This is a genomic window from Pseudoalteromonas sp., from assembly GCF_036960685.1.
Taxonomy (GTDB): Bacteria; Pseudomonadota; Gammaproteobacteria; order Enterobacterales; family Alteromonadaceae; genus Pseudoalteromonas.
Map to the genome: position 1 here is coordinate 115,343 of NZ_JBALXK010000005.1, position 57,671 is coordinate 173,013.

General features: G+C 41.4%; 55 protein-coding genes (1 of these 55 cut by a window edge). 20 read left to right on the plus strand and 35 right to left on the minus strand.

Annotated elements, in window-relative coordinates:
* A protein-coding gene (locus V7783_RS06705; protein WP_335678068.1) for a YqaA family protein crosses the window boundary here: on the plus strand, positions 1–308 show its 3' portion. It extends 127 nt beyond the left edge of the window; only the last 308 of its 435 coding nucleotides appear in the window; its start codon lies off the left edge, out of view; its stop codon occupies positions 306–308.
* On the opposite strand, the gene folX is transcribed toward V7783_RS06705, so the two are convergent.
* The 6 genes from folX to V7783_RS06735 form a co-directional block, all read right to left on the minus strand.
* The gene (gene folX / locus V7783_RS06710; protein ID WP_335678069.1) at positions 305–664 is read right to left on the minus strand and encodes a dihydroneopterin triphosphate 2'-epimerase; all 360 of its coding nucleotides are present in this window, start codon (positions 662–664) and stop codon (positions 305–307) included. The two genes, V7783_RS06705 and folX, sit on opposite strands and share 4 nt — an antisense overlap.
* 4 nt (positions 665–668) lie before the next feature.
* Positions 669–1,223 carry a GTP cyclohydrolase I FolE gene (folE, locus tag V7783_RS06715; RefSeq protein WP_335678070.1) on the minus strand — a complete coding sequence of 185 codons (555 nt, stop codon included), beginning with the start codon at positions 1,221–1,223 and terminating at the stop codon, positions 669–671.
* Positions 1,224–1,245: 22 nt separating this feature from the next.
* Complete coding sequence (gene folM / locus V7783_RS06720) at positions 1,246–1,965, minus strand: dihydromonapterin reductase (RefSeq protein WP_335678071.1); 720 nt, start codon at positions 1,963–1,965, stop codon at positions 1,246–1,248.
* 210 nt (positions 1,966–2,175) lie between these two features.
* On the minus strand, positions 2,176–3,006 hold the full coding sequence (nadE, locus tag V7783_RS06725; protein ID WP_335678072.1) for an ammonia-dependent NAD(+) synthetase: 831 nt from the start codon (positions 3,004–3,006) through the stop codon (positions 2,176–2,178).
* Positions 3,007–3,059: 53 nt separating this feature from the next.
* A complete protein-coding gene (locus V7783_RS06730; protein ID WP_335678073.1) occupies positions 3,060–3,689 on the minus strand; it encodes a YceH family protein in 630 nt (209 codons plus the stop codon).
* A gap of 37 nt (positions 3,690–3,726) precedes the next feature.
* Positions 3,727–7,086: an ATP-binding protein gene (locus V7783_RS06735; protein ID WP_335678074.1), complete on the minus strand. Its 3,360-nt coding sequence runs from the start codon at positions 7,084–7,086 to the stop codon at positions 3,727–3,729.
* A gap of 259 nt (positions 7,087–7,345) precedes the next feature.
* On the opposite strand from V7783_RS06735, the gene V7783_RS06740 reads away from it, so the two are divergent.
* From V7783_RS06740 to V7783_RS06750, 3 genes are all read left to right on the plus strand, one after another.
* Positions 7,346–9,637 carry a penicillin acylase family protein gene (locus V7783_RS06740; protein WP_335678075.1) on the plus strand — a complete coding sequence of 764 codons (2,292 nt, stop codon included), beginning with the start codon at positions 7,346–7,348 and terminating at the stop codon, positions 9,635–9,637.
* A gap of 258 nt (positions 9,638–9,895) precedes the next feature.
* Positions 9,896–11,428 carry a carbon-nitrogen hydrolase family protein gene (locus V7783_RS06745; RefSeq protein WP_335678076.1) on the plus strand — a complete coding sequence of 511 codons (1,533 nt, stop codon included), beginning with the start codon at positions 9,896–9,898 and terminating at the stop codon, positions 11,426–11,428.
* On the plus strand, positions 11,428–11,745 hold the full coding sequence (locus tag V7783_RS06750; RefSeq protein WP_335678077.1) for a DMT family transporter: 318 nt from the start codon (positions 11,428–11,430) through the stop codon (positions 11,743–11,745). Before V7783_RS06745 ends, V7783_RS06750 begins: the two co-directional genes overlap by 1 nt.
* Before the next feature lie 48 nt (positions 11,746–11,793).
* On the opposite strand, the gene V7783_RS06755 is transcribed toward V7783_RS06750, so the two are convergent.
* A complete protein-coding gene (locus tag V7783_RS06755) occupies positions 11,794–12,675 on the minus strand; it encodes a DMT family transporter (protein WP_335678078.1) in 882 nt (293 codons plus the stop codon).
* 253 nt (positions 12,676–12,928) lie between these two features.
* Here V7783_RS06755 and V7783_RS06760 point away from each other — a divergent pair, with 253 nt between their 5' ends.
* On the plus strand, positions 12,929–13,312 hold the full coding sequence (locus V7783_RS06760; RefSeq protein WP_335678079.1) for an MAPEG family protein: 384 nt from the start codon (positions 12,929–12,931) through the stop codon (positions 13,310–13,312).
* An 87-nt stretch (positions 13,313–13,399) separates the two neighbouring features.
* On the opposite strand, the gene V7783_RS06765 is transcribed toward V7783_RS06760, so the two are convergent.
* The 3 genes from V7783_RS06765 to V7783_RS06775 all read right to left on the minus strand — a co-directional run bounded on the left by V7783_RS06765 (position 13,400) and on the right by V7783_RS06775 (position 15,768).
* Positions 13,400–14,611, minus strand: a complete 1,212-nt coding sequence (locus V7783_RS06765) for a M56 family metallopeptidase (protein ID WP_335678080.1) — start codon at positions 14,609–14,611, stop codon at positions 13,400–13,402.
* A 9-nt stretch (positions 14,612–14,620) separates the two neighbouring features.
* Complete coding sequence (locus V7783_RS06770) at positions 14,621–14,995, minus strand: BlaI/MecI/CopY family transcriptional regulator (RefSeq protein ID WP_064666829.1); 375 nt, start codon at positions 14,993–14,995, stop codon at positions 14,621–14,623.
* 80 nt (positions 14,996–15,075) lie between these two features.
* On the minus strand, positions 15,076–15,768 hold the full coding sequence (locus V7783_RS06775; RefSeq protein ID WP_192540830.1) for a pseudouridine synthase: 693 nt from the start codon (positions 15,766–15,768) through the stop codon (positions 15,076–15,078).
* Positions 15,769–15,853: 85 nt separating this feature from the next.
* On the opposite strand from V7783_RS06775, the gene V7783_RS06780 reads away from it, so the two are divergent.
* Both V7783_RS06780 and V7783_RS06785 read left to right on the plus strand, forming a co-directional pair.
* The gene (locus tag V7783_RS06780; RefSeq protein ID WP_283709651.1) at positions 15,854–16,159 is read left to right on the plus strand and encodes a DUF6482 family protein; all 306 of its coding nucleotides are present in this window, start codon (positions 15,854–15,856) and stop codon (positions 16,157–16,159) included.
* Between the two features lie 25 nt (positions 16,160–16,184).
* Positions 16,185–16,592: a GNAT family N-acetyltransferase gene (locus V7783_RS06785; RefSeq protein WP_192540832.1), complete on the plus strand. Its 408-nt coding sequence runs from the start codon at positions 16,185–16,187 to the stop codon at positions 16,590–16,592.
* A gap of 8 nt (positions 16,593–16,600) precedes the next feature.
* Here the strand turns inward: V7783_RS06785 and V7783_RS06790 are convergent, their stop codons facing one another.
* The 10 genes from V7783_RS06790 to lptM form a co-directional block, all read right to left on the minus strand.
* Positions 16,601–17,218 (minus strand): zeta toxin family protein, encoded by a 618-nt coding sequence (locus tag V7783_RS06790; protein ID WP_335678081.1) that lies wholly within the window; start codon positions 17,216–17,218, stop codon positions 16,601–16,603.
* Positions 17,206–17,469, minus strand: a complete 264-nt coding sequence (locus tag V7783_RS06795; protein ID WP_064666834.1) for a hypothetical protein — start codon at positions 17,467–17,469, stop codon at positions 17,206–17,208. Before V7783_RS06795 ends, V7783_RS06790 begins: the two co-directional genes overlap by 13 nt.
* 51 nt (positions 17,470–17,520) lie before the next feature.
* On the minus strand, positions 17,521–17,901 hold the full coding sequence (locus V7783_RS06800) for a HopJ type III effector protein (protein WP_064666835.1): 381 nt from the start codon (positions 17,899–17,901) through the stop codon (positions 17,521–17,523).
* An 18-nt stretch (positions 17,902–17,919) separates the two neighbouring features.
* Positions 17,920–19,038, minus strand: coding sequence for a TIGR02281 family clan AA aspartic protease (locus V7783_RS06805; RefSeq protein WP_192540835.1), 1,119 nt, complete (start codon positions 19,036–19,038; stop codon positions 17,920–17,922).
* 12 nt (positions 19,039–19,050) lie between these two features.
* Complete coding sequence (locus V7783_RS06810; RefSeq protein ID WP_335678082.1) at positions 19,051–19,758, minus strand: HAD-IA family hydrolase; 708 nt, start codon at positions 19,756–19,758, stop codon at positions 19,051–19,053.
* A gap of 24 nt (positions 19,759–19,782) precedes the next feature.
* Positions 19,783–20,736: a tyrosine recombinase XerC gene (locus V7783_RS06815; RefSeq protein ID WP_064666838.1), complete on the minus strand. Its 954-nt coding sequence runs from the start codon at positions 20,734–20,736 to the stop codon at positions 19,783–19,785.
* Complete coding sequence (locus V7783_RS06820; protein WP_064666839.1) at positions 20,733–21,356, minus strand: DUF484 family protein; 624 nt, start codon at positions 21,354–21,356, stop codon at positions 20,733–20,735. The genes V7783_RS06815 and V7783_RS06820 overlap by 4 nt, the downstream gene beginning before the upstream one ends.
* A complete protein-coding gene (gene dapF / locus V7783_RS06825; protein WP_064666840.1) occupies positions 21,353–22,183 on the minus strand; it encodes a diaminopimelate epimerase in 831 nt (276 codons plus the stop codon). The genes V7783_RS06820 and dapF overlap by 4 nt, the downstream gene beginning before the upstream one ends.
* A gap of 62 nt (positions 22,184–22,245) precedes the next feature.
* Positions 22,246–23,499 carry a diaminopimelate decarboxylase gene (gene lysA, locus V7783_RS06830; RefSeq protein WP_335678083.1) on the minus strand — a complete coding sequence of 418 codons (1,254 nt, stop codon included), beginning with the start codon at positions 23,497–23,499 and terminating at the stop codon, positions 22,246–22,248.
* Positions 23,499–23,693, minus strand: a complete 195-nt coding sequence (gene lptM, locus V7783_RS06835) for an LPS translocon maturation chaperone LptM (protein WP_192540837.1) — start codon at positions 23,691–23,693, stop codon at positions 23,499–23,501. The genes lysA and lptM overlap by 1 nt, the downstream gene beginning before the upstream one ends.
* A 148-nt stretch (positions 23,694–23,841) precedes the next feature.
* Here lptM and cyaY point away from each other — a divergent pair, with 148 nt between their 5' ends.
* From cyaY to add, 8 genes are all read left to right on the plus strand, one after another.
* On the plus strand, positions 23,842–24,165 hold the full coding sequence (cyaY, locus tag V7783_RS06840) for an iron donor protein CyaY (protein WP_064666843.1): 324 nt from the start codon (positions 23,842–23,844) through the stop codon (positions 24,163–24,165).
* Positions 24,162–24,818, plus strand: a complete 657-nt coding sequence (locus V7783_RS06845; RefSeq protein ID WP_192540838.1) for an alpha/beta hydrolase — start codon at positions 24,162–24,164, stop codon at positions 24,816–24,818. The genes cyaY and V7783_RS06845 overlap by 4 nt, the downstream gene beginning before the upstream one ends.
* A gap of 24 nt (positions 24,819–24,842) precedes the next feature.
* Positions 24,843–25,706: a DUF2914 domain-containing protein gene (locus V7783_RS06850; RefSeq protein ID WP_335678084.1), complete on the plus strand. Its 864-nt coding sequence runs from the start codon at positions 24,843–24,845 to the stop codon at positions 25,704–25,706.
* A 63-nt stretch (positions 25,707–25,769) separates the two neighbouring features.
* Positions 25,770–26,708 (plus strand): hydroxymethylbilane synthase, encoded by a 939-nt coding sequence (gene hemC / locus V7783_RS06855; RefSeq protein ID WP_335678112.1) that lies wholly within the window; start codon positions 25,770–25,772, stop codon positions 26,706–26,708.
* On the plus strand, positions 26,709–28,574 hold the full coding sequence (locus V7783_RS06860) for a uroporphyrinogen-III C-methyltransferase (protein WP_335678085.1): 1,866 nt from the start codon (positions 26,709–26,711) through the stop codon (positions 28,572–28,574).
* The gene (locus V7783_RS06865; RefSeq protein WP_192540841.1) at positions 28,571–29,680 is read left to right on the plus strand and encodes a heme biosynthesis HemY N-terminal domain-containing protein; all 1,110 of its coding nucleotides are present in this window, start codon (positions 28,571–28,573) and stop codon (positions 29,678–29,680) included. The genes V7783_RS06860 and V7783_RS06865 overlap by 4 nt, the downstream gene beginning before the upstream one ends.
* Before the next feature lie 40 nt (positions 29,681–29,720).
* The gene (locus V7783_RS06870) at positions 29,721–32,417 is read left to right on the plus strand and encodes a CHASE domain-containing protein (RefSeq protein WP_335678086.1); all 2,697 of its coding nucleotides are present in this window, start codon (positions 29,721–29,723) and stop codon (positions 32,415–32,417) included.
* 152 nt (positions 32,418–32,569) lie between these two features.
* Positions 32,570–33,571: an adenosine deaminase gene (add, locus tag V7783_RS06875; RefSeq protein ID WP_335678087.1), complete on the plus strand. Its 1,002-nt coding sequence runs from the start codon at positions 32,570–32,572 to the stop codon at positions 33,569–33,571.
* A 35-nt stretch (positions 33,572–33,606) separates the two neighbouring features.
* Here the strand turns inward: add and V7783_RS06880 are convergent, their stop codons facing one another.
* The 7 genes from V7783_RS06880 to ubiD form a co-directional block, all read right to left on the minus strand.
* Entirely contained in the window at positions 33,607–34,011 is a 405-nt protein-coding gene (locus tag V7783_RS06880; RefSeq protein WP_335678088.1) for a CBS domain-containing protein, read from the minus strand.
* Positions 34,012–34,132: 121 nt separating this feature from the next.
* Positions 34,133–34,834, minus strand: a complete 702-nt coding sequence (locus tag V7783_RS06885) for a helix-turn-helix transcriptional regulator (protein WP_335678089.1) — start codon at positions 34,832–34,834, stop codon at positions 34,133–34,135.
* A gap of 27 nt (positions 34,835–34,861) precedes the next feature.
* Positions 34,862–35,185: a hypothetical protein gene (locus V7783_RS06890; protein WP_335678090.1), complete on the minus strand. Its 324-nt coding sequence runs from the start codon at positions 35,183–35,185 to the stop codon at positions 34,862–34,864.
* A 74-nt stretch (positions 35,186–35,259) separates the two neighbouring features.
* The gene (gene hepT, locus V7783_RS06895; RefSeq protein WP_335678091.1) at positions 35,260–35,685 is read right to left on the minus strand and encodes a type VII toxin-antitoxin system HepT family RNase toxin; all 426 of its coding nucleotides are present in this window, start codon (positions 35,683–35,685) and stop codon (positions 35,260–35,262) included.
* Positions 35,672–36,064 (minus strand): type VII toxin-antitoxin system MntA family adenylyltransferase antitoxin, encoded by a 393-nt coding sequence (gene mntA, locus V7783_RS06900; protein WP_335678092.1) that lies wholly within the window; start codon positions 36,062–36,064, stop codon positions 35,672–35,674. The genes hepT and mntA overlap by 14 nt, the downstream gene beginning before the upstream one ends.
* 117 nt (positions 36,065–36,181) lie before the next feature.
* Positions 36,182–36,895 carry an NAD(P)H-flavin reductase gene (gene fre, locus V7783_RS06905; RefSeq protein WP_335678093.1) on the minus strand — a complete coding sequence of 238 codons (714 nt, stop codon included), beginning with the start codon at positions 36,893–36,895 and terminating at the stop codon, positions 36,182–36,184.
* An 86-nt stretch (positions 36,896–36,981) separates the two neighbouring features.
* Positions 36,982–38,448, minus strand: a complete 1,467-nt coding sequence (gene ubiD, locus V7783_RS06910) for a 4-hydroxy-3-polyprenylbenzoate decarboxylase (RefSeq protein ID WP_335678094.1) — start codon at positions 38,446–38,448, stop codon at positions 36,982–36,984.
* 165 nt (positions 38,449–38,613) lie between these two features.
* Here ubiD and V7783_RS06915 point away from each other — a divergent pair, with 165 nt between their 5' ends.
* Positions 38,614–41,244, plus strand: coding sequence for an EAL domain-containing protein (locus V7783_RS06915; protein WP_335678095.1), 2,631 nt, complete (start codon positions 38,614–38,616; stop codon positions 41,242–41,244).
* Between the two features lie 6 nt (positions 41,245–41,250).
* Here V7783_RS06915 and V7783_RS06920 read toward each other — a convergent pair whose 3' ends face one another.
* Positions 41,251–43,272, minus strand: coding sequence for a methyl-accepting chemotaxis protein (locus V7783_RS06920; protein ID WP_335678096.1), 2,022 nt, complete (start codon positions 43,270–43,272; stop codon positions 41,251–41,253).
* A 76-nt stretch (positions 43,273–43,348) separates the two neighbouring features.
* Positions 43,349–43,633, minus strand: coding sequence for an MliC family protein (locus V7783_RS06925; RefSeq protein ID WP_335678097.1), 285 nt, complete (start codon positions 43,631–43,633; stop codon positions 43,349–43,351).
* A gap of 121 nt (positions 43,634–43,754) precedes the next feature.
* Between V7783_RS06925 and V7783_RS06930 the strand changes: the two genes are divergently transcribed.
* Complete coding sequence (locus V7783_RS06930) at positions 43,755–44,675, plus strand: DUF808 domain-containing protein (RefSeq protein ID WP_335678098.1); 921 nt, start codon at positions 43,755–43,757, stop codon at positions 44,673–44,675.
* A gap of 49 nt (positions 44,676–44,724) precedes the next feature.
* Here the strand turns inward: V7783_RS06930 and V7783_RS06935 are convergent, their stop codons facing one another.
* On the minus strand, positions 44,725–46,014 hold the full coding sequence (locus V7783_RS06935) for a hypothetical protein (RefSeq protein WP_335678099.1): 1,290 nt from the start codon (positions 46,012–46,014) through the stop codon (positions 44,725–44,727).
* Between the two features lie 170 nt (positions 46,015–46,184).
* Here V7783_RS06935 and V7783_RS06940 point away from each other — a divergent pair, with 170 nt between their 5' ends.
* A complete protein-coding gene (locus V7783_RS06940; RefSeq protein ID WP_335678100.1) occupies positions 46,185–48,146 on the plus strand; it encodes an alpha/beta hydrolase family protein in 1,962 nt (653 codons plus the stop codon).
* Between the two features lie 39 nt (positions 48,147–48,185).
* On the opposite strand, the gene V7783_RS06945 is transcribed toward V7783_RS06940, so the two are convergent.
* Together V7783_RS06945 and V7783_RS06950 are read right to left on the minus strand one after the other, a co-directional pair.
* On the minus strand, positions 48,186–49,124 hold the full coding sequence (locus tag V7783_RS06945; RefSeq protein ID WP_335678101.1) for a tetratricopeptide repeat protein: 939 nt from the start codon (positions 49,122–49,124) through the stop codon (positions 48,186–48,188).
* Positions 49,125–49,219: 95 nt separating this feature from the next.
* Positions 49,220–50,623, minus strand: coding sequence for a M20/M25/M40 family metallo-hydrolase (locus V7783_RS06950; RefSeq protein ID WP_335678102.1), 1,404 nt, complete (start codon positions 50,621–50,623; stop codon positions 49,220–49,222).
* Between the two features lie 226 nt (positions 50,624–50,849).
* Here V7783_RS06950 and dbpA point away from each other — a divergent pair, with 226 nt between their 5' ends.
* Positions 50,850–52,238, plus strand: coding sequence for an ATP-dependent RNA helicase DbpA (dbpA, locus tag V7783_RS06955; protein ID WP_064666863.1), 1,389 nt, complete (start codon positions 50,850–50,852; stop codon positions 52,236–52,238).
* Here the strand turns inward: dbpA and V7783_RS06960 are convergent.
* Positions 52,235–52,825 carry a DNA-J related domain-containing protein gene (locus V7783_RS06960; RefSeq protein WP_335678103.1) on the minus strand — a complete coding sequence of 197 codons (591 nt, stop codon included), beginning with the start codon at positions 52,823–52,825 and terminating at the stop codon, positions 52,235–52,237. The genes dbpA and V7783_RS06960 overlap by 4 nt on opposite strands.
* Positions 52,826–52,904: 79 nt before the next feature.
* On the opposite strand from V7783_RS06960, the gene V7783_RS06965 reads away from it, so the two are divergent.
* Positions 52,905–55,724, plus strand: a complete 2,820-nt coding sequence (locus tag V7783_RS06965; RefSeq protein ID WP_335678104.1) for a tetratricopeptide repeat protein — start codon at positions 52,905–52,907, stop codon at positions 55,722–55,724.
* Between the two features lie 115 nt (positions 55,725–55,839).
* On the opposite strand, the gene rho is transcribed toward V7783_RS06965, so the two are convergent.
* Together rho and trxA are read right to left on the minus strand one after the other, a co-directional pair.
* Positions 55,840–57,099 (minus strand): transcription termination factor Rho, encoded by a 1,260-nt coding sequence (rho, locus tag V7783_RS06970; protein WP_016710022.1) that lies wholly within the window; start codon positions 57,097–57,099, stop codon positions 55,840–55,842.
* 180 nt (positions 57,100–57,279) lie between these two features.
* Complete coding sequence (trxA, locus tag V7783_RS06975; RefSeq protein WP_029216246.1) at positions 57,280–57,606, minus strand: thioredoxin TrxA; 327 nt, start codon at positions 57,604–57,606, stop codon at positions 57,280–57,282.
* Between the last annotated feature and the right edge of the window lie 65 nt (positions 57,607–57,671).

The following is a 57,671-nucleotide window of genomic DNA, read 5'->3' on the forward strand; positions in this document are numbered from 1 at the left end:
CAACGGTGGGTAATGTGCTGGGCAGTTGTGTGAATTATTGGTTGGGTACTCAAGTGATCCGTTTTAAAGACCGCAAGTGGTTTCCCGTCTCACAGGCTAATATTGATAAAGCACAGCTTAGGTTTGAAAAATATGGCGTGTATAGCTTGTTTTTAGCTTGGGTGCCGATTATTGGCGATCCCTTGACTGTGGTGGGGGGGATTTTTAAGGTTCGCTGGTGGACTTTTTTGTGGATTGTTACCCTTGGCAAAGGTGCACGTTATTTAGTGGTGCTGGCCTTTGCCGTAGGTTTAGATAAATTGCTTTAACTTTTAGCCCAATCGAGAGTCAGTGACACTGAATCTGCAAAACGCAAGGCGTGAGGTTTATCGACCCGCGCTTTGGCGTAATTAACGCTAGAGTGGCGATGACATACTTCGAGTATCTCCGCGACCAACTTCTCAAGCAGTAAAAAGTGCCCTTGTTCAACCAGCGAAATCACTTCTTTGGTGATCACTTTATAGTTCAATGCTTGCTCTACTCGGTCGGTTTCACAGGCTTGCTCTGCGGGGTAATGAATTTCTAAATTGATCACTACATCTTGCTTTTTTTCACGCTCATCGGGGTTAAAGCCGATAAAAGTGCGCAGTCGTAAGTTAGTGACATTAATAATTGCATTGGCCATAGATTTAGCCTTTTACAAGCTGCAAAAACTCATTGCGGGTTTTTGGATCGGCTCTAAAGTTACCTAACATTACAGAGGTACGCATGCTGGAATTTTGCTTTTCAACACCGCGCATCATCATGCACATGTGTTTTGCTTCAACAATAACACCGACGCCCTTGGCACCCGTTACTTCTTCTACCGCTTTAGCTATTTGATGCGTTAACTGTTCTTGAATTTGAAAGCGGCGTGCGTACATATCGACAATACGTGCAAATTTAGATAAACCAAGTACTTTACCGTTAGGGATATAAGCAATATGACAGCGGCCAACAAAAGGCAGTAAATGGTGCTCACACATTGAGTAAAGCTCAATGTCTTGTACTAGTACCATATCGTCAGCATCAGAGGTAAATACGGCATTGTTGGTAATTTCCTCTAACGTTTGACGATAGCCTTTGGTTAGATATTCCATTGCTTTGGCGGCACGTTTTGGTGTGTCTAGTAGCCCTTCACGTTGTGGGTCTTCGCCTACGGCGGCAATGATCTCTTGGTAACTATTTTTTAATTCGTTATGCATAAATTTCTCAGTTTTAAATTAGTTATTTTAAGTGCCTGCCGCCATCAACGGGTAATGAGCGCCCTGTGATGTAATGGCTATTTAGTAACAAATCGACACTGTTAATGATTTCACGGCAACCTGGTTCGATGCCCATTAATGATTTTTTTAACGTTTTAGCACGATACGCTTCATCATCGTTTTCATTAAAAATAATCAGCGAAGGTGCAATTGCATTGACTTTTATCTGGGGCGCATACTTAGCAGCAAATGATTTAGTTAGATTATCAAGCGCTGCTTTACTGGCGGCATAGGCTAAGTGCTTAGGGCTGCCAGTATCGACAACATAATCTGTTAAATGAATGATATCAGCTGCTTGATGAGCTTGCTCGTAGTAGCATTGTAATAATTCACTGCAGGCAAGGTTGATCAAGTAAGGCGTCTTAGCATGAATGCGCATCATATTATCAAAGAGTGCCGCGCTGTCGGGGTTGTTGGCTTCACAATCCCAGCTAGAGGCGTTATGAATGATTGCTTTGAGGCTGCCAGTATGGCTTTTTAATTTATCAATAAACGCGGCGATAGCATTATCGTCAATAAAGTCTGCCGCAATACATATAGCCCCTTGCTGTGCTAAATCGTCAATTGTTTTATGGCGAGTGCGGTAGGTCACAATAATAGCTTGGCCAGCAGCAATAAAATGCTGAGCAAGGGCTAAGCCAATGCGTTGGCCTGCACCGGTAATTAAAATGGGCGATGTCATATAATGCTGTATTCTCTATGTTACGCGATTTACTTATATGGATAACTATAAACTAAATTACAGTAATGTTTCACCCATTCGCGTGGCAAAGTCATTACTGTATCATTGAGCTGTACATTACGGTTGACGATAAGAGATCGATCATGCCAATAAAACTGAGTGCAGGTTATTTCTTATTGCTGACCCGCACTCGGTTTTGTGATTGTGCAATTAATCGTAAATTGTTGGGATGGCTTGGCGTTTATGTTGAGTGCGTTGATAAATAGCAATGAGCTTTTCAATGACTTCATCACTGACGTCTTTACCTTCTAAAAAGTCATCAATTTGTTCATAGCTTAGTCCTAACGCTTCTTCATCGGTAAGACCTGGACGATCACATTCTAAATCGGCTGTTGGTGTTTTATTTACTAGTAAATCAGGTGCACCGAGTTGTTTTGCCAGAGCGCGCACTTGGCGTTTTGATAGGCCAAATAACGGAGCTAGGTCACAGGCGCCATCGCCAAATTTAGTGTAGAAACCAGTAATATTCTCGGCACTGTGATCAGTACCCACTACAAGCCCTTGGCAGAAACCGGCAATTTCATATTGCGCAACCATACGTTGGCGCGCTTTAACATTACCTTTAATAAAATCAATTTGTGCTTGTTCAGGTAGCGCTTCGCCGCCGCCAACCACCGCCGCTAATGCTTGTTCGTGCATACCGTCTGCAGCTGGCTTGATATTAACCGTTAGGCGTTTACTCGGTTGAATAAAATCAACAGCTAGTTGCGCTTCAGCTTCGTCGGCTTGAATTCCGTAGGGCAGGCGTACGGCAATGAATTGGTACTTATCTGTTTGCTGCTCGGTATTTAATTGATTAACGGCGAGTTGGCATAAACGGCCACAGGTAGATGAATCTACGCCACCACTGATCCCCAGCACCAAAGAGCGAGAATGTGCTGCCACAAGGCGGTTTTTGATAAAGTTAACGCGTCGGGTAATTTCCTGCTCAACGTCTATCTTTGCTTGAACTTTCATTTCAGCCATGATCTCGGCACGCATACTGGCTCCTAATAGTTAATATTGTCATTATTATGTTATTGCTAAAGGCTAAATTAAAGCCCTAAGTGTTGTTTTATTTTTTGTAATTCGGCTTTTAGCTCATCAATTTCTGTTAGCAGCTCATTGAGCTCAGAAGCTTTGAGTGCTGGTAATTCAGGTGGCTCTACAGCGACAGTCGTGGCACTTTGTGGATCAGCAAATAAATGGCTGTAACGACTTTCACGCTTGCCTGGTTCGCGCGGGTGTTTTACTACATGCTCAGCGTCAATCAAGGCATTTAATGCCAATTCAACTTCAGTTACATTATTAAACTCTGCGAGTCGATTACTGCGGGTTCTTAATTCACCAGGCGTTTGCGGACCACGTAATAACATCAGGCAAACAATAGCGCGTTGTTGCTCTGTTAACTGTAAATTACCAAACTCGGTGTTGCAAAAACGATGTGCAAATTTAGTTACGCGACCAGACAATCCTTCATCCTGTGTGACTAAGCGCTGAGCGAGCAATGCGTCTAGCGCTTCTTGTACTTGCGTCTCACTGAGCGTTAATACGGGCTCTCGGTTTGATTTTTGATTACACGCGTTAGTTAATGCATTGAGAGACAGCGGGTAATGCTCCGGTGTAGTGCTTTGTTTTTCAAGTAAGCAGCCAATCACGCGCTGTTCAATAGCTGTAAGTTGCATAATAAATCCTTCTGTTGTTATGCCTAAGCTTACACTTTTATTGTTTATCAAGCCATTGTTGAAGTTTCGGATTAAGCGCCTCAAAATCGAGCGGCTTGGTTAAGTAATCACTCATGCCTGCGGCTAGGCATTTGTCTCTATCACCTTGCATCGCATTCGCAGTTAAAGCAATAATCGTCACGTTTTTATAATGCGCTCCCGCATCCCCATTACGGATAGCGCGAGTTGCTTGATAGCCGTCCATTTCTGGCATTTGGCAGTCCATTAATAGTAATTTGTATGGCTGGGCAACATTGTTTTTTAGTTTTGCTATCGCTTCAAGGCCATTTTCAGCGATATCGAAGTTAATACCGGCTTGTTTAAGTAAGGCGCAGGCAACGACTTGATTGACCTTGTTGTCTTCTACAAGCAGAATTTTGTGTTGATTTGCAAGGTGCATGTTGTTTATTGCAATGTTGCTATGGGCAGGGCTATTTTGTTGTTGCTCAATAAACTTATCATTAGCCAGCGAATCAAATAAATCAGACGGAGTCAGGGGTTTAAATATCATGCAATCAACATTGATAGGCAAGCTAGTGTGCTCTTGGGAAAAGCTCATCGGTGCCATCAGGATCAGTTTTACTTGGTACTCATTTAGGTAGTTTTGAATTGCCTTTATTACTGCGTTATCAGCTTGTTTAATAAAGCTATAATCAAGCAATATAGCATCAATAGTTACTTCGCTAGCTGTTAAGTATTGAGTAATACTTGGATAGTGACTAACAATCTCAGCATGTGCGCCCCATACATGCAGTTGTTTATGAGCAATTGCGCTATTTAAAGGGCAGCTATCAATAATTACAATGTGCTTATTCTTGATTAAATGGCTTGGTAAGTCTTGCTCTTTACTCAGTAACGGTTGTACTTTAATTGAAAAAGTAAACGTACTTCCTTGCCCATAAACACTGGTAACGCTAACTTCCCCATTCATTAAATTACACAGTTGCTTAACAATCGCCAGCCCTAAGCCGGTGCCGCCATATTGGCGAGTGGTTGAAGTATCTGCTTGGGTAAAAGAATCAAATAAAGAAGCTTGCTTATCAGCTTTAATACCAATTCCAGTATCAATAATTGAACACTCTAAAAATGTACCATCAGTGGTATTTTTTAACTCGGCAATGACTATAATTTCTCCATCGTGAGTAAATTTAACAGCATTGCCAAGCAAGTTATTAATAATTTGTCGTAGCCTGTTTGGATCGCTAATAACTTTATTGACATCAATTTTAGTGGCGTCTAAAACCAGCTTAGTATTTTGTTGCTCAACCTTAAGAGCAAATGACTCGACGATTTCTCCTAGTAACTTAGGTAAATTAAAGGCAATCTCTTCAATGTTCAATTTACCCGCTTCGATTTTTGAAAAGTCTAAAATATCGTTAATAATATTAAGCAGTGATTGCGCCGATGATTGTGCTAATTGAATGTGATGCGCTTGTTGTGGATCTAACTGGGTTTGTTGCACAATATTTAGCATACCGAGTACTCCGTTCATAGGAGTGCGAATTTCGTGACTCATACTTGCTAAAAATTCACTCTTAGCAGCCACTGCTTGTTCTGCAGCTTCTTTTGCTGTTACTAGCTGTTGTTCTGTTTCGATACGCTGTTCACTTGAATACAAACTGCCAATTAAAGCCGCCACAGCGATCAAAAAACTTTCTTCGTTACGAGACCATGCGCGTGGATGAAGGCAATGTTCAGCACAGACAATACCAATTACTCCGCTCCCTGCTGGGATAGAGGCGCTTAGCATTGATTGGACTTCTAAAGGTGCTAAATAGTGCTCTGTTAGCGGCGTGGTCAGTTCGTTGCTAAGTGCATTGGGGATGCAGATCACTGCTTGATTTTCGATGGCGGAAAAGAAACCTGCCAGTTCACTTTGCTGCCAGGTATTTAGTACCGTATTATCAGGAGCCTGCTTACCGTGCTGGGCAAATAGCTGTAATTGTTCTTTCGTTTCATTGAACAGCCAAATACTGGCGCGCTTGACATTTAAGGCATCACACACCGATTGCGTGATAATATCTTTTGATTGTTTTAAATTTCCCGTCAACACTGCGCTATTAACGGTAAGAGAGGCTAGGGCTTCGTTGTGCAAGGCGGTTTTATTGCTTTCTAATTCAATGCATTTACGGGTGTTTATATCTTGCAGTGAGCCAAAAATCCGCACGCAGCGGCCATTACGCACTTCTGCTTCGCCATGCACTGATACCCACACGGGTTGGTTATGAGAATTGATTATTTCAACCTCTACTGCGTAGCTTTCACCGAATTTTATTGCTCGCTCAACAAGCTCTTTTATTGTGTCGCGGTTTGCTCCCGCTTTAAAATAAGCTAGGTTTTTTGGCCAGCTTGGCTGTTTATCTAAAGGGTATTTAAAAATCTCTTTGGTCATATCTGACCAATATACTTGCTGTGTTTCGAGGTTAAATGACCAGGCACCAATTTTTGCTAAACTACTCATAGTAACTAGCATTTTTTCATTTTGTAGCTGGCGGTTGAGCATTTTTAAGAAAACCACAAATGCTAAAACTAACAGCCCGCAAATCGTAAATATTGCTAACCGCAATGGCCAAATGGTGGTGCTTGGTGGTGCCCATCCTGTTTTTGGAGCAACAAATATCACCCATTCACCGCCTTGAAAAGTTAAGCTAAACGAAAGCGGGTCACGCTTTAAAATTTCAGAGTTTCCACGAAAATACTCCCCCTGAAGACCTAAGCCATTACGTCCTTGGATAGCAACGTGGTAGTGTTCTTCTAATTTGTAGATCCCTGCTTTTGCGTATATTTTGTCAATATCGAGTACCACAGAGAGTAATCCCCAAAAATGTTTATCAGGGGGAAGATACACAGGCACTCGGGCAACTAAGGCTTCACCACCTTGAACTAAAGTAAGAGGGCCTGCCATCACTATTTCATTGTTATCACGTGCGCGAATTGCATCGACACGCTGCGCTTTATTTTCTAAAAAATTTAGGCCAATCGCTTTTTCATTGCCAGCTAACGGGTAAGTCATCCGGATCACCATATCAGGTGCTCCACCGATATTACGTAATTCAGATGAGCTGTCGAATAGTGGTGCGGCGATTTGTGCAAAACGTTGTTGATCTAAATTAGGCTCTGCGGCAACTGCGACGGCTAAACCTCGTACTAGCTGGATATTTGACACTAATGTTGATTCTAGTTGGGTTCTATAGCTGCTCACCTCAGAAAGAATCAATAGTCGATGAGATGCTTGAGCGCGGTTATAACTAATCTGATCGACGGCTAAACTGATTAATAAAATAAACACCAGCGAACACCAAAATGTTAGTTTAAATTTATAGACCTGTTTGTGATCATGATTGTGTAACAATGGCATTTGCGACTTGTGTATTTAAGGAACGGCTGTTCAACTATAGTCAATTTATCGTGTAAATAAAAATAGTACGGATAAATAGCGCTGTTTATTTTTTATTTAAATTCCCGCGTGTTAGCTGCCAAATTAATGGGTTTATCTTAAGTATGAAAGAGCTGGATGTAGGTCGCTGTAATTTATTTACGCGGAAATTAGTGAAGAACATTATTTTTCATAAAACTATGGTTATGATAGAGCTAACTCACAGTGAAAGGACTGGTTCATGTTTAAAATAATCAAATGGTTGGTGTTAGCAATCGTTATTTTAGGGTTAGCTGCAACGGCTGTTATTTATGGCGTGCTGGCAATCAGTTTACCGGCGTTGGATGGTAAGGGGCGAAGCCATAATATAAGTCAGGCGGTGAAAATCTCTCGGGATCAACTTGGCCAAGCTGTAATTTCAGCTGACAACCGTATTGATGCGGCTTATGGTTTAGGTTTTGCGCATGGTCAAGATCGGTTCTTTCAAATGGATTTATTGCGTCGCAATGCGGCAGGGGAACTGAGTGAATTATTTGGTAAAGCAGCAATCGGGTTAGATAAGAAAATGCGCTTTCATCAATTAAGAAAACGCAGTGCGGCCATTGTTGAGCAATTATCTCAGGCTGATCAAGCATTATTAAAAAGTTACACCGCAGGTGTTAATGAAGGTTTAGCTCAGGTCGGCTTTACTAGTTTTGAATACTTATTAACGGGTGCGCAGCAAAAACCTTGGCGTAGTGAAGACAGTTTGTTGGTAATTTACAGTATGTATTTAGACTTGCAAACAGCGACTTTTGAACGAGATCAAGCATTGATCCAAATTGCTGATATCTACGGTGCTGAAATGGTCAGCTTTTTAACGCAACCCAGCCAATATCAAGCCGCGTTAGATGGCAGCACTCTTCCCCCTTATACATTAGGTATTCCTGAGTTTCCTAAACAAACCTTGCAAGCGATATTGAATATCGATGCAAACCAAGAGCGTGGAAGTAATAACTGGGCAGTGACCGGGCAGTTAACGACCACCGGTGCAGGAATGCTGTCGGATGATATGCACTTGTCTATGGCGGTGCCGGTTATTTGGTATCGTGCGCAACTAAACTATCTGACGTCTGGCAAACCAAGCCAAGTCACCGGTGTTTCTTTGCCTGGCGCACCCGCCATTGTGGTAGGGACTAACAATAAAATTGCCTGGGGATTTACCAATGGTTACTTGGATACCGCTGATTGGATCGCATTAACTGAAAATGATAAAACGTGGCAAGAAGTAGAACATATAACGTTACCCGATGGGTCATTTGAACAATACCAACTCACACAGAGTGAATTCGGGCCCGTAAGAGAAATTAATGGTCAGCCTTACGCGCTTAGTTGGGTAGGGCATCAGCCTTACGCTGTTGATATGGACTTATTGAAATTAGAACACGCAACCACAGTAGATGATGCACTGAGTCTTGCCGCTGATGTAGGTATCCCGGTACAAAACTTAATGGTGGTAGACAGCCAAGGCAATGCTGCTTGGAAAAATATGGGGGCGATCCCCGGACGAATTCAACCGAGTGAGTTGGCGGTGCCTGCCAGTGATTACTCAACGAATTGGCAGCAAAATGAACAACAAAGACCTGCGCTTAAAAACCCTATTGATGGTCGTTTATGGACAGGAAACTCCCGGGTTGTGTCGGCTGAGGATGATCTGCGTTTTGGTAATGGTGGTTATGCGTTAGGGGCTCGCTCGAGCCAGATTCGTGACCGATTGTATGAAAAAAAACAGTTTAATGAAGCTGATTTTAACCAGTTACAGCATGATAATCAGGCGCGTTTCTTACAGCCGTGGCATAGCCTATTACTGAAACAGCTGCATAAAAATAGTACTGCGAATCAGCAATACATAACGGAGCTCGAAAACTGGCAAGCGTGTGCTTGTGCAACCTCTGTAGGCTATACACTGGTTAGGCGTTATCGTGATGAAGTGATCAATAGTGTGTTTTCAGCTATGCAGGCAACATTGCATACTCATGATGGCTCATTAAAGTATGTAAAACGAGATTTAGAACCGGCAATATGGCAGCTGATTGAGCAGCAACCAAGTAGCTGGCTAAACCCACAATTTACCGACTGGGATGCGCAGCTAAGTGACTCATTTAGCCAAGTTATAAGCAAGTTAACTGCAGAGTTTGGTAGTAACTTACATGCTTGGCAGTGGGGAAAAGTCAATGAATTGGTGATTGAACACCCATTTGCCCAGCAAATTCCGCAATTAAGTAAATTCTTGAATATGCCGACTGCCGCAGGTTTTGGTGATAGCTATATGCCCGCGGTACAGGGGCGCAGTTTTGGGGCATCGCAGCGTTTTATTGCCCAGCCGGGATATCTAGAAAACGCCATAATGGCTATTCCAGGGGGGCAATCAGGACATCCCCTGTCACCTTTTTATCGCGCAGGATTTGATGATTACATAGCGGCCAAAGCAACGCCATTACTGCCGCAAACATTAATTCATGAAATTACGATAGTGCCATTAGCTCCACTTTAGCTTATTTATGAAACCTCGCTCAGGGCTGGCTTATCTTTTAAGGCAGTCTTGAGTGGTCTTTAAGTTGTGCAATAAATATTCATTGAGTAAAACGAAACTACGTTAGTGAAAAATTAATGTCTATTCCACTTACTTCAACCCTGTTGTTGGTGCTATCTTAAAAACTAAATAACCTGTGCTAAGCAAGCGTTCAGAGCTAATTAGGTATTGTGCCTGTTGGTTAATCGAATAAATGTCCTACGCCTAAAGGAGTTGTGTATGTCGGCAGAAAAAACCCATCTTGAGATATGTAATTTAACAAAAGAGCAGTATCCACAAATAAAGACCTTAATGGATCAAGCTTATCCAGATTTAGGTGGGGCGTGGCCTAGCCATACCATTTTCCGATTGATTGACCAGTTCCCTGAAGGACAGTTGGGGATGGTTGACGATGGTGTGCTTGTGGGCATTGCCTTGAGTGTGCAAGTGGATTACACGCGTTTTTCAAATCCACACACCTATGAGGATATTGTGGATGGTCATGATCGGGTATTTAGTGACCCAGATGGTGATGCCTTATATGGCTTAGATGTGGTTATTTCGTCTACACATCGTGGTATGCGTCTAGGGCGCAGGCTTTATGATGCGCGTAAAGAGTTGTGTCGTCAGTATAACCTGCGGGCTATTTTGGCTGGTGGTCGTATTCCGCGTTATTACAATCACAGCAATGATATGAGCCCAACAGAATATATTGCTAAAGTTGATCATAAAGAGCTGTATGATCCGATTTTAAGTTTTCAATTATCGAATGATTTTCAGGTGAAGCGTTTACTTAAAAAATACTTACCTGAAGATCAAAATTCAGTTGGTTATGCCACGTTACTGGAGTGGAATAACATTATGTTTGAACCGACTGATACCGTACTTGAATCAACAAAGTCGATAGTACGGGTGGGGGCTGTGCAGTGGCAAATGCGTAGTGTCGAGTCAGTTGAAGAAATGCTCACTCAGGTTGAATACTTTGTAGATACGGTGTCTGATTACAAAAGTGATTTTATTCTCTTCCCTGAATTTTTTAATGCGCCACTGATGGGGCTGACAGAGCAAAGAAATCAAACCGAGGCTATTCGTTATTTAGCAGAATACACAGAGACTTTCCGTGATGCGATGTCGCGCATGGCGATTGAATATAACGCAAATATTATTACCGGCTCAATGCCCTTGGCCGAAGGCGATAAAATTTATAATGTCAGTTATTTATGTCACCGTAGCGGTAAAATTGATGAACAACGTAAAATTCATATCACCCCGCACGAACAAAATGACTGGGTGATCCAAGGCGGTGATAAAATAGCGGTATTTGATACAGATGCCGGACGTGTTGGTATTCAAATTTGCTACGATGTGGAATTCCCTGAACTGTCGCGTATTTTAGCGCAACAAGGGTTAGATATTTTGTTTGTACCATTTTGGACTGACACTAAAAACAGTTATTTACGTGTACGCCACTGTGCGCAAGCACGAGCCATTGAAAATGAATGCTATGTGGTTATTGCCGGCTCGGTAGGTAACTTACCTGAAGTTGAAAGCTTAGATGTACAATATTCGCAATCTGCCGTATTAACGCCATCTGATTTTTCGTTTCCACATGATGCAACATTAAACGAAGCAACCCCTAATACTGAAATGCTGCTATTTAGTGATTTGGATATGGACAAATTAAAAGTGCTACACAGTGAAGGTACAGTGCGTAATTTAAAAGACCGTCGTAAAGACTTATATGACGTAATATTGAAAAAGAGAGAAAATTAATGGCGTGGATTTATTTAATTATTGCCGGTTTATTGGAGATTGGTTGGCCGGTGGGGTTAAAAATGTCACAGGATGGAGAAAACCGCTGGTTGGGTATCGGTATAGCCGTGGCGTTTATGGTCGCAAGTGGCTTTATGCTATGGCTAGCGCAACGTGATATTTCGATGGGTACTTCTTATGCGGTATGGACTGGTATTGGTGCTGCGGGAACATTTCTTGTTGGTATTTTATTTTATAACGATGCGGCGACATTTGGCCGTATTGCCGGTGTATTAATGATTATAAGTGGTGTGATCACTTTAAAAATCAGTCACTAACTGCGTAATTTAAAAATTATAAAGCGGCCCCATGGTGGGCCGCTTTTTTTACGCTGAAGGTAACATCACTAACACCGCTGCAATGGCAATTAATAACAGCCCTGCACTGTCTTGGCGTTTTAATGGTTGCTTGAGCCATAGCAAGGAGATCAAAATAGTAAAAAACACTTCCACCTGCCCTAAGGTTTTAACATAGGCGACATGCTGTAAACTCATCGCACTAAACCAGCCAATCGAGCCAATGCAACTAAAGAAACTAACGGCGCTGGTGGTTTTTTTATGAGCCCACATTGCGCGAAATGTAGGGCGTTCCCGTACAGCAATATAGCCACAAAGCATGATAGTTTGTAGGCTAATAATAAGCAGCAAAACCCAGGCGGCAGAATAAGGAAACGCAAGTCCTGAGCTCAAGCTTGCTTCTCTGATCCATGATGAAGAAAGCGCGAATGCAGTGCCGCAAGCTAAACCTAACAAGGCGGTTTTGAGGCTAAAGTGCTTAATATTAGTAATGCCACTTAATAGCAATACTGCAATTGATCCAATAAACACGCCAAGCCAGCCGAGTAAAGATAGAGTCGCGCCAAAAAATAACACCCCCAAAATAGCGGCAACGAGGGCTTCACTTTTTGCAAGACCCGCACCCACTGCAAAGTTATTCATTTTAAATAATTGCACCATCAGCCCTGTGGCAATAATTTGCACTATACTTGCGCCGACAATGTAACCTATAAAACGAAGATTGAAAGAGGGCAATGGCGCATCTTGGTAGCTATATAAGGCGATTAAATAAGCCAATGCAAGCGGGCTTGCCAGTATAAAGCGCGCTAAAGTAACCCCTGCAACGCTTACGTGTGCACTAAGCTTACTTTGTAAAGCGTTGCGCCATGACTGCATAAAAGCGGCTAAAATAGTTAAAAAGATCCAAGTCATAATGAAAAAACAGCAAGTAAGAGAGGCGGATACGTTACCAGTGCAAGGGCTTTAAAGCGAACTAAGAATAGCTAAAATGAAAATAATTCAGCTGCGACAATATGTCACAGTTCCAAAACGCTGCTACTGAGCTATAGTTACAGTGATGTTATTGTTAGCCGCCATTGTTTAGTAAGCAACGGCGGCTTTTTTATGTTAGTTTCTATTACTTCAATTAAAACTAACAAGACCTAAATTTAGGATAGGAATTACAATGACAACCTTACTAATTTGCGCACTATTAGCGGTACTAATGCCCTATCTAGCTAAAGCGCCAGTAGCATTGGCGATGAATAAACTCGACGGCTATGACAACAAACATCCACGTGATCAGCAGTCTAAGCTTACTGGCTTTGGTGCAAGAGCTTTGGCAGCGCATCAAAACTGTTTTGAAGCACTGGCAGTATTTGCCGTAGCGTTAGCGGTTGTTTTAGGTACTAACAACGTTCATCAAGTCACTGAGTTGTTGGCTATTACTCATATTGTGGCTCGTGTTTTATACTGTGTTTTTTATTATTTAAATTTAGATATACTGCGCTCGTTGCTTTGGTTTATTGGTTTAGGTGCTGCAGTCGCTATGATCGTTGTGTGTATTTAAAAACAGCTAAAACGCCAAAGCAAGCGGCTTAAACAAGGCGCTTGCTTTAGGGTCTTTGCGTTTTACTACCTATTTAGGCACAACAGTCTATTTAGCCGCAACGGTTATTTTTTCGATCAGATCTTCTGATGTGTAATGCTTATCTATGGCAAAGTCTAGCTGCACCAGCACATCTTTAAAGCCAGAATCCGAAGGCTTATATTGCCACTGCTTTAACGCTTTTTTCGCTTCCCTATTGAATACTCCCTCAGGCTTGGCATTAACTACTGAGATATTGGCCGTATTGCCTGCTGGATTAATATCGTACTTTAAAACCACTGAACCACTTATACCTTGCTCTGCTGCTTGTATTGGGTATAAAGGCTCAATTCGCATAGTCGGTGAAATTGATTGCTTCGCGGTTTTTGCTTCTGGTTGTTTAGCAATAGCCACGCTGCTTAACATGCCTGCGGCAAAAATAAGCAGTGCCCCTTTGGCAATTGTTGAGCTGTTGCCGTTATGTTTGATTTGATTGAGTCGTTGTAACATAGTGTTTTTATCTCCATAGTGTGAATAAGCCATCAAGCCTGCGCGGGTATTAGCGGCGCAATTAATGAGGGCTTTGCTGTATAAAATCCGTTGTTGAGTGGTTTTATTCAAGAGTACTTTTTCATCACATGACAACTCTTGTAAACGTCTGAAACTCAGATAGCCGAGCCATGCCAGTGGGTTGAACCAAAATACCAACGTAGTCATAAGTAACAACATATTGAGTAAGTTATCGGCGCGCTTTATATGTACTTGTTCATGTTCAATGATGAGTTTTAACGAAGCGCTATCGGTTTTCTGCAGATAGCCCGTTGGCAGCACTAACTGAGTACGTAATAAACCAATCACCATCGGTGTACTGATAGCATCACTTTGTAGTAACTGAATATCTGGATTATCCTTAGCAAATAGCTCATCGTTAAGAGCAGTCAAACGCAGTTGTTTGATAAAGCGTTGATGTGACAACATGGCGATAAAAGCTAATAAACACAATACAAGGCCATATAGCAGCGCCCAATTAATACTGAAATCAGGCAGCAAGGCTTGATTTGGGGTGATCAGCATAGTGCTTATTGCGGCATTTTGGAGTGGTTTTAAGTGCGCTGGTAAATTAGCGAGTAGCAGCGTAACGGGAATTAACAGCCACAGCTTATAGACAAAGTTTGCACTGAGCCATTTTAATGCATAGCGCTCTAAAAGAAGCAGGCTAATTATTAGGATGCTGAGCAGGCACTGTTGCTCAATAAGCCAGTTAAAAGTTATTTCTAGCATCTTGAATCCTTACTTTTGCTGCTTTTCCCAGTCATCAATGACTTTTTTAAGCTCGTTGATGTCTTGTTGAGAAAGTTGCTCTGATTTCGCAAAACCACTTACTAAAGGTGCAATGCGGCCACTAAAAAATCGTTCAATAAAGTTTTGGCTTTCTTTGAGGGTGTATTCAGCACGTTCCATACAGGGGGTATAAATATATTGGCGGCCATCTTTTTCAAAGCTCAGAGCGCCTTTTTTAACAAGACGACCGAGTAAGGTTTTAATGGTTTTTTCGTGCCACTGCTTTTCATCGCTTAAACGTTCAATGATCTGGCTTGCTGTAGCTGGGTAGCTAAGCCAAAGTGCATCAAGTACTTCAAACTCTGCTTTGGATAATTCAATCATCAATATAGCCTACAAATGTAATCTTTAAATTAAGATTACACCTGTAATCATTTTTTGCAACTAATTTGTGCAAAAATTAATTAATTTTTTAAAATATCGAATTTATTGATTTTAAGGTGATTGTTTTCGGCTAAATCGAGTGTTGCTAAATTAAGATCGCTAATTTGCTCTCGATAGAGGTCTATAACTTTATAGCCGCAGTAATGCGCCATTTTCCGGATTTGGCGATTAAGGCCTTGCTTTAAAATAATACTGAACTGGCATTGAGCTATTTTTTCCACCGTACAAGGTAAGGTGATTTGTTTATTTACAGGAACACCTTGGGCCATTTTTTGACAAAAGTCGTCATCCAAAGGTTTATCAACGGTGACCAAATAGCGTTTTGGTTGGTGAAAGTCAGGGTGGATCAGCTGGTTACAAAACTCCCCATCGTTAGTCAGTATTAGCAGGCCTCGAGAATCTTTATCTAGTCTGCCAATTGGATAAACTCGGGTCGCTGTTGGTAGATGATGAATTAAGCTGCTTGGATCATGTTGATTAAGCTTGCAATCGATCCCCACAGGTTTGTGGTAGGCATAATAAACCAGTGCGGCTTTACCTTGAATGCGCTTGCCATTGACACGAATATCGTCGCTATCATCAACGTGATCAATATGGTTTGCAGGGCGAGAATTTACGCTTACTAGCGCGTCATCAATTAAACGTGAGGCTTGTTTACGAGAGCAGACGCCTGCATGGGCAAGGTATTTAGCTAGGCGGGTTTTCTCGCTCATTAATTAATTCACTACGATTTAAATTGATCAAAGTATATCAAAACTGCGTACAGATAACTTAATCTACTGTTAAAAGGGTTACCCGATGGCGATTAAATTATCAGAACTTAAAAATCACCAGCCTTTGCAAAAAGTCATTGTACATTCACTGGAAATGGCGCTGTATCAAGTTTCTGTGATGATTAATAACGTTGAATACTATGTTACGGACGACAAGGGCGATTTTATTCGCGGGTTAAGCCCACTGCATATTCAAAAACGCTTTGAGCACCTCAGTTATATGCAAATGCTACTGCGACATACTAGTGCCTATGACGAAATGTGTGGCCAGAGCGAGAAAATAACCAGTAATATGTTAGAAGTCCCTTATGGGAAAAATAATTTATACTAAGGTTTTGATTAATGACTAGGTGCTTATGTACACACTGATTGATGATGCCAGTGAGGAATTTTTAATACAACTGAAAGGCCGGGTTGTTGCCTTTAATCAAACACATTTTGATACGCAAAGAATTCCTTTAGGATTTAAGTTAGTTGACGAAAATCAACAGGTAATGGCAGGGATAACAGGCCAAGTATTTGGCAATTGGTTAATGATAAGTTGGTTGTGGTGCGCTGATATCGCACGGGGTCATGGCTTAGCAACTCAGCTATTGCACACAATTGAAGAACATGCGCAACAGCTTGGCGCTAAGTGGGCCCAGTTAGACACCTTAGATTTTCAAGCAAAACCGTTTTATGAAAAAAACGGCTATACAGTCAAATACCAATTAGATAATTACCCGCTTTCAGGCTCTCGCTACTTTATGGAAAAGCGACTTTAGGCATGAAATTAGCGAATAATACGGATTTTATCTTTTTTCCATTTTAGTAGTACATGGCTACGAAACCACACTGGTTGTAGTTTGTTATAAGCTTGTTCTTTAATATCTAAAAAACCGTTGGGGGTTACTTCAGCGAAAGGGGTAAGCTGGTTAGAGTTATCGAAAAAATAAGCCCTATGACAAAGCTTAGTCATATCATATAACTGCTCTAGACTGCGTTGATAGCGGCTTAGAATTTTGTCGGGAGGGACAGGGTGGCCTCCTGATATAACGCGTTCATCAACACGGCCTAAATTAATTTCAGGATCATTTATGCATACGTAGTAAAGATAACTCTGAAATCCCAACTCGTTTGCTTGGGCTATATAATCAAGATGGCTGTGGTGGCTCATGACAGATTCATAGCTGTGCGAGATTTTCTTTTCTAACCAGCTTTGTCGTAAATCTTTTGATATTAATTGAGCTTGTTGTGACCTTTTAATTGGGTCATCAATTAACAGTGACTTCTCAATTTCATCGGGGTTGGTGTATTGACCTAAAGGTACATCGTATTTTTGTCTTAACTCATCCGTGAGTGTCGTTTTTCCTGAGCCATTAGGTCCTGCAATTAGTTTTAGCCTTGGCATAAATCATCAGCTAAAGAAGGGAAGTTATTGATAGCTGTTAGGGACTTTACCTTGGTCTCTTGACCATCAGGTGAGACTTTAACTATGTACCCATTTTTTGAAATAGTAATCGTCGCTTGATTCATTTTGGCCCTCAATCTTGCGTGCACTGTCGCTGACTTCGCAATAGCACTGAGAGTTTTTAAATCTATAAGAGGGTCTTTACGTGATACTTGTGATATACGCTTTATTGCATTGGTGGTGTCTGTCATATAAACCCCTTCATTGATGTTATTTAAAATTCACATTTTGAATTATATACGCTATTTTTCGGTTTCGCTGCCAATAGATGTAATAAGTACGTTTTCTTGCTCAAAAGTCAGCCCTAAGAATGGCGTCGCTTCTGGTGCCAACATAAAAGTACGAATGTTCATATGATCGTGGCCGTCAGGGTTACCTAATACATCCTCGCGGTAAAATGCGCCAAAGCAATCTAAGGTATTTTGTTTACTCAGTTGATTGAGCTTTGCAAACGCAAAGATTTTGCACGAACCATTATTTTCACCAGCAGCACTTTTTAAACCGTGGTTATTAAAAGCGCTCGGTGTAAAGCTATAATTCGCTTCGATCACTGCCATACTGTCACTAAATTCAAGCTGTTGTGGTTGTTCAGCTAAGCGGCTTAAAAAATCGTTGAGTGTCATGGTTGTCCTTAATATAGGTTATTGTTTTTCTAGTTCAAGCTGATTGTCGAGCTGATTAATATTAAATTTAAAGTGTTGTAAAAAGTTCATTCCTAATAGGCCATAGCCACTATGATTGTTGATCACCAAAATGTCAAAGTCGTGCAAAATTTGTTGGCCAATTTTAATAGTATCAACTCGGTAGTGCTCTGCGTTTACTTGGCCATTTGCCGTATTTACGCTCATATTGTTGATATATTTTGGTTGTGGGTACAGAGATTCTAGCAGTTGCTTTGGTAGCACCGTAAAGCTTGCGCCAGTATCTATCATCAGTTGCGTATTTACATCGTTATTAATAGTAATATCAATAAGATAATGTGCCCCTCGTTTTTCTAAGGGAATTTTATCAAGGCCGTTAATGGCATTGTTAATTTGTGTCTGTAGTGCTGCTGTTTGGCTTTGCAGGGGATGCTCTATGGGTAAACGGTCTAAGCTTGACTGCGCACTGGCCAGATCATTGAGCTGATAATAAGCATGCGCAAGGGCGAATAGAAAACGTGGATTTTCATTATCATAATCAAGCCATGCCAGAGTTTGCTCAGTAATAGTTTGCCATGCTCGGCGTTCATGCAGCGCTTTTAGTTGCGCAATAGTGAGTTGCGTTAAGCGCATATTGATGGCGACTAGCTGGCTTTCATTGGCAAGGGGTTTAATTGCTAACAATGCCACTATCGCTTGGTTGGGCTGCTGGTTTTTTACTAAGCGCTCGGCATCAAGTTGTAACATGTTGACGTTGTATGGATGGCTGGTTAAAAACGCATGCAAAAAACGCTCAGCGGTTGTTAGTTGATTATCGTTAAGCCAATCTTCAACGCTATTTAGCCATTGAAAATACAGCTGCTCAGCTTGTAGTGGCTGTGCAGCTTGCAGTTGTTGATAACTAGCAACGGCGGCACTAAATTGTTGTTGGTTAAAATACTGTATCGCTTGTTGGTAGTGAGGGCTATGTAAATTAGCCAGCGGTTGCTTTAATTGAGGCTGTGAAGCAACTTCTATATTGGGCTTTACTAATTCTGTTGGCCATAATAAATAGCCATTTAGTACAATAGATACCGTAAGCACTATAACGAGTATGCCTGTGGAGAATGTCCTTTTCATGTTAAACCTCAGCTACTTTAAAAAATACTTTAGTGCTTGAATATCTTTAATTTCAACGTCGGCTAGCCCCTTATAAGCATAGTTTGCAGCTTGATTATTTAACCACAAAGATTGGCAGCCAGCGTTGTGCGCGCCGTGTACGTCAGTATCTAGACTATCACCAATATGTAAAATATGCTGTGGCTTTACGTTTAAATGGCTGCATGCTTGCTCAAACATGGTCGCGTGGGGTTTTGCTTTGCCATGAATGCCTGCTTGTAGCACCAGCTCAAACACACCATTTAAGTTAAACCGTTCTATTTCAACATTACCATTGGTTATAGCAATTAAACGGTAATGCTTACTTAGTTGTGCAAGTAATTCGAGAACGTCATTACCGACTGTGATCTGGCTGCGTGCATCGGCAAATGCTTGGTACGCATTATTGGCATGTTGTTCAAGCTCAGCGCCTTGATAGCCTAACTTGGCAAGTGCGACGCGAAGGGTGCTTTTCCGCCATTGTGTGACGTTATCGACAAGCACAGGGTCATCAATTGCAGCTTGTTCTCGGCATTGCTGCCAATAGTCTTTGCCTTGTGCCTGCCAGTTGGGGAGTGTGTTTAGGTAGTCAAATTGCGCTTGTACAGCCGCTTTGATGATTGGATGGTTGTTATATAAAGTGTCATCTAAATCAAAACTGAGTACAGAAAAAGGGGTAATGGCACGGTTAAAGCGGATCATATCAGCTCCTTGTTCGTTGGTATTTTAGCGTTTTTTAGCGCGAGGGTGAGTGTTGTCGTACACTTTTGCTAAATGTTGAAAATCTAAATGCGTGTACACTTGTGTTGCTGATAAGCTGCTATGTCCTAGTAACTCTTGTACAGCTCGTAAGTCGCCTGATGATTCTAGAATATGTGAGGCGAATGAATGGCGCAATTTATGCGGATGTACTTGGCTGCTAATACCTTGTTTTATACCCCATTCTTGCATGCGCAGGCGTACATGGCGGGCTGAGATCCTGCATTTTTTACTGCTGACAAAGATGGCCACTTCATCTGGGTGGGCAAATTGTGGGCGAAGTTTTAGCCACTTATTTAATGATTCGAGTGCTTTGCCGCCGACAGGTAACAACCGCTCTTTATTACCTTTACCTCTGACTAAAATCTCAGCTGAACTACGGTTAATATCTTGCAAGTTAGCGCCTACTAGCTCGCTGATCCTCAAACCAGAAGAGTACATTAATTCCATTATCGCTTGGTCACGTATTGCCAGCGGATCGTCGTCGTGAATATCAAGTAACCGAGCCATCTGATCGACATCGAGATTTTTCGGTAATGGCTTGGCAAATTTAGGCCCCTTGATTGCGTCTGCTGGATTATGGTAATGAGCTTGTTGGCTAGTATTTTTAGTTTTTAAAAATTTATACAAGCTGCGAATACAGCTAAGTTTTAAGCTAATTGTGCGCCCGCTTAATTGTTTGCTGCGCAGTTGCATACTGTAACGACGAATATGCTCGCCTTGCACATTTGACCAATCATTGCAAAGTTTGCTGAAATACAAAGCGGCAAAGCCAAGCTGGCTGGTGTATTGAATTATTGTGTGTGGAGAGTATTGTTTCTCAAATTTTAGGTAGTCGCTAAATTGTTGAATAGGCGTACGCCATGCATCGCTCAGCTGTTCGCAAAGTTCATCTATATCAGGCGGGAGCTGTTCGCTCATGCAAGTTCCTGTTCCAGCTCCAGCAATCTAAGTTGTAATGAGCGTACAAATTCAAGCACAAACAAACTGTCTTTTGCTGGTTCGAAGTGGTTAGGATCTTTACTACCAAACGCCAAAATAGCGATTGGGTGTTGACTGTTACCAATTAAATAGAGGGCGGTTGACTGGATCTCAACGTTAAACAGTAAGTCGCGCTCTTGCTGATTCACGCGACCTAGATAAACGCCGTCAGGTTGTAAACGATGAGCAATTAGCTTATCAAATTGACTTTCATACCTTAGCAAGTGACATTCGCTAATGGCAGGATTAGTGCAAATAATATTACGCAGGTTAATTGCTAAAGTTTTAAAGTCGTAGTTAGTCCACAGTTGGCGATGACATTCGCTAAACAGGCTATAAATGAGCTCATTTTCTTTGGCATGTGCAATTAAGGTGGCAATTTTACTCTTAAGCATCGTATTGTGCTCTCGTAATTGCCGTTGCTGAATATGTACTAATGAAGTCGCACCTTGTGCATGTTGCTGGAGCTCTAGTTGCGCCAAAAGGTCGTTATTTTGCTGCAAAAAACTAGGGTTTTCACGTAAAAAATCAGCAACTTGTTCAGGTGTAATATGACTCATAAAGCAACTTGTCCATCAAATACATGTTCAGCAGGGCCTGTCATCCTTACCGGGTGGCCTTCACCTTGCCAACGAATTTGCAAACTACCGCCAGGCAAATCGACCTGTACCGTGGTAGAGAGCTTACTTTGAATTTGGCCTATCACCATAGCGGCACAAGCGCCGGTACCGCAAGCCAGCGTTTCGTTAACGCCGCGCTCCCATACCCGCAGTTTAATATGCTCAGGGTTGATCACTTGCATAAAACCTACGTTAACCCGCTGTGGAAAACGTTCGTGGTTCTCAAGCAACGGGCCTAAAGTCGTTACATCTGCGGTGTTTATATCGTCAACTTCAAGTACACAATGCGGATTACCCATAGAGACTGCACCACTAAATACGGTATGTTCATCAGCACGAATAATATAAGTGAGTTCACGCTTAGTGGCTTTGAGCGGAATTTTGCTTGGTTCGAAATTTGGATGGCCCATATTTACTGTAACTTGGCCATCTTTTTCGATATACAACGTGAGGTTGCCTGATTTAGTCGATACAGTGACTTTATGCTTGTTGGTAAGGCCTTTCATCCGCACAAAACGAGCAAAGCAGCGAGCACCATTGCCACATTGTTCTACTTCGTTACCGTCGGCATTGAAAATACGATAATGGAAATCGAGATCGGGAGAGTAAGGCGCTTCAACCATCAATAGCTGGTCAAAGCCGATGCCGAAGTGGCGATCTGCCAGTTTTTTTATTTGGTCTCGTGACAAGAAAACGTTTTGTGTAATGTTATCAATCACAACAAAATCGTTGCCTAGGCCGTGCATTTTGGAAAAATTAACTAACATAGCGCTCTAATTCGGGTTGCTCTGCGCTAATCATGCCACAGAGCAGCCTCGTTACAAAAAGTTTATGGTAAAATTTTCTCACCTTGCCATAGACTTTCAAGAGTTTCACGAGCGCGGATCAAATGACTTTGCTCGCCATCAACCATAATCTCTGCCACACGAGGGCGCGAATTATAATTAGAGCTCATAGTAAAGCCGTATGCACCAGCACTGCGCTGCGCAAGTAAATCACCTTGTTGCAATGCCAACATGCGATCTTTACCTAAAAAGTCACCTGTTTCACACACAGGGCCAACAATGTCAAAGTTACAGGTTGGTGTGTCGTCATTACGCGGTGTTACCGGCACAATATTTTGCCATGCTTGGTATAAAGCTGGGCGCAACATATCGTTCATACCTGCATCAACAATTGCAAAATACTTATCTTGGTTTTGTTTAATAAACTCAACTTTAGTTACTAAAATTCCCGCATTGGCGGCAATGGCACGGCCTGGTTCAAAAATCAGCTCTAGGTGTTGGTAGTTGGTTAAGCGCTCGGTGATATGTGCCACATATTCACTCGGGTGTGGTGGGGTTTCACCGTTGTATGGTACGCCTAAACCGCCGCCAATATCTAAGTGGCTGAGTTCAATACCGTTGGCTTTTAAATCGTCAATTAGAGCCAGTACTTTGTCTAGCGCTTCGAGAAATGGTTTGATCTCTGTTAGCTGCGAGCCTATGTGGCAATCAACACCAGTGATTTTTAAACCAGGTAAAGACGCAGCATATTGATAAACGCTAACAGCGGTCAAAATATCAATACCAAATTTATTCTCTTTTAAACCTGTAGAAATATATGGATGAGTTTTAGCGTCGATATCTGGATTAACACGAATCGAAATAGGTGCGACCAAGTTAAGTTCGCTGGCAACCTGAGAAATGCGGTCTAGTTCAGATACAGACTCAACGTTAAAGCATTTAATACCCAGCTTTAGTGCATAGGCAATTTCGTCAGCTGTTTTAGCAACCCCTGAAAACACCACTTTTTTAGCATCACCACCGGCTGCAATGACGCGTGCAAGTTCCCCTTTGGAAACAATATCAAACCCTGATCCTAAACGAGCTAACACGTTTAACACCGCGATGTTTGAATTAGCTTTAACTGCATAACAGACTAAGTTTTTGTGATTGCTAGCAGCCTCGGCAAAGGCAAGGTAATGGCGCTCAAAGGTTTTACGTGAATAGATATAACACGGGGTGCCATATTGTGCTGCAAGCTCATTGACAGCGATGTCTTCAGCGTGCAGTTGATTTTTTTTATAGTCAAAAAAGTCCATTAGTGGTCCTGTTTCGATTCGGTTGTTGATGATGGTGTTTTGGTAGCGGGTGGCGCTACTTGTTCTTTTTGATTTGGTTCGACTTTATCGTCTGGTAAATACAATGGCCCGCTTTGTCCGCAACCAGCTAAAGCGATAAGAAGTACACTGAGTGGGGAAAGTCGTTTTAATTGTTTAAGATGCATCTCTTTCATTAGATTAATCGCGTTGCTGGCTTTATAATCGCAGATTAACAGAATATCTAAAAAATGCAGCTATTCGCGGATGAATTTATTCCTGTTACACTGTCTGCATGCAATTCGTACCGAATACCTGGCTAAATGCCCGTAAAAGGAAACAATTATGACTGATCATGAATACCACCAATTAGCCGAAGCACTTATGTTCACTATTGAAGAACAAGTGGATGACTGTGAAGCCGACTTAGACTATGAATCTGCCGAAGGTATTTTGGAAATTATTTTTGCGGATCGCAGTAAAATTGTCATTAATAAGCAAGCGCCTTTACATCAAGTATGGGTTGCGACTAAGTTTAATGGTCATCACTTTGAATTACGTGGTGATCAGTGGATTGATAACCGCTCAGGCGCTGAGTTTTGGCAATTTATGAATGAAGCAGCAACGCGTCAAGCAGGTCAAACTGTGCAGTGGCAATCAGAGTTATGAGTTTAGCGTTTGTAGAGTACCCAGCTAAGGGTGAACATAAAGCGACGATTATCTGGTTACATGGTTTAGGTGATTCAGGCGATGGTTTTTTACCTGTTGCCTCACAACTTGCGTTACCTGATGAGCTAGGTTTGCGGTTTGTGTTTCCTCATGCGCCAGTGCAACCGGTCACCATTAATGGTGGTATGGCAATGCGTTCTTGGTATGATATTAAATCAATGGATTTAGACAAACGGGCTGATGAAACTGGAGTTCGTGAATCAGCAGCTAAAGTTGAGCAGCTAATTAACCAAGAGCTTAATAATGGTATTGCTGCGGATAAAATTATTTTGGCGGGTTTTTCACAAGGTGGCGTTATTACGCTGCATTTAGCACCGCGCTTACAGCAGAAGCTGGCTGGTGTAATGGCGCTGTCGACATACATGTGCGTGCCTGAGAAATTAACCGCAGAAGCAAAACACACAGATTTAAATGTATTTATGGCTCATGGTAGTCAAGATCCAGTTGTTCCTTGTGAGGCTGGTCGTCATGCGTTTGATGTATTAACAGCGCATAACATGGAGGTAAGTTGGCAAGATTACCCAATGGGCCACCAGGTCTGTGGGGAAGAACTTTTGGCGATCCGTCATTGGTTGATTGCTCGCTTAAGTTAATAGTGTTGAGTAGCCGAGGCTAAAATGAAACAAAAAATAGTGATCACAGCAAATATGAGTCGTGCGGCAGCACCTATCGCCCCTGAAGTAACCTATCAATGGCACTGGAAGCGCATTGTGACAGTTATGTTATTAGTGGTATTTGCGTTAGTTATTTTTACTTATAGCCTATTAGGCTCGGTTAACGCAGAGCAGAATGAACAACAACCAACAGACAATCCGACTCCGTTAGTTAGTGAAGTCGTTGCAGATGAAGCCATACCACTTGCTACATCAGATAATGAAGGTGAAGAGCTTGAACCAGCCCCGGCAGCGCCCGTTATCGCAGCCGTTAGTGAAAACAACCAGGGTGATATTACTGCATTAGTAACTGAGCCAGAGCCACAAGTTGTTGCTGTGAGTGAGCCTGAACAAAGTGAGACTCCAGCAGTTAGCACTGTAGTTATACCTGATAGCAATGATGAGTTGCTAGAACAAAGTGGCGTAGCAGACCCCGTTGATAGCTTTGCCGATTCAGCACATGTTGCCAGTGTTGCACTTGGTGCACGAATTGATACTGACAAAGTAAGTCGTGCGGTACTGACGCGTGAAGTTGTGGATCGTGAACCTGTGAATGTATTTAAAGCAGATGTACGTTTCAATGAATTTACTGACACGATGGCATTTTTTAGCGAACTTAAAAATCTGCAAGGACAAAAAGTAAAGCATGTTTGGCGCTATGAAGATGAAGTGCAAGCAAGCATTGAACTTGATGTGACCTCTCCTCGCTATCGTACTTTCTCAAATAAAACTATTTTACCTGAACAAGTTGGCAATTGGCGCGTTGATGTTGTTGATGAACAGGGCCGTTTATTGGCACAAAAAGAATTTCGCATTTTAGCTGAGTAATTGATTAGCATATTTTAAGACTTAGCAAAGAAAATTAATTGGACTCCTTTTATGACTGAAAAAGTGACACAAAAATCTCAACTTATCCGTATTGCTACACGTAAAAGTGCCTTAGCATTATGGCAAGCTGAATTTGTAAAAGCACAACTTGAGCATTTCCATGCTGACCTTACTGTTGAGTTGGTGCCTATGTCGACCCAAGGCGATATTATTCTCGATACACCTTTAGCAAAAATTGGTGGCAAAGGACTGTTTGTTAAAGAGCTTGAACAAGCCATGCTAGATGGCCGTGCTGATATTGCCGTGCATTCGATGAAAGATGTACCGGTAGATTTCCCACAAGGTTTAGCATTACACACTATTTGTGAGCGTGAAGATCCACGCGACGCGTTTGTATCAAATAGCTTTGATAACATTGCACAGTTACAACAAGGTGCTATTGTTGGTACATCTAGTTTACGCCGTCAGTGCCAAATACGCGCATTGCGACCTGATTTAGAAATTCGTGATTTACGTGGTAATGTGAATACTCGTTTAGCTAAGCTTGATGATGGCCAATATGATGCGATTATTTTAGCCGCCGCTGGGTTAATTCGTTTAGAAATGCATGACCGTATTAAAGCCTTTATTGAGCCTGAGCAATCACTACCAGCCAATGGCCAAGGTGCAGTCGGTATTGAATGCCGTATTGATGATGAAGTAACCAAAGCGCTACTTGCACCACTGGAGCACAATGAAACACGCATTCGGGTAAATGCAGAGCGTGCCATGAATCGCCGTTTAGAAGGCGGTTGCCAAGTACCCATTGGCGCTTATGCTTTAGTTGATGGCGAACAAGTGCATTTACGCGGCTTAGTTGGTGCGATTGATGGCAGCGAAATATTACGCGCAGAAATCAGTGGTAAGGCAATTGATGCAGAACAACTGGGTGTACAACTGGCCGAGCAATTACTTGCATTAGGCGCAGATAAAATTTTAGCAGACGTATATAGAGACGCATAAATGTCACAGATCCTGATAACTCGCCCACATGGAAAAGGCGCTGACCTTGCGCAGCAACTGTCGCAGGAGGGTTATCAGGCGACCTTATTTCCGGTTTTAAAGATTGATTATTTCACTCCAAGCAACACCCAGCTCAGCCCTTTATTGAATGCCGATAAAATTATTTTTATCTCTCAAGATGCTGTTAATGCGCTGCTGAGCCTTAAGCCGGATATAAATACCAAAGCACAGTTTTATGCCGTTGGTGAACAAACCGCAGAAGCTATTTGGCAGGCGTTTGGCGTACGTGCCGCGGTCCCGAAGCAACATGATTCAGAAGGGTTGTTAACGCTTAAGTCATTACAGCAGATTGATGGGCAGAATATTGTTTTAGTGAAAGGCAAAGACGGCCGCCCTACTATTGCAAAGACTCTCAAGCAGCGTGGTGCATTTTTAAATAATTTAGTGGTTTATCAACGTAGCCCTGTTGAGGGGAATTCAACTGACTGGCTAGACCACTGGCAAAGCATTGATGTTAAAGGTATAGTCATAACAAGTAATGCGGCCGTTGATGCGATTTTTCGCCAGCTCAGCGTACAGCAACTAGAATGGTTAAGACACTGTCAGTTTTATGTTGCCAGTGCTCGCATTAGCGAACACCTTGCGGCGCAGCAGATTGACTCGGCAAATATACACATTGCCGCGGGTGCAAGTGATAGCGCAATGTTTACTTGTATCAGCGAAGGTACCCTTATGAGTGAAGATAAACAGCCAACATCTCAGCCTGCTGACACAAAGGCAGCACAAAGCAGTACAACCAAAGTGAATGCGAAGGTTGCAGACTCTCCTTCGGCAACAAAAAAAGACTTTGCTATGAATCAAAAAACAAACCCAACTAACAAACAAAAAGTAAGTAAAACTGGCAGCTTAGCATTATTAATTTCGTTGATTGTGGCATCTGGTGTGGGTTATCAGTTTTATCAAAAATTAAATACGCAGCAGCAAGCCAATCAATTGATCAATCAGCTATCAGCTGACAATCAACTACTTAGTAAGGAATTACAAGTCGTTAAAGTTGCTCAGCAAACCTTGCAACAAGCGTTGTTTAATAGCGAGCAAAAAGTGACCGCAGCTTTAGCTGCAAGCAAGACTGAAACACAGCAGCAATTAGAAAGCGCGTTACAGCGAGCAGAGCAACAAGCGTATAGCCTTAACCCACAAGAAGTAACCAGCTTGCAGCGTATGGCTGAGTTTAAATTGTGGGCTGAAAAAGATTACCAAGGTGCAACGGCCGTACTAACTCGCTTAGATACGTTACTTGCCGAACATCCGGGCACGGGCGCTATTCGCCAAGCGATACACCAAGACTTGCAAGCACTTAGCACCGTTGAACCCGTTGCGATAGAAGCAATTTATTTACAGTTACATGGCCTGCTAGGACAAATCGATAAACTTGTTTTTAATGCTGTAGCATTACCACAAGAAGTGGAGCAAGAAGGACAGCATGCATTGAGTGAAAACGTCAGTGATTGGCAGCAAAACTTAGCTAATTCTTGGCATCAATTTAAAGATAACTTTATTAAAATTCGTCAGCGTGAAGATATTGCTATAGAGCCATTATTGACAGAGCAAGAGCGTCACTTAATTCAACAACGATTAAGCTTATATTTAGCACAAGCGCAGGATGCACTGTTGACGAAACAAGCCAGCGTTTATTTTACGGCACTGAGCCAGGCTGAAGTATTAGTAAAAGATTATTTTAAACACGATGATGCGCTAACTAAAAGTACGCTTAAAGCACTGCAGGAGCTGAGCAAGGAACAATTAAACTTTAGCCCATCTATCACCTTGCAAAGTACTGAGCAGGTCAAGGAGTGGGCAAAATGATCCGCTTAATATTAGTTATTTTAGCTATTGCAGTTTTACTTGCTGTATCACCTATGTTGATAGGTGAAGTGGGTTATGTATTAATCTCGTTTAATCAAACCACTATTGAAGGATCGATCGTCGCATTTTGCGCGACCATTTTGGTTATCGCGCTCGGTTTATATTTAACTTATAAACTTATTCGCTATATATGGTCTATGTACAGCAATACTCGTCATCGTTTTTTCGCTCGCAGTGAGGAGCGTAAACAAGCCGCGATAGAGCAAGGTGTTTGGAGCTTAGTAAATAGCGACTATGAACAGCTTGAACTGGCGCTTGCCAATAACAGTGTGGCAGAGCCTTGGCAGGATCTACGTCATGCGATGCTTGCTAAAGCAGCGCTACAAAATAATGATGCCAGCAAAGCAATCGAACAGTTAGATAAAATTAGTCCAGACAATCAGCTTAAAGCTGCCAAGTTATGGCTTGCCAGTGGTGACAGCAGTACTGTAACAGGTGAATTGAAAGCCTTGGCAGAAGCTAAAAAAGCCACCGCCTTGGAACTAAAACTGTATGCCGAAGTACTTGTACAACAGCAAAAGTGGGCTGCGCTTGAGCAGTTTATGCCGCGTTTACTGAGTAAAAAAGCGTTAACTGACAGCCAGTGGTCGATATTATTAACCAGCTATTTTATGGCACAACCAGAATCGCAATTAACCGATAAGTATCAGCAACTATCTAAAAACCTAAAAGTTAAAGCGCATAGCTGTTACTTAGCTGCGATGGCAAAAGCAGGACGCCTAAATGAAATAGAGCTAAGCTTATTAAAAATGCTGAAAAAACCAGAGCAGCACAACGAGCTTGCTCAGGTTTTAAAAGTATCAGCGCCTGGGGATGCACTTAAATTACAAGCAAGTTTACAAGATGCATTGAAGAAAGACCCAGACAATCAAGCATTGTTACTCGCGCTTGCTTGTCTGGCGAATGCTCATGGTGAATACGATCTCGCTGCGCGGGTATTTGATAAAGCGTTAACTCGAGAAAATAGCAAAGCATATTTGGCCCAAGCCCAGCTTAGTTATAGTAAAAGCGCACAACCACAAAAAGCACTCGATCTATATTTGTAAGGCGTAGTGTTATCCATACCAGCAAGGGAGCGTCAGAGCATTGAAAAATATATTTACTCTGACGTTTAGTCTTGCTTTTACTTATTTTATTACCGGCTTCTTTAGTAACTCCTTACTGGCAATCGATGGTTATGCGGTTGCTTCTTGGCCGCCGTCAGGTATTGCACTGGCTGGTTTTTTATTGTGTGGGCGACGTGCTTTTTTAGGTATTTTACTGGGGGCACTGCTTACTAATTTAATTCATCTCGACCGCGTTGTAGACATTTTACATTGGCAAGTGTTCTTACAAGCCTTACTGGTTTCACTAGCTGCAATATTACAGGCTTGGCTAGGTTGTTTTATTATAATTAGAATAATCAAAGCGCCATTAGATTTATCTTCTTTAAAGCACAGTGTGCAAAGCTTAATCATTGCCGGGCCTGTTTGCTGTGTTACAGCAGCTGCTATTGGCACTAGTTTATTAGTCTTTAATAATGTAATTCCTGTGCATGTTGCCTTTGATAACTTTGTCGCGTGGTGGATTGGTGACAGTATTGGGGTGTTAATATTTACGCCATTAATACTCGCCGCGTTTAATTACGCGCAGATGCGTCACCGTTTACAAGTTATTTTACCGGCGATACTTATTTATATAGTGATCAGTATCAGCTTTTATGCGGCAGCCAGCGTTAAAAGAGATAAAGATATTCAAAAGCAGGAAGCGAAGGTTGCAGAAGTGCAGTCAGAAATAAACCATAAATTAGATGAGATTACCGGGCACTTAGCATTACTTTCAACTTTCTTTGCCAGTAGTGATGGAGTAAGTAATGATGAATTTGAGCGTTTTACTTCAAAACAGCTGGATTACAGTAATGAAATTCTCGCCTTTGAATGGGTGCCTTACGTACCTGCAGGGCAAAGTCGTGATTATCAACAGAGCGTTCGCCAGCAGCAAGCTGAGCAAAGTAAGTTTTACATTAAAGAGCAGTCTTCAGCAGGACACTGGCAGCCCGTTAGTGAGCGAGATGTTTATTACCCAGTGCAATACACCTATCCAATTATAGGTAATGAAGAGATTATTGGTTTTGATTTAGCGTCGAGCAGTCAGCGCCGCAGCGCATTAATGTTGTCAAAATCATTGAATGAATTAGTGGTTACTGAGCCGATTAAGCTATTACAGAATAAAACGCGTGAGCAAGGCGTGCTGTTTATTAGCCCAGTATTTAATGATCTCAATACACATGTAGATTTTAGAGGGTTTGTGGTCGCGGTGGTGAGCGTGGCGCGCTTAGCAAATACCTTACAATTTAATCATCACAGTCAAATAAGTGCGCATTTTTATGATGCCACGGATGCAAAAAATAGATTATTAATTTATCGTACTGATCGTACCGATATAGAACTGTTACATGAATATCAATTAGAGCTTGGTGAGCGAATTTGGCAAATACAACTACTTGAACCAAAAACACAAACCTCGTGGATAATGTATTGGTTTGCACAAATATTAGGAATGCTATTTGTTTGGTTGCTGATCACCTTTTTAATTTCAGTAACAGGCACTAATATTCAGGTACGGGAGCAAGTCGCTCAACAAACACGTGTTTTACGTCAAGAAAAACAAAAAGCAGATGAAGCCAGTCAGATCAAAAGCCAGTTTTTAGCTAATATGAGCCATGAAGTACGCACTCCAATCAATGGTATTAAAGGGCTGCATTATTTAGCATTACAGCAGCAAGATTGGCAACAAGCTCGCCGTTATATAGAGCAAGCTGATGGTGCATTGAGTGTGCTGTTGAGGGTATTAAATGACGTTCTGGATTTTTCTAAGATGGAAGCTGGAAAACTGGATTTAATGCAAGAACCAATAGCATTAGATAAGTTACTTGATGAGATAATTAATTTGGTGCAATTTGAAGTCGATATTAAGTCGCTGGAATTAATTTTAGAAATCGATAGTAATATTGAGCCACAGTTAGATTCTGATCCAATACGGTTAAAACAAGTGCTGCTTAACTTATTAAACAATGCGATTAAGTTTACCGCAGCAGTAGCTATTACCTTAAAAGTGTGGCAGCAGCAAGATAGCTTATATTTTAGCGTCAGTGACACGGGTATTGGTATTAGCCAAGCAGCGCAACAGCAGCTATTTCAACCTTTTGCTCAAGCTGATAGCTCAACCTCGCGACAGTTCGGTGGTACTGGATTGGGATTAAGTATTTGCAAAAAGTTGGTTGAATTAATGGGTGGCACGATAAGCCTAGCGAGTAAAGAAGGGCAGGGCTCAACGTTTACCTTTACTTTACCGCTCAATTCACCGTTGGTTAAAGTAGAGCAATTAGAGCCGCAATTTAATGATATTGATACAAGCAAATTATCTTTTGCTGGATTTAAAATATTATTAGTCGAAGATAACCCGCTAAACCAACATGTTGCTACTGCGATATTAAAAACCAAAGGTTGTATTGCTGATGTGGCCTGTGATGGTTTTGAGGCCATAGAGAAAGTCTCTGAAACACGTTATGATTTAGTGCTAATGGATATTCAAATGCCGAATATGGATGGCTTGCAAGCGACCAAAGTGATCCGTTATGAATTATTTATGCATCAGTTGCCTATTATTGCTTTGTCTGCAAATGCCCATGAGGACGATGTTAAAAAAGCGCTCGCGGTCGGTATGGACGGTTACTTAACAAAACCAATAGATGCAGAAAAGCTATTTAAAACCGTGTGGCACTACTTACATAAAGATGTTTAACGCCATGGTTCACTTCGTAAATTACTGTTTTGTGTTTTTTTATTGTTATAGGCTGACATATGACCTCAATAATACGCACAAAATCATCTAAACTTGAATTACCGATTTAAGTGCGTATCATCCGCGCAAATTAACTGAACTGAGTGCTAATTATGATCAATAAAAAACTCCCTTTGCTAGATATCCATCGCCACCTTGACGGTAACGTTCGCGCACAAACGATTCTTGATTTAGGTCGTCAGTTCAATATCCAGCTGCCCGCTGACAACGTTGAAGCACTTATTCCGCATGTACAAGTTATTGATCCTGAGCCCAACCTAATGGCTTTTTTACAAAAGCTTGATTGGGGCGTTGCTGTATTGGGTGACTATGATGCCTGTCGTCGTATCGCGATTGAGAATATTGAAGATGCTCAAGCGCAAGGTTTAGATTATGTTGAGCTGCGTTTTAGTCCTTACTACATGGCGCAAAGTTGTGGTTTACACCCGCAAGGAGTGGTAGAAGCGGTTGTTGATGGTATTAAAAGTGCCACTCAAAACAGCACTGTAAAAGCGAATTTAATAGGTATTATGTCGCGCACTTACGGCACTAAAATTTGCCAACAAGAGCTTGATGCATTACTCGCGTTTAAAAATGATTTAGTTGCAGTGGATTTAGCCGGCGATGAAATTGGTTTTCCAGGCGAATTATTTGTTGATCACTTCAAGCAAGTAGGTGATGCTTATTTAGCGGCGACTATTCATGCAGGCGAAGCGCTTGGCGCGGCAAGCATTTGGCAGGCGATTAACGAGCTAGGTGCAGGACGTATTGGTCATGGTGTTAAGGCGATTGAAGATACAAAATTAATGGACTACCTCAGAGATAAGCGCATTGGTATTGAGTCGTGCTTAACCAGTAACGTGCAAACCAGCACCGTGGCAAGTTTAGACGTGCACCCACTGAAACAATTTTTAGACCATGGTATTTTGGCCTGTATTAATACTGATGATCCAGCTGTTGAAGGCATTGAAATTGAGCATGAATACGCGATTGCGGCACCTGCGGCAGGGCTAACTCAAGCCGACATGGAAAAAGCCCAAGCTAATGCACTAGCAATAGCTTATTTGAGCGATGCTGAAAAACTACAACTCAAGCAAGCCGCTGCCGCACGATAAAAAGGCCGTTAGGCGTATTTATGCGCCTCTGGTTTTTATTGGCAACTTAGGTAGTTGTCATACATTGCTTTGAGAATATCACTGCGGCCAATCATGCCTATCACGGTGGTCCCTTCAACAACGGGGTAGTTTTTTGGCTTTCCCGTTTTCATTTGCTCTGCAAGTTCTAAGATGTTGGTGTCGGCATTGACGGTAACAACTTCTGTTTGCATCAGTTGTGCAACTTTCACTACACCATCACAAAAATAGCTATTCTGCATTAATGGTTTTAGTAATTCCTGCTCAGAAATAAAACCCACTAAACATTTATTATCATCAAACACGGGAGCGCCCAGTAGTTTAAACTTTTGTAATTCTGCTATTGCTGTCGTCATTTCTGTTTCAGGGGTGATATGTGGCAGTTTACGCTGCATAAAATCTTTTACTTTGGTGTTCAACATTTGGGTCTCTCCCCGTTAATTACTTAACTATAAGTATGGTTAACGAATGAGTTTTTGTGAAATTGTTTATGCTGATTAGTTTGATAGTTAAAAACAATCATAGCTTCTTTTAACAAGGAAGTTACTCATCTGGCTTGGCCTGATATTTAGCCTCGATTAATGCCATATAATGGGCTAAGTTTTTTTCCGGGGTCGTTTCAAACTCGTTGCTAAGAGCGACAATGCTTTGAATGCGATCTAAGCGAAACTCGCGATAGTCACAGCGTAACTGACAATAAGCAATTAACGTCCACTTGGCACCCCAATACACAAGGCCTAAAGGGTCAGCAATACGATGGCTCGGTTGTTGGTTAGCGTCAAGGTAATCAAATTCAATGCTGGTTTTATTAGCAATTGCTTGGCGCAGTAATAAGGTTGTTGCTTGGTGACTTTTTCCATGATGGAAGCCTGATACTAAGTAAGGAAGCTGCTCTACTTGTTGCTTTAGTTGTTGTGGTAATACAGCATTTATTTTTGTGATAGCAGCTTGTGCCTTAGCTGCAAGTTGCGGATCGGTCCAAGCACTGACCATTTTGCTGCCCAGCAATAGTGCTTGTAACTCTTCTAAGGTAAACATCATTGGCGGTAAATCATAATCGGCAATTAGATAGCCTGTGCCTGCCTCACCTTCAACGGGTACGCCGGAACTCTGTAAATGCTGAATATCACGATAAATTGTTCGCTGAGATACCTGTAATTTATTGGCAAGTTCGTTTGCAGTGATCGCAAAGCGGCGACTCTTAAGTATGTTTACCAATTGAAATAGCCGCTCTGATTTATGCACTGCTTTTCGTTCCTTAAAATAAAGCTACTAGCTTTGCTGACAAGCGGTTTGGCTAAGTACTTCGTATTTAACTAACTGCACACTTTGTTTTTCTATTAGTTTAGCAAACTGTTGGCAGGTTTCATTTTCAGAAAAAGCATCACTGACTCGCTTGGCATCTGCTGGCGTAGCAAAATATATAACATCAATGTAATCTGAGGTATCTGGTTGTTTAGCAAGTGAGCGATAAAGCACACCCGGTTGTTGGTCGATAAAGTTTTGAAATGCGTTATTAGCGATATGAAATTGCGCTAACTTAGCGTTAGTGTTGAGTTTAAAATTAACAACTTCAATTACGTTACTGGTCATCATAGTTCTCCTTATTTAAGAAGAGCTAAGTAAATCATAGCAGGCTGTCAGGGAGTGTCAGTAATGCAATCGCAGCTTTAAGTTAATGTTTGCTGGGCAACTTCTTTACTGTATTTTTCAAAGTCTGAGAGGTGTTTATTAATCACGGCAATAATGATATCTAAATTTAAAGTTTGATAATCGTGCACGGCAATATTACGCAAACCAACCATTTTTTTAAGTGCTGTGGCGCTATCGGTAGAGATCAACCCTGCATTAGCAATTAACTCAAAGCTATTGCGCGCTGATTGTGGAATGCCTAGTTTATGATATTTGATGAGTATATTGGCAATATCAATGCATGCTTCACAGGCGCGTTGCAAGTTTAATATCACAGAATCTTGCTTCGTGTAGCTTTGTTTAAATTCAAGCTCATTCGTAAATTCATCATTAATACGGCCTAAGCAGCGCTTAATCGTCGAGAGCTTATTAATAATTACGTCTTGCATGTTAGTTATACTCATTTTTGAAATCATTAATAATTTCTTGCCTGTCTTCTTGCAGACGGCCATACATACTATAGATTTGTGCCGCGTATGTAATGTCAAATACTGATTCACCAAATAACTTTTTACCAGTTGATATCACTTGCATCTGCAACACGGTTGATGCCGAGTTTAAGTCAACGAGGTCAATATCAGTATCCAGGTCTATAGCAAGTTGTTGAGCAATATTAAAGCGTAGGACATTATCTAAAGGTTGGAGTGACATAATCGCGATATCAATATCACTATTGTTGTTGGCGGTCCCTTTACTATGAGAGCCAAATAAATAGATCAGCTTTATGCCTTCAATATGTTTAAGTAAAAAGGTCACAATACGCTGTTCGATTGCTGAAGTCATAAAACGGCACTGATTTTATTTATTAAGTTAATTGAGTATAACTTTAAAGGATAGGATTTGTATATTTAGTAAAATCACTATAAAAAGCGCCACCGGGCGCTTTTTATAGTATGTATGTTACTTTATAAATGCAAATGCATCGGCATACATGTTCTCACGAATAGCGCCATGGGCCAGGAAGTCATCGCGAACGATACCAATCATATCAAAGCGACCGGCCATGTAGATGTCGTAAGGAGCAAGTGACACTATATCGCTCATAACTGCTTTGTGTACATAGCCAGTATGACCTGTCCAGCTGTCGCTTGGGTTTTCAACCACAGGAATAAACTCAAAATTTTTGCGGCTATCAGCCCATGCTTGCATTTCAGTATGCGCATAAAGGGCTGATTCTTCACGGACGCCCCAATAAAATAACACAGGGCGATCACACTCAATTTCACTTAAATGATCGGCCATTGATTTAGCGTATGAAAAGCCTGTGCCACCGGCAAGTAAAATAATTGGTCTTTCGCATTGTAAGCGTAATTGTGAAATACCTAAACCAGCTTCAATGGTCACTAAGCTTTTATCTGCATATGCTGCACGTAAATGCTCAAGGGTTTGCATTGCATATGAATCAACGGCAGATGCGCCGATGTGTAGTTCTAGTTCATCGCACTGTGAGGGGCGGCTGGCAATTGAAAATGCGCGCTTGTCTTTTTCGCCTAGCACTACTTGCAAATATTGACCAGCTTCAAAGGTGACGCTTTCAACAGGTTTTAAAATAACTTTGTGAACAAATTCGGTTAATGGGCTGATAGCGACAACTTCAGCGTGTAATGTTTGCATGTTTTACCTTAAATTAGCGGATACGCACTTTATTTGAACAATAATAACATATCCGCATAGTGAGTTTATAGCCTCTAAAAGAGCTGTTAAAGAATATCTAAGCTTTGCCAGATTTCATCGACGCGATCTTTAGTCGCTTGATCCATCACAATGGGTTCGCCCCACTCACGAGTGGTTTCGCCGGGCCATTTATTAGTAGCATCCATACCCATTTTTGAACCAAGACCTGAAACAGGTGATGCAAAGTCTAAATAATCAATTGGCGTGTTTTCTATGAGAGTTGTATCGCGGGCGGGATCCATTCGTGTGGTGATAGCCCAAATTACATCATTCCAATCGCGTGCGTTGACATCATCATCGCAAACAATGACAAATTTAGTGTACATAAATTGGCGCAAGAACGACCATACGCCCATCATCACCCGTTTTGCATGACCAGGATATTGCTTTTTCATTGTTACGACAGCCATGCGGTAAGAGCAACCTTCTGGCGGTAAGTAAAAATCAACAATTTCAGGAAACTGCTTTTGCAAAATTGGCACGAACACTTCGTTAAGTGCAACACCTAAAATAGCCGGTTCATCTGGCGGGCGGCCAGTAAAAGTGCTGTGATAAATTGGATCTTTACGGTGTGTCATATGAGTGACGGTCATCACCGGGAAGTCATCGACTTCGTTATAATAACCAGTGTGATCACCATATGGGCCTTCAGGTGCCATTTCGCCAGGCATAATATAACCTTCAAGCACGATTTCAGCACTGGCAGGTACTTGTAAATCGTTTGAGATGGATTTAACCACTTCAGTTTTGCTACCGCGCAGCAAACCCGCAAAGGCATATTCACTTAAAGTATCAGGTACTGGCGTGACCGCACCTAAAATAGTCGCAGGATCAGCCCCTAATGCTACCGACACTGGATAAGGCTGGCCTGGGTTTTCTTTACACCATTCTTGAAAATCAAGCGCACCACCACGGTGTGATAACCAGCGCATGATGATTTTATTTTTGCCAAGCAACTGTTGGCGATAAATCCCAAGATTTTGGCGCTTTTTGTAGGGACCTTTAGTGACGGTTAAACCCCATGTTATTAATGGCGCTACATCACCTGGCCAGCAGTGTTGGATAGGAAGCTTCGTTAAATCAACATCATCGCCTTCAATAATAACTTGCTGGCACGGTGCTTTTTTTACTTCTTTGGCAGGCATATTTAATACTTGCTTAAAGACGGGGATTTGACCAAATGCTTCTTTTAAGCCCTTTGGTGGTTCTGGCTCTTTTAAAAATGCTAGCAACTTACCGACTTCACGTAGTTCGCTGACATCTTCTTTACCCATACCCATAGCGACACGTTCTGGGGTGCCAAATAAATTAGCCAATACCGGAATATCATAACCTTTCGGGTTTTCAAACAGTAAAGCAGGGCCTTTAGCACGCAAGGTACGATCGGCAATCTCGGTCATTTCTAGATAAGGATCAACTTCTTGTTGAATGCGTTTTAACTCACCTCTTTTTTCAAGTAAATCGATAAAATCGCGCAGATCTTTGTATTTCATTATGGGCCGCTTTAAAGCTTAAAAAGACTGCTGGCATTATACTTAAATAAAAGGGTTAAGCGAATTTCTGAGCTGTTTTAAGGATCATTTCAATGAGGAATTTAGTACATTTTTGAATGAGTAAGCTATAGTTTAGAGCAAATGTTTGAAGTGAGTTTTTAATGAATGGGTGGGCTTATCGTAAAAACATTTATTAAGGCTGTTATTGCATGCTCTGTAATTACCCTTGCAAATCAATCTGCTGCAAAGCAGTCATTAGATCCTGCGATCAATATGTCGCTTTTTAATGAGCATAGTGCGGTGATGTTAGTGGTGGAACCTCAAAGCGGTGAAATTAAATTTGCCAATAAGGCGGCTGCCGAATTTTATGGCTATAGTATTGCGCAGTTGCAAGCGATGCAGATCCAACAAATAAATATTTTTACCGAGCAGCAAGTTGCGCTGGAGCGCCAAGCTGCATTAAGTAAAGGGCAGAACTACTTTGTTTTTAAACATCGCTTAGCAAATGGTGAAACCCGGACGGTTAGCGTTTATTCCGCCCCCTTTACGATTAATAATAAAGATTTTTTATTTTCTGTAATACATGACATTTCATCGCAACGCAGCCTTGAAAAGGCACTTTGGCATTATCAAGAAAACCTCGAAGAATTGGTTGCCAGTCAAACCAATGAAATTGAAGAGAAGCGCGCTGATCAATTGATGCTAGCACTGATATCGATTTCGTTACTCATGATATTACTGGCTACGCTAACGGTGTTGACTACTCGGTTACGTATCGCTAAAAAATCGGCCCAAAAAGATAGTGCAACGCTGAAGGCTATTTTTAATAGCATTGATGACCTGCTGGTTTTTACTGACACTGAACATGTTGTTATTACAGCGAACACTATGGCTAAACAAAAATTAGCTGCGGGAGAGTCACTCAAAGGTCGTAATATTTACTCATTCACACAATGCCCAAAAAGTGTGGTTGGGGTCGATAGTGAGTGTCAATTCCATGGTGTCAAAGAGGTATTCTGGGGGGATGCACGTGTAACCGCAGTTACGGATGAAACAAATAGCAAAGTGGGTGAGATACATTTAATTCGGGATATTACCTTGCAGCTGAAAGCACGTCAGCAGCAGCGACTGACAAGTACGGTTTTTTCGGCAACAAATGAAGGTATTTTAGTCTCTAATCGCGATAATAAAATTCAAGCGATAAACGAAGCATTTACGCAGATCACTGGTTATCAAGAGCAAGATATAATTGGTAAAACACCCGCAATCTTAAACTCAGGTCGCCATAAACCATCCTTTTTTAAATTACTATACCAACGTTTAAGCGAGGTTGGGCACTGGGAAGGTGAGGTATGGAATCGTCGTAAAGATGGCAGCATTTACCCCAGCTGGCTAAATATTTCAGTAGTTTTTGATGAGGAAAAAGACATTGAGCTTTATGTCGCCTTATTTAATGATATTTCTCTACGTAAAGAGAATGAACAAGAAATGTGGCTGCAAACTAATTTTGATAGCCTTACAGGCTTGGTAAATCGTTCTTATTATAATAATAAACTAGACCAAGAGATGATCCGTGCAAGTGCTGATAATAAACGTTTGGCTATTTGTTTTATAGATTTAGATCGTTTTAAAAACGTTAATGATACTTTAGGCCATAATAGCGGTGATTTACTGTTACTTGAAGCCGCAAAAAGGCTTAAAGCATGTATGCGTAGCTCTGATGTGGTTGCGCGGTTTGGTGGCGATGAATTCGCCTTGTTATTACCAGGCATCAACGCATTAGCAGATATTGAGCGATTAGCGGAAAAAGCGCTCAAGGCACTTAACTCATCTTTTCAAATTGCAGAACAAGATGTGTTTTTATCAGGCAGTATGGGGATCACTATTTTCCCTGATGATGGAATGGATCGTAAAATATTATTACGAAATGCAGACAGCGCTATGTACAAAGCAAAAGAGCAAGGACGAAATTGTTTTGAGTTTTTTACCAGTGGTTTACACGAACAAGCAACCGCTCGCAGCAAGCTTGAAAATGCGCTTCATAAAGCTCTAAAAAATAATGAGTTTACTGTTTATTTTCAGCCAATTGTTAGTCATGACAAAAAAGCGGTAGGTTGTGAAGCCTTGTTAAGGTGGCATAGTAATGAGTTAGGAGCCGTGTCTCCGGCCCAATTTATTCCGGTTTGTGAAGAGTTGGGATTAATAATTCCAATTGGTGAGTGGGTACTCAGAGAGGCGTGTCGTGAGGCGGCTAATTGGTGTAGTTGTTTTGGCGACAAATTTTTTGTAACAGTTAATATGTCGAGCGTGCAGTTTATTCGTCAAGATATTGAAACACTGGTTAAAACAGTTCTTCAGGAAAGCCAATTATTGCCGCAGTGTTTAACACTTGAAATCACAGAGACGTTACTTGCAGATAATAGCTCAAATACCTTGCAGCAGTTGCAAGCACTGCGTGCTATTGGTGTTGGCTTGGCAATTGATGATTTTGGCACCGGCTACTCGTCGCTGAGTTATTTGAAACGTTTCCCGTTAAGCAAATTAAAAATAGACCGAGAGTTTATTAAAGACTTGCCCGACGACCTTGAAGATTGTGCGATGGTGAGTGCAATCATTTCAATGGCAAGTAATCTACATCTAAAAGTGATTGCTGAAGGGGTTGAAACATCTGCACAGCGGGCTTTTTTAACAGCTTTAAATTGTGATTACATTCAAGGCTTTTTATACAGTAAACCACTCCCGGCAGCGTTATTTGATAAATACATCAAAGAGTTTATTGCGCAGCAACATAATTGAGCAAAGTTAGAACTTAAACCTTTCTACAGCACTGGTAAGTGAGTGGGCGAGTTGGTTCACATCTTCACTTTGAGTTGCTAAGGTGCTTGCATGTTCAGCATTGTTTTGTGCTTGCACGGTTACTTGTGACATGATCTGCTTTATATCGTTACTGTTATCAAGTTGATGATGTGATGACCCCGCAATTTGTGTACTCATTTGGTTAATTGTCACTAAAGTGCTTTTTATTTTATCTACGGCTTGGTTTAGCTCGCTACTATTGGCAACACACTCTTTTGCTTGTTGTTGGCCGTCATTGATCTCATGGTGAGCTGTACTAGCTTGTTGTTGCAGTGTTTGGATCATAGTGTGAATTTCACTGGTAGAGCTTTGTGTACGTGCTGCTAAAGAGCGTACTTCATCTGCGACAACTGCAAAGCCTCGGCCATTTTCACCCGCACGGGCGGCTTCAATTGCAGCATTTAGCGCAAGTAAATTTGTTTGTTCAGCAATACTACTAATGGTATCTACAATCGCGCCAATTAATTGTGTGTGTTGAGTGAGTTCGTCAGTGCTTTGTACTGCTTGATCAAGACGAGCGAATAGAGCAGCAATACGTTGGCTGTTGCGATCAGCGATGTGATTAACATCATTGGCAAATTGTGAGGCGTTTGCCACTTCACTGGAGGTATTATCTGTTTGCTCACATACGGCTTGGGAGTTGCTAAGCATGTTTTGAGCTAAGGAACTGGCTTGGGCAATATGATCTAATTGCTGCTGCGCTGCTTCGGTCATCTGTTGGCCTTGCTCACTGGTTTGAATTGCTGATTGATCCAAAGTATGGGCGTTGTCACTGATTGCACTTAATAACGAACTTAAATCATCACTTAATTGGTTTATATTGTTCAAAAGTATGCCAAATTCATCGTCGTTAAGAGGTTTTGTGCGTTTCGATAAATCTCCAGAAGCGATACGTGATAGCGCTTTATTAACCGCATTAAGCGGTTTTAGCATTGCGCGTGTAGTTAAAAAGCAGATCAGCGCAGCAAATGAAATGAGCACTAAGCTTATAATAATGGCAAGTGTTGAGCCTGTGCTGATGACTGATTGAGCATCGGCTTGTAAGGTATTAAAGCGTTTATCGGCTAATTGATTGAGCTCTATAATAAGTTGTTCAGTAAGTTGAAATTGCTGCTGAAATGCAGAAAAGGCTTGTTCAGCGGCAACCTTGCTGGTTAAAAGCGTAGTTTGTTGTTGATATAACGTTGCTAATTGTTGGTTTACTAAGTTAAGTAGCTCTTCTAAGTTGGCAAAGTTGGCTTTATTTTCCAGTTCACTTGCTTGTTGTTGTAAATAGGTGAAATTAGATTGAATATTATCGAGCAAAAAGCTGGTGTCTTGTTGATGGCTATTGAGTGTTTGCAAGGTATTTATATGGCTGATGTTCTTAACGTTATTTCCTAAAGTGAAAAGTAAATCATCAATGCGAGTCGCGGTGCCAACTATTGCAGCTAATAATGTTTGTTGTTCAGCGGTTACTTCAATTAACTCTAAATCAAGTAAGCCATTACTTAAGTCAGTAAGGTTATTGGCGTAATCCTTTGCCAGTGCAGTGACTTGAGCCCTAGCGGTTAGTCCTTGCTGTTTGGCGCTAAACATTGTTGCGCTGGTTGTATTAAAATGCCGATAGCGTTGCTCTATGTTTGATAGTAGCTGCTGCATTTGCGGTTGATCATTAAGTTGCGAGTTTAACTCTTTCAGCTTGTTGGCAAATAATACTTGGTTTTCAGCGGCGCTTTGCTGTTGCTGTTGCAAGCTGTTTTCAGTTGTTTGACTATAGGCAACAGCATTAAATTTGGTTATTGATAACAGTGATAAACGCAGCGCATTACTTTGCTGCTGTACGGGGACTGCTAAGGTTTCAATATCTGAAGTTGCATGATGAATCTTCCCGAGTGACCAGTAAAAAAAACCACTGCTGGCAAGCATTAAAAAACCAATTGTGGCAAAAGCAAAAATCAGTTTTGTTTTTATAGCAATAGCGCGCATAGCTAACCCGTAAATACTTAAGTATTTATGAGTGTAGCAGTATTTTTGTAAATTATAAGCGCTGTAAGCGGATGCTTTACTCTAAATTACAGTGATACTTGTTGCCATCAATGATTAGCATGGCTTCATTACCTTTGGTCCAAAAAAGCACGTCATCATTGGTATATTTTGCGCCTGAGGCGCTGACCTGTTGCGTTAATTGGTAGGTAACCTGATTGTAAGCTAGTGATGCTGTCTCTTCACTTTCGCTGGTAATAACCGCCGTTAGTTGGCTATCGCAAGAATAAGACTGGCTGTTTTGTTGTTCAGTACATGCACTAAGACTCAGAACACCGAATGCAATTAGTAAGCTTTTATACATAAATTGGTACCTTGGTAAGTTGGTTTGTCGACAAGCATAGCAGATGAAAATTAACCGTTGGTGAAAGTGGCCGTTTAGGCTATGTTGATTATTATAAACATTTAAGTACAAAGGAAATTAAATGGCAGGTACAAATTTATTAACCTTGTTGGACGACATCACCACATTGTTAGATGATATTGCCACAATGAGTAAAGTTGCTACAAAAAAAACCGCCGGTGTTTTAGGAGATGATTTGGCGCTAAATGCCCAGCAAGTTACCGGTGTTAGTGCAGATCGTGAACTGCCTGTCGTGTGGGCTGTGGCAAAAGGGTCGCTCCTCAATAAAACAATTTTGGTCCCAGCTGCTTTATTGATCAGTGTATGGCTGCCTTGGCTCATTACGCCGCTATTAATGGTTGGCGGGTTATTTTTGTGTTTTGAGGGCGCTGAAAAACTCGTTGAAAAATTTTTACCGCACCCGAAAAACGATGAACTCAGTGAAAGTGAAAATTTAGATTTAGTGGAATACGAGAAACAAAAAATTAAAGGGGCTATTCGTACCGATTTCATTTTATCGGCAGAAATAATTGTCATCACGCTTGGCACTGTGGCTGGTGCCAGTTTGCTTAATCAAGCGTTGGTACTGAGTGTGATTGCTGTGATCATGACCATCGGTGTCTATGGTTTGGTAGCAGGCATTGTAAAGCTTGATGATGCAGGTTTATATTTGCTTACTCAAGCTCAGCAAACAGGAAATCGTTTTAAAGAAGTGTTAGGTAAAGGTTTACTTGCTGCGGCACCACGTTTAATGGCGTTTTTAGCATTTGCAGGGACGGTAGCGATGTTCTTAGTCGGCGGTGGTATTTTAGTTCACGGCATCAGTCTGTTACATCATTGGCAAATATCGGTCACTGAATTTGCACTAACAAATTTAGGTACGCTGGGTGAAGTGCTTGCGCCGCTATTATTTGATGGCGTATTAGGGGTATTGGCTGGCGCCTTAGTGGTGTTAATTCATCATACCGCTGTAAGTCTGAAAGCAAAAAAGCCGGCAAATTAAATCTGCCGGCGATGGCTTAGCAAGGGAATGCTATGAAAGTCATTTATAATTAGTGATCGTGCTGTGCTGCCTCAGCAATCCCTAACCAGATTATTTTACTCGGGGTAAAATCAAGGTTAAGAATTGTTTCGGCCGTTTGTTCATGGGTATCGACGCTTAATACAGTTTGGTTATTTGCATCACTGATATATACAGCATCATCGGCAGCAGAAGCTGCTAACGCGTAGCTGCCTGTAGGGCTGTCGAGTACTTGAAAGCGAGCACTGACTTGCCAATCATCCTCAGCATCGAGAATTGATAAAAAACCATCACTTTCCAGTACGTAAAACTCACCGGTAATACTATCGAGTGCACTTGCTAATACGGTGTTTTCGGTATTTTGCTGCCAGATCAGCTGTGTCATTTCAGCTGTTTCAGGGTCAATGGTGTAGAAAAGTTTACTTTGTGCAATACCTAAAAATAGCTCGCTATGCTCACTACCTTTAATGCTGCCAATCCGTGCACCTTCAGCAAAGTTATCAAGGTTAGCCACTTTAGTTGCGCCAAATGCGCCATTGTGTTCTTCAATAACTAATACGCCATCCCCACAGCCGAAGGCAATATGTTGATGATTTTGTGCGCTGCCATGCAGAGCCGGGCAATCAAGCTCAAAACGCTGCTCTTGATGGAAGTGATCGTCATGAATATGTAGTTGCTCCACATAGTTTGGCAGCACGCCAGTTATATCTTCGCCGCGGAAAGTGGTGATCACTGAGTCGCCGCGAATTTGTGCCGTGCCATGCATAGCATTAGTAAAACTGTGTGTGGCCAGTGTTTTACCATTAGCAATTGATTCATCAGTTAAAATTGCAAAGCTTGCAGCAACACCCGCATCTATATTGCCATCAAAAAACAGTGCAGCTTGCTGTTCGCTTACATCAAAATGAGTGGGTTTATCACTTGTTAATGTAAAACCTGAAACAGCAGGGGCTTGTTGGTAATCATGGAGGTGATCACCATGATCTTCTTGGTATAAACCGCCATCAATAAACTCTACATAGTTATCATCGCGCTGAATAAGTACCGCAAAACGGTTTGTTGGGCTTGCGTATAAGCCACTAACAATGTTTGTAGTATTAAACATTTCAAGCAGGGCGTTCGTGTCAGTATCGAAAATTGATACGTTTGCAGCATCAGCATGACTAATGGCTAAACGACCTGTTGAGGTGATTTCACTATGGTCATGGTTATCAGTTTGTTCGGCATTTTTATCTGCTATGTCATCAATTTCACTATTACAGGCGCATAGTATGACAACCATAGAGGCAATAAGGCTCGTTTTAAAGTTAGGTAAAATCATTAACAGTCCAATGTTTTGTTATAATGTATCAGTAATGTTATATTGTAACCAAATCAAAGTAAATAGGTACTCTTCGTTCTTTACTTAAGTATTTGGATGGATACCTATGTCAAAGTTTATTGGGTACAATTGGTGTAATTATAAAAAATATAAATTTAAAGGGATGTTCTATGGGTAAAATAATGACGTTGATTGTTGTGATTGCGTTGTGTATTGCAAGTTCAATCAGTTATGCAAATCAATCAGCTCCTACAGTCGAGGACTTTAGCCGCAGCAGTGAATATAGCCAAGTGAAAATCTCTCCGAATGGAAGCTACCTTGCAGTAATTATGCAACCTGAAGGTAAAAAGGTGTTGGTTATTTTAGATGCTAAAAAATTCACAGTTCATCATGCTGTTAATTTTCAGGGGAATGCCCAAGTTGGCGCTTATCACTGGGTAAGTGATGAGCGTGTTGTGGTTGCAAAAGAATATTTGCGCGGTTGGCAAGATCACCCTGAATATTATGGTGAGTTATATGGCGTGAATGCCGATGGCTCGAAAGCTAAGTACTTAGTTGGCTATCAGGGAGAAATGCAAACCGGTTCTCGTCTCAAAAAAGCAACACCGCTTTATGGTACTTCTTATTTGCTAGATCCTCTGCTCCACGATGACGATAAAATGCTTATAGTGACTTATCCGTGGACATCAAGTAGTGAACCACACACTGTTGTTTATAAGGTTGATGTTTTTACAGGCAAGCGTCGTAAAGTGACACGTTCACCGTCACGTATGGCTAACTTTTTGACTGATCATGAAGGAAATGTCAGAGTCGCTGTTGCCAGTGATGATTACATTAAACCAACAATCCATACCCGCGAAAAGTCAGGTGGCAATTGGCAAGCACTTAACTTAGGTGGTTTGAGTTACAGTGATGTGCAGTTACATGCTTTTGATAGTAGTGGTGACGCTGTTTATGTCACAGCTTCAATAAGTGGTGAAGCACAAGGCTTATATAAATTGAATCTAAAAACCAAAGCAATTGATTTAATTCATAAGGAAGAGGGAGTATCGCCCAAGCAAATATGGGTTGATGAAGCATCAAAAGAGTTATTTGCGATTGAAACCGAACTAGGTTATCCGACCTATGCCTTTGTCGATGGGCAATCTGATAAAAGCATGCGTTTAAAAGCTTTAATCTCCGCTTTACCTGGCGAGCAAGTGCAGCTCGTTAGCAGTACTGAAGATGGCGATACTAATATTATTTATGCTTCGAATGATCGAAACCCGGGACAATATTATTTATTTGATGCCAAAAATAATAACTTACGATTTTTGTTTGCATCTCGTAGTTGGCTTGATGCAGAGCAAATGGCTCAGACCAAGCCAGTGAGTTTTACCAGTCGAGACGGTTTAACCATTTATGGTTATTTAACAGTGCCGAATAACACTTCAGAGAAAAACTTACCTTTAGTAGTTATGCCACACGGTGGTCCACACGGTCCTCGTGATTGGTGGGGATTTGACCCCGATGCACAGTTGCTTGCAAATCGCGGTATGGCTGTACTAAAAGTTAATTTTAGGGGCTCTGGTGGTTTTGGCCGTAACTTTGAGCATGCAGGGCATCAAAAGTGGGGAGCTGAAATTCAATTTGATATTATTGATGGTGTGAAATATTTAATTGAGCAGGGTACAGTTAATAAAAACAATATCTGCATTATGGGCGCAAGTTTTGGTGGATACTCAGCGCTACAAAGTGCGATTTTAGAACCTAATATGTTTAAGTGTGCGATTGGGGTAGTTGGCGTTTACGATTTGCCTTTAATGTTTGAAGAAGGGGATGTTGCAGAGCGCGACAGTGGCCAACGTTATCTAAAAAGTGTATTGGGCACAGATGAAGCGCAATTAAAGGCTTTTTCGCCTAGCTATAATATTGATAAGTTAAAGGCTCCAGTGTTAATAGTGCACGGTGGCGAAGATAAGCGAGCACCGATTGAACAAGCTGAATCACTGATTGCAGCGCTTAAAAAAGCGAAACACCCATATATTTATGAACTACTTGAAGATGAAGGACACGGTTTTTATAAAACAGAACACCGCACTCGTTATTATCAACAAGTACTGGCATTTTTAGAGCAACACTTAACACTTTAGCGGTTTGGGATATGGCAAGGCTTTAGCTTGCCATATTTATTAACAGGTGTGCTCTATGCACAGCTCTTTGAGTTGCACTTTTGCTTTGTGGTTATTTTGCTCGGCAGCTTGTTGGTACCAATAAATAGCTTGGCTTAGGTCTTTTTCTACTCCTTCACCATCCCGATACATTTGCGCTGTATTAAGCTGGCCCCACTGTGAGCCCTCTTTGCTGGCAAGTAAAAAGCTGTCAAAGGCATCTTCGAATAACCCATCTTTGTAATAGATGATTCCTTGCTGGTTATTTTTATTAAGCTTCACCCCTTCATATAAAGGTTTGGGGCGTGGTGGGAACATCACAAAGCCGCCGTATAAGCTATATGCATAAGGGCGTAGTACATCATAAATGGTACCTTCATCATATAAACGCTGTACTTCGCTGCGCGGTAAAGTCATTGTTTTTGATGAGAAATAGTCTTTTTGTACCAATAAACTAGTACGCATAGCCATAGTTATGCCATTGTCGCGTTTATAGCGGTAATTGCTGATTTGAAAAGTGATAGTTTGGTCATCAAACTCGAGTACTTGAGCTACTTTGAGGTTCTCAGGGCGCAATGGTTCCTGAGAAAACTTATCTGCATGTACCAAGTAAGTATCAAATGCTTGCGGCTGGCTTAATATTGCTTGTTTGGTTTTTAGTTCATCAAGATGTTGTGTATAGAAGAAGATAACTAACCAGATAAGCAATACAGAGCCTATAAAATATTTGATTAAAGAAAGCTTTTCTAACCATGGCAGTTGCATAATTGAAAGCGGCATACTGTGCTGACAATGGTTACACTGGTATTGATAATGCCACGCCAGTGGCAGCATAGGGACAATTGAAAAGCGCAAGAAGCGGCTGTGATTTTGTAGGCGGTAGTCATTGTGATGACAGTGTGGACAGGTTTTTGTTTGGCTGAAAAACGACAATGAATCGCAGGTATTGAAAAGTAGCATTTGAGGCCCTCTGTCCCTTCCTTGTTTTACGTTAAATTAAAACAAGGAAGGTGAGATGAAAAGCACAAAACTGTAAGCAAGTATGTTTGGTTGGCTTATTTACTTGCTACAGGCTTTGCTTTGATTGTGGTTTTCGCGTCAGCTGCCATAAACGCAAACACTGCATACGCTGCGGTATTTTGCTTTAGTTTAGCCGGATCTACTTTATCAAGCGTATCATCAGCAGTGTGATGGTAATCAAAGTAATCAGTGCCATTTTGATGCAGTTCAAAAATTGGTGCGCTGGTGGCATTTTTAAATGGAATTAAGTCAGGACCGCCATTTGCGCTATTTTTACCAATGTATTCTACGTTAAGTGGCGCTAGTTGCTTGGCTATTGCACGTACTACTGGCAGTGACGCTGCAGATACATTCGACTCAAAGCCATACACTACATCAGCACCAAAGTCAGATTCAGCCGCGGCAACAATTTTATCAAGCTCATTTGCATGCTGTTTAAAATAAGCTTTAGCACCCCATAAACCAAGCTCTTCAGCGGCAAATAGCACCACCCGAATGCTACGTTTTGGACGTTTTATTTCGCTAATATGCTTAGCTGCCGCCATTGTTAACGCTACACCAGCACCGTCATCAAGTGCACCAGTGCCTAAATCCCAAGAATCTAAGTGACCGCCAATCAGCACATACTGCTCTGGATTTTGCGTGCCATTGAACTGGCCAATCACGTTATAGCCAGTGCCTTGACCACGATCTTCCGTTTGTACATTGATATTAACGGTAACATTTTTACCAAGTGCGATGAGACGAGCTATTTGGTCTGCATCAGGATTGGCAATGGTTACGTTAGGTATTTTGGTCACGCCGTCTTGGTAATGGCTGCCACCGGTATGCGCAAAGCGATGGTGAGCCGTGCTAACTGAGCGCATCATATAGCCAATTGCGCCTTTTTTAGCGGCTTCTACAGAGCCTGTTGAGCGAGCACGAACCGCCGGCCCATAACCGTTGCCATCAATATGGCGATTCATACGGTAATTTATATAAGCAATTTTTCCCTTTAAGCTGTTAGCGGGAGCGGCAATCAACTCATCAAGGGTTTCAAATAATACAACTTCAGCAGTAATACCGTCTTTTGGTGTACTGATACTGTGACCTAGTGCGGTTAAGTGCAGCGATTGCTCACTTGGCGTTAGGATTTTGCCGCTTTCACTGAAACGACGCCATTCTGGGAAGGTGGCTTCTTCTAACCATACTTTATCAAAACCAAGTTGTTTGAATTTAGCTTGGGCCCAGGCAACCGCTTTTTTATCGTTTTCAGTGCCCGGTAAGCGCGGGCCTACTTCAGTGGTAAGAGACTCTAGTAACTGATAGCTTAAATCACTATTGCTAGCGTTATCTCTAAGCTCGGCAACCTGTTTAAGTTGCTGAGTATTAAATTCAGGCTCTGCGGCGCTGGCTAAAAAGCTACTTGCAAGTAGTAACCCTGTGATGACTTTTTTCATTATTGACCTTGGCGGTATTTTCAACTGTGCGCTATTAAAGCATTTAATATTGAGTAGAAAAAGTAGATGAGATAAAACGTCATGCGCAATCATTCGATGATTGAATGTTTGTTGATAATCTTGCCAGCTTAATGGTAGCAATTTGTATATTCTGCTATTATGCAGCATAACTAAGTCGGGCATCTGCAGCGGCTTTTCATGTTTACTTTTTGCACTGGAAATTACTTTGACCGCTACAGCTTTTTCATCTCTCGCTTTACCATCTGGGTTGGTAGATAACTTATCAACGTTAGGTTATACCCAAATGACAGCCGTACAGGCGCAAAGTCTGCCGCCAGTTCTGGAAGGTAAAGACATCATTGCACAAGCCAAAACAGGCTCAGGTAAAACGGCAGCGTTTAGTTTAGGCGTGCTTGCTAAGCTCAATGTGAAACGTTTTCGTATTCAATCATTAGTACTTTGCCCAACCCGAGAGCTTGCAGAGCAAGTTGCTGTAGAAATGCGTAAATTAGCGCGCGGCATTCACAATATTAAAATTTTAACCTTGTGTGGTGGCGTTTCAATTGGGCCGCAAATAGGTTCCCTTGAGCATGGCGCGCATATTATTGTTGGCACACCTGGGCGTGTAGATGACCATATTCGCAAAGGCACCTTACGCTTAGATGATGTTGAAACATTAGTACTGGATGAAGCCGATCAAATGCTTGATATGGGCTTTCAAGATACCTTAGATGCGATTATCGATTGTATTCCTAAACAGCGCCAAACGTTGTTATTCAGTGCGACTTTCCCACGTGCAATCGAAGCGATTGCTAAACGGGTGCTAAGCAACCCTGTTATGGTGAAAGTGGAGGAAGAGCAAGAAAAGAGCACCATCAAGCAATACTTTTATAAAATGGATAACAACAAACAGCGCTTTAATACGTTAAAGCTGCTGTTACTTAAATTTCAACCAGAAAGCTGTGTGGTGTTTTGTAATACCAAAGTTGAAACACAGCAGGTCTGCGATGATTTAGCTGATGAAGGTTTTAGTGCGGTATCATTGCATGGTGACTTGGAGCAACGCGATCGTGAACGCACGCTCATTCACTTTGCTAATAAAAGCGCCTCGATTTTAGTGGCCACCGATGTTGCGGCACGCGGTTTAGATATTGATGATATGGACATGGTGATCAACTACCATCTTGCTCACGATCCACAAACCCATGTACACCGTATTGGTCGTACCGGTCGCGCAGGTAAAAAAGGTATCGCTTGTTCAATTTATGGTGACGCAGAGCAATTTAAAGTGGCGCAAATTGGTGACCATTACGAATGTGATTTCTTACCAGAACAATTACCGCCATTTAGCTTACTTGAAAAGCCACCGTATAAGCCGCAAATGGTCACCCTGATGATTGATGCAGGTAAAAAACAAAAAGTACGTGCTGGTGATATTTTAGGGGCGTTAACTGGCAAAGATGGTGTAGCAGGGCGTCAGGTTGGTAAAATTAACGTACTTGATAACGTGGCTTTTGTTGCTGTTGAACGTAATTCTTCAAAACCAGCACTACGCAAATTAACTGAAGGTAATATTAAAGGCCGTAAAATACGCGCCCGTCGCCTAACTCGTTAATTATCGACTGTTGAGCAGCTTGCCTTGAGCTGCTCATATTCATTCTTTAATTCTTTAAATTTTTCTGTATCGCCAGTTTCTTTATCAGGGTGGTACTGCATTGCCAGTTGTCGCCAGCGTTTCTGTATATCCTTCAAACTACATTGTTTCGTCAATTGCCAGCGTTGTAGCAGCTTGTTATGCGTTTTGCTATCCAGTGCTTGCTGTGGTTTTTTATCGCCAGCAAAACGTTGCCAGAAGTCATTAAGCAAACCTTTGATTTCATCGCTGGATGTTTCGTAATTTTGCCAATCTAGATAATAGTCTCGCAGCGGGTCAAGGTGTTGCACTGAGCTATGAGGGGCTGCATCTGTGAGAGTTATTCGTAAGCTGGCGATAGCCAAATGCTGAGCTGGTTGAAGTTGCTGCTGTAGTTGATACAGGGCGTTCATGATTAAAAAGTTACGCTTAAATAAGTCACGTTCTGGTTGGGCGTCAAGCGTGCCGATAGAGCCTTGTTGTTGTAATTTCAATGCTAAAGTATGAACCATCCATGTGTCTTGCGTTAGAATAAGCTCAAAAATCTCATCTATCAGTGGGTTAAGCATTGTTTGCAGTCTAGTTATTAGTGTATCTTGACTAAATTATCATAGCTTAACACTACTAACAAAATTCCAAGGAAAAATTATGCTAGGTCAGTTCAAGCACCTACTATTTATTTGCTTTATTATTGTACTTGGCGTTTTTTCTCAATTTAGTCATGCTCAGCAGCAAGTAACGCTGTTGGAGCAATTTAAGCTTACCGATGAATGGTCAGAGAAACAGCAGCTAGCAAATCAACTACTTGCTACAGAACTTGCAAATTCACAACAAGTTGAGATTTATGCGAGTTTAGCTGAGCGTGCGTTTGAACTAAGTAACTACCCCCAAGCATTGCATTATTACCAGTTATTAGAGCAAAGCAGCACATTTGAAAGGCAGCCTGAGTTACATTTTAGAGCAATAAAAATGCAGGGGGTAGTGCAGTATTTTCAAGGTTTATTGCAACCAGCTATTATTAGTTATAACCGAGCCTTAAATTTTGCTGTGCGCTTAAAAAGCCCATTAAAGCAAGCTAACTTATTGAGCAATATTGGTTTAGCGTATTTTAATATGCATAACATGGAGCTTGCGTTAGAGCATTATCAACAGGCTAAAGCATTTTATGAAAACGACGGGAGTGAAAAAGATAAGGCCGATATTCTGCATAATATTGCCGGCGTCTACATTCGTTTATCTCGTTATGATTCAGCACTTGAAATATACCGTCAAGTAATTGATGTGTTTCAACAGTTAGGTGATGAAGAGGGGGTTGCCCGTGCCCATGGCAATATGGCTGTTGCTTATGCCGAGTCAGGTCAAAATCAATTAGCGCTGCATTATTATCAACTCGCTCTACGTTATTATCAAAGCGTCAATGATGCCTACCAGCTGTCAGTCCAGCATACAAATTTAGCGAGTATAAACTTAAAAATAGTTGAGCTAGATGCCGCGTTATATCATGCTGAAGCGGCTCAAAAATACGCTAAGCAAATTGATAATCAATCATTACGATTAGCGGCTCTACAGGTTTTAGCTAAAGTGCAATTAGTTATGGGGGATATTGATACCGCCAAACAGAATTTAGAGCAATCAATCGCACTGGCAAAAGAATATAAAGATGAGTTACGTGTCACAGATGGCTTAGGTATTGAAGCGTTATTAAGCGCTGGAACAGGTGATTACAAGCGAGCGATTCAGTTACACCAGCAGTTTATTGATTATCAGCGCAGTATAACTAGTGAAGAAGTTATGAAAGCGTTACGTACATTTCAGTCGCAGTTTCAATCGAGCCAGTTAAATCAGGAGATTAAACAGCTTAAACAAGAACGCAGCTTACAAGAGCTAAAAATCGAAAAACGTTCACAATTGACTATTTTGTTATCAATTGTATTGGTGCTGGTGTTGATTTGTGCGGTTGCATTATATCGTCGTGCAGTTGAGAAAAATGCTAAAACTCAATTAGAGCAAAAAGTTGAGCAACGTACTCAAGAGTTACAATATGTGGCACAAGAATTACGCGCTGCGAATCAAGTAAAGAGCCAATTTTTGGCAAATATTAGTCATGAGATCCGCACACCGCTTACGGCTATATTGGGGCAAACAGATGATCTATTGAATGGATTGTATCAGCCTCAACAGCTACAAGCAGAGTTGTTGGTTATTAAGAAGCACAGTGATCACTTAAAAGGTCTGATCAATGATGTGCTCGATCTTAGTAAAATAGAAGCTAACCGCTTAGATTTAGATGTTAGCGAGTTTGACCTCGTGGTTATTGTTAACGATGTTTACGCTATGTCGAGCATGCAGGCTAAAAACAAAGGGTTAACACTCTTATTAGAAAATAACTTAGGGTCAAGCTTTTGGACTAAACTCGATTTGATCCGAGTAAAGCAAATCCTGATTAACTTACTAACCAATGCGATTAAATTCACTGAGAGTGGTTTTGTCACTTTACATATTGATGCTACTGAGCAAGGCGTTTGTTTTAAAGTTGTCGATACTGGGATTGGAATGACGACAGCGCAAATAAAAAATATTTTTGAATGCTTTCAACAAGGTGATAATACTATTAGTCGAAGGTTTGGTGGTTCAGGACTTGGGTTAAGTCTCTCCCAACAATTAGCGATTATGATGGGCGGTTATATTAGTGTTGAAAGTGAATTGAAAAAAGGCAGTGAATTTACTTTTAATGTGCCATGTAAACAATATCCGCCAGCAAAAGTTTCTACTGAGGCCGCAATACCAGAAAATACAACGGGTCTTGTTGGCAGGGTGTTGTTAGCTGAAGATCATCCAGACAATCGCAGACTAATAACGCGTTTTTTAAAGTCGACAGGACTTGAAGTGATCTGCGCAAGTAATGGTGAACAAGCTGTTGAGCTTTGCCTTAGTGAGTTCCCTGATATTGTTTTATTAGACATACAAATGCCCGTAATGGACGGCCTGAGTGCGTTTGAATTATTGAAAAAATGTGGGTTTGATAAACCAACCTTCGCATTAACGGCTAACGCGATGAGCCATGAAATAGATGAATATTTAGCTATGGGGTTCACAGGCTATTTAAGCAAACCGATCGAGAAAGAAACCTTCTATCGTACACTTGCCTTGTATTTGGATAGCCCAGTAGTGTTACATTCAACTAACCCTGATATTAGTGATTTAGTGAGCAGTTTTATCGCCAGTTTTGATGACGAAATTAAGTTATTAACAGCGAATTTTGCAGCAAAGGACTTTATAGCGCTACAGCAAGATAGCCATCGAATTCTTGGCGCAGCACAAATATTTACACTCACAAGTGTGGCAGATGCAGCGATGAACTTAGATAAGGCGTTATTAGCGAAAGATCAACCTGCAACTAATGCCGAAATAGCTGCGTTGGTAGATGAATTAATCCAGCAATTATCAAAATCATCTGCTGTAGGGTAACTGTAACGCTTGAGGTTTGACATTAACTTGCCGCTTTTTTATAAAGCTTCAATAAGGAATTTTTGGCAAAAAAAATGCCTGTATTAACAGGCATTTTAGAATTCTGTAAACGGAATTACTGACGTTTCATCGAATCAAAAAACTCATCATTGGTTTTGCTCATAGAGAGTTTATCAATTAAAAACTCCATCGCATCAATTTCAGACATTTCATGAACGATCTTACGTAAAATCCACATTTTTTGTAGCTCGTCTGGTTTCGTCAGCAATTCTTCACGACGGGTACCAGAACGATTAAAGTCAATTGCAGGGAATACACGCTTTTCAGCAATCTTACGATTTAAGTGTAATTCCATATTACCGGTACCTTTAAACTCTTCGTAGATTACTTCATCCATCTTAGAGCCAGTATCGATAAGCGCAGTCGCGATAATAGTTAAACTACCACCTTCTTCAACGTTACGTGCAGCACCAAAGAAACGCTTTGGCTTATGTAGTGCGTTAGCATCAACACCACCGGTAAGTACTTTACCTGATGAAGGGATAACGGTGTTGTATGCACGTGCTAAACGAGTAATTGAATCAAGTAGGATGATTACATCTTTTTTATGTTCAACCAGGCGTTTGGCTTTTTCGATTACCATTTCAGCAACTTGTACGTGACGACTCGCTGGTTCATCAAACGTTGATGCAATTACTTCACCTTTTACAAGGCGTTGCATTTCAGTTACTTCCTCTGGACGCTCATCGATAAGTAATACCATCAAGGTTGCATCAGGGTGGTTATGAGTAATTGATTGGGCAATGTTTTGCAGTAGCATTGTTTTACCCGCTTTTGGCGGCGCTACTAATAAACCACGTTGGCCACGGCCAATCGGTGAAGCTAAGTCAAGTACTCGAGCGGTAATATCTTCTGTACTACCATTACCACGTTCCATACGTAAACGTTCGTTGGCATGTAATGGAGTAAGGTTTTCAAAAAGGATTTTAGTACGGGAGTTTTCTGGTCTATCAAAGTTTACTTCGTTTACTTTTAGTAATGCAAAGTAACGTTCACCGTCTTTAGGCGGACGTATCAGACCCATTATTGAGTCACCAGTACGCATACTAAAACGACGAATTTGGCTAGGTGATATATAAATGTCATCAGGGCCAGCAAGGTAAGAAGCTTCTGATGATCTTAAGAAACCAAAACCATCCTGTAAGATTTCTAGTACACCACCGCCAAAAATGTTCTCTCCACTTTTGGCGTGGGCTTTAAGGATAGCAAAGATAATATCTTGCTTTCTTAAGCGGGCTACGTTCTCGAGCCCCATGGACTCAGCTAAGTCTACAAGTTCTTTGATCGACTTGTCTTTTAATTCGCGTAAATGCATATTGGTGGGTTCTTTATTACAGTTATCATGCTCATATAATCGATATTGATTAGTGAGAGAGGTTTGTTGGTAAACTAAGGATTAGTTGGCTTTATAAACTAGCAGGTCACTGGCTAGGCGTCCAGTCTTTATACAAAAAAAATGTAAAAAAGGGCAAAAAGCCCTTTTTTACATCTGTATTTAGATGTTGTTTTCTAAAAACTCAACTAGTTGAGTTTTAGAAAGTGCACCCACTTTAGTTGCTGCAACTTGGCCTTCTTTAAAAAGAAGTAGCGTAGGGATACCACGGATACCAAATTTAGGTGGTGTGCCCGCATTTTGGTCGATGTTTAATTTACCGATCACAACACGGCCATCAAATTCATCTGCTACTTCATTAAGAATAGGTGCGATCATTTTACATGGTCCACACCATTCAGCCCAAAAATCAACTAAAACAGGCTTGTCTGATTGTAATACGTCAGCTTCAAAGCCATCGTCAGTTAATTGAATAATTTTCTCGCTCATTGCGCTCTCCGATAAGTTAGGCGAATTATTTAATGCGTATTTAAACACTCTTGTTTCTTATTGCA

Bases quoted from the DNA above. Each gene is read 5' to 3' on its own strand.
- V7783_RS06820 (WP_064666839.1), bottom strand. From the start codon at position 21,356: ATGAGTCATATTACACCTGAACAAGTTGCTGATTTTTTACGTGAAAAC.
- V7783_RS06915 (WP_335678095.1), top strand. From the start codon at position 38,614: ATGGGTGGGCTTATCGTAAAAACATTTATTAAGGCTGTTATTGCATGC.
- V7783_RS06850 (WP_335678084.1), top strand. From the start codon at position 24,843: ATGAAACAAAAAATAGTGATCACAGCAAATATGAGTCGTGCGGCAGCA.
- lysA (WP_335678083.1), bottom strand. From the start codon at position 23,499: ATGGACTTTTTTGACTATAAAAAAAATCAACTGCACGCTGAAGACATC.
- V7783_RS06730 (WP_335678073.1), bottom strand. From the start codon at position 3,689: ATGCAACTTACAGCTATTGAACAGCGCGTGATTGGCTGCTTACTTGAA.
- V7783_RS06780 (WP_283709651.1), top strand. From the start codon at position 15,854: ATGGCGATTAAATTATCAGAACTTAAAAATCACCAGCCTTTGCAAAAA.
- V7783_RS06800 (WP_064666835.1), bottom strand. From the start codon at position 17,901: ATGACACTCAACGATTTTTTAAGCCGCTTAGCTGAACAACCACAACAG.
- folM (WP_335678071.1), bottom strand. From the start codon at position 1,965: ATGACATCGCCCATTTTAATTACCGGTGCAGGCCAACGCATTGGCTTA.
- V7783_RS06845 (WP_192540838.1), top strand. From the start codon at position 24,162: ATGAGTTTAGCGTTTGTAGAGTACCCAGCTAAGGGTGAACATAAAGCG.
- V7783_RS06950 (WP_335678102.1), bottom strand. From the start codon at position 50,623: ATGAAAAAAGTCATCACAGGGTTACTACTTGCAAGTAGCTTTTTAGCC.
- V7783_RS06790 (WP_335678081.1), bottom strand. From the start codon at position 17,218: ATGCCAAGGCTAAAACTAATTGCAGGACCTAATGGCTCAGGAAAAACG.
- hepT (WP_335678091.1), bottom strand. From the start codon at position 35,685: ATGAGTATAACTAACATGCAAGACGTAATTATTAATAAGCTCTCGACG.
- V7783_RS06810 (WP_335678082.1), bottom strand. From the start codon at position 19,758: ATGATCCGCTTTAACCGTGCCATTACCCCTTTTTCTGTACTCAGTTTT.
- ubiD (WP_335678094.1), bottom strand. From the start codon at position 38,448: ATGAAATACAAAGATCTGCGCGATTTTATCGATTTACTTGAAAAAAGA.
- mntA (WP_335678092.1), bottom strand. From the start codon at position 36,064: ATGACTTCAGCAATCGAACAGCGTATTGTGACCTTTTTACTTAAACAT.
- V7783_RS06745 (WP_335678076.1), top strand. From the start codon at position 9,896: ATGTCGGCAGAAAAAACCCATCTTGAGATATGTAATTTAACAAAAGAG.
- V7783_RS06775 (WP_192540830.1), bottom strand. From the start codon at position 15,768: ATGAGCGAGAAAACCCGCCTAGCTAAATACCTTGCCCATGCAGGCGTC.
- V7783_RS06760 (WP_335678079.1), top strand. From the start codon at position 12,929: ATGACAACCTTACTAATTTGCGCACTATTAGCGGTACTAATGCCCTAT.
- V7783_RS06940 (WP_335678100.1), top strand. From the start codon at position 46,185: ATGGGTAAAATAATGACGTTGATTGTTGTGATTGCGTTGTGTATTGCA.
- folE (WP_335678070.1), bottom strand. From the start codon at position 1,223: ATGCATAACGAATTAAAAAATAGTTACCAAGAGATCATTGCCGCCGTA.
- V7783_RS06920 (WP_335678096.1), bottom strand. From the start codon at position 43,272: ATGCGCGCTATTGCTATAAAAACAAAACTGATTTTTGCTTTTGCCACA.
- V7783_RS06880 (WP_335678088.1), bottom strand. From the start codon at position 34,011: ATGTTGAACACCAAAGTAAAAGATTTTATGCAGCGTAAACTGCCACAT.
- V7783_RS06945 (WP_335678101.1), bottom strand. From the start codon at position 49,124: ATGCTACTTTTCAATACCTGCGATTCATTGTCGTTTTTCAGCCAAACA.
- nadE (WP_335678072.1), bottom strand. From the start codon at position 3,006: ATGCGTGCCGAGATCATGGCTGAAATGAAAGTTCAAGCAAAGATAGAC.
- V7783_RS06965 (WP_335678104.1), top strand. From the start codon at position 52,905: ATGCTAGGTCAGTTCAAGCACCTACTATTTATTTGCTTTATTATTGTA.
- trxA (WP_029216246.1), bottom strand. From the start codon at position 57,606: ATGAGCGAGAAAATTATTCAATTAACTGACGATGGCTTTGAAGCTGAC.
- V7783_RS06925 (WP_335678097.1), bottom strand. From the start codon at position 43,633: ATGTATAAAAGCTTACTAATTGCATTCGGTGTTCTGAGTCTTAGTGCA.
- lptM (WP_192540837.1), bottom strand. From the start codon at position 23,693: ATGAAAGAGATGCATCTTAAACAATTAAAACGACTTTCCCCACTCAGT.
- V7783_RS06865 (WP_192540841.1), top strand. From the start codon at position 28,571: ATGATCCGCTTAATATTAGTTATTTTAGCTATTGCAGTTTTACTTGCT.
- V7783_RS06740 (WP_335678075.1), top strand. From the start codon at position 7,346: ATGTTTAAAATAATCAAATGGTTGGTGTTAGCAATCGTTATTTTAGGG.
- V7783_RS06805 (WP_192540835.1), bottom strand. From the start codon at position 19,038: ATGAAAAGGACATTCTCCACAGGCATACTCGTTATAGTGCTTACGGTA.
- V7783_RS06785 (WP_192540832.1), top strand. From the start codon at position 16,185: ATGTACACACTGATTGATGATGCCAGTGAGGAATTTTTAATACAACTG.
- folX (WP_335678069.1), bottom strand. From the start codon at position 664: ATGGCCAATGCAATTATTAATGTCACTAACTTACGACTGCGCACTTTT.
- V7783_RS06930 (WP_335678098.1), top strand. From the start codon at position 43,755: ATGGCAGGTACAAATTTATTAACCTTGTTGGACGACATCACCACATTG.
- V7783_RS06815 (WP_064666838.1), bottom strand. From the start codon at position 20,736: ATGAGCGAACAGCTCCCGCCTGATATAGATGAACTTTGCGAACAGCTG.
- V7783_RS06735 (WP_335678074.1), bottom strand. From the start codon at position 7,086: ATGCCATTGTTACACAATCATGATCACAAACAGGTCTATAAATTTAAA.
- V7783_RS06755 (WP_335678078.1), bottom strand. From the start codon at position 12,675: ATGACTTGGATCTTTTTAACTATTTTAGCCGCTTTTATGCAGTCATGG.
- rho (WP_016710022.1), bottom strand. From the start codon at position 57,099: ATGCATTTACGCGAATTAAAAGACAAGTCGATCAAAGAACTTGTAGAC.
- V7783_RS06750 (WP_335678077.1), top strand. From the start codon at position 11,428: ATGGCGTGGATTTATTTAATTATTGCCGGTTTATTGGAGATTGGTTGG.
- V7783_RS06935 (WP_335678099.1), bottom strand. From the start codon at position 46,014: ATGATTTTACCTAACTTTAAAACGAGCCTTATTGCCTCTATGGTTGTC.
- dapF (WP_064666840.1), bottom strand. From the start codon at position 22,183: ATGTTAGTTAATTTTTCCAAAATGCACGGCCTAGGCAACGATTTTGTT.
- fre (WP_335678093.1), bottom strand. From the start codon at position 36,895: ATGCAAACATTACACGCTGAAGTTGTCGCTATCAGCCCATTAACCGAA.
- cyaY (WP_064666843.1), top strand. From the start codon at position 23,842: ATGACTGATCATGAATACCACCAATTAGCCGAAGCACTTATGTTCACT.
- V7783_RS06765 (WP_335678080.1), bottom strand. From the start codon at position 14,611: ATGCTAGAAATAACTTTTAACTGGCTTATTGAGCAACAGTGCCTGCTC.
- V7783_RS06795 (WP_064666834.1), bottom strand. From the start codon at position 17,469: ATGACAGACACCACCAATGCAATAAAGCGTATATCACAAGTATCACGT.
- V7783_RS06890 (WP_335678090.1), bottom strand. From the start codon at position 35,185: ATGATGACCAGTAACGTAATTGAAGTTGTTAATTTTAAACTCAACACT.
- V7783_RS06860 (WP_335678085.1), top strand. From the start codon at position 26,709: ATGTCACAGATCCTGATAACTCGCCCACATGGAAAAGGCGCTGACCTT.
- V7783_RS06960 (WP_335678103.1), bottom strand. From the start codon at position 52,825: ATGCTTAACCCACTGATAGATGAGATTTTTGAGCTTATTCTAACGCAA.
- V7783_RS06770 (WP_064666829.1), bottom strand. From the start codon at position 14,995: ATGATTGAATTATCCAAAGCAGAGTTTGAAGTACTTGATGCACTTTGG.
- add (WP_335678087.1), top strand. From the start codon at position 32,570: ATGATCAATAAAAAACTCCCTTTGCTAGATATCCATCGCCACCTTGAC.